A 55,519-nucleotide genomic window follows, 5' to 3' on the forward strand; every position below is an offset into this window, starting at 1 on the left:
TGCTTTAAGCACCCCGGGCATTCAGCTTGCCAACCATCCCTCTCATCCCGATTCTAACTCCTACGCAAGACACAAGCGGGCTTGCTCGCGAAGGCGGTGTGTCAGCCACATCAGTGCAATGTGTGCCGACGCCTTCGCGAGCAAGCCCGCTCCCACAGGGGATTGGGGGATGGCTGGGGAGTCAATGTGCGCGGTCGAGGCCGGCGAGCAAGGCGCTGTCGCGGCTGTAGATGTCCGGCGCGTAGCGCACGTGGCCGTCGCTGCCGACTTGCGCCGTCCAGTAGGTCATCAGGATCGGTACCGGTGCAGACAGACGAAATTCGTGAGTCGTCCCGGTCGCCAACAGCGTTTCGGTACGGGCCTTTTCCGCCGGGCTCAGCAACAAATCGCGCAGCTGCATCGGGTGCTCGACCCGCACGCAACCCGAGCTGAACGCACGCGGCCCCTTGTCGAACAGCGCCTTGCTCGGCGTGTCATGCAAGTACACCGAGAACGGATTGGGGAAGCGAATGACCATCTGCCCCAGCGGATTGCGCGGGCCGGCGTCCTGACGCAAAAGGATGTTGCCGGGATTGTCCCAGTCGACATCCGCCGCGGCCAAAGGCTGGCCGTTGGCATCGAGCACTTGCAAATTCTGGCGGCTGAGGAAAGTCTGATCCTTGCGGATCGCCGGCAGTTTGTCTTCTTTCCAGATGGTCGGCGGCACCGTCCAGGTCGGGTTGAGGGTCAGGCGCGTGACGCGAGATTTCAGCAGCGGTGTCTGCCGCTCGGCGCGTCCGACCTGGGTACGGGTCTGCCACACCGGTTGGCCGCCCTGATACAGGGTTAATTCGGCAGCGGCGACGTTGACCAGCAACCCGTCGGGCTCCATGTCCTGCGCCATCCAGCGGAAACGTTCGAGGTTGACCCGCAGCTGCTCGCGCCGCGTCAGCGGGCTGATATTGAGTTCAGCAATCGTTCCCGGCCCGACCACGCCGTCGGCCTGCAACGAATGATTGGCCTGAAAACTTTTCACCGCCTCGACCAGCACACCCTCGTAAGCGTTGCCCGGCGTGCTGCCGGCGTGGGCCAGATAGCCTTCGCTGTACAGACGCTGAGCCAGTTCCGGAACGCGTTTGTCTTCCATGTCCGGACGCAGCAACGGCCCATTACCGACCGATTGCCACTGCGGCAAGGCCTTGAGACGTTGTGCGGCGTAGAGGTGACGCAGGCTCTGATATTGCGCGAGGTGTGGACGCGCGCGATCGAAGGCGCCCGGAATGTCCTGCATGCCCGGCACGGCAATCGCCAACAATTCCGCCTGACGGTCACGCGGGGTGTCATCGGCATGCCACAGCGGCTCGAAGTGCGACTGCAACAGGCTGCCGTAATGCAGATCCTGCAGGGCTTGCAGGTAGTAGCGGCTGATGTCGATGTCGGCGCAGAGTTCGCCATCTTGCGGAGGAATGCTCGCTACTGGGTAGCGTTTTGGATTCAGGCCATCGTCGGCCAACAGCGGCAATTGCGCTTGTAAAGCCTGCAAACGTCCGGATTCACTGGCCCACACTGGCATCCAGTCCTGCTGTTCATAGAACGCCTGCAACTGGGTCAACGCCGCCACGCTCAGACGCGAAGCAATCGCCGGACAGGCCTGCGGCAGACTGATCAAAACAGCCTGCAACGGACTCTGCGGTTCGACCGGCAACTCGGCCGGTGGCGTCGGCAGCGTCTGCAAGGGCGGCAGCGGCTCATCGGCACAAGCGACAAACGGCGCAGCGAGCAAACAAATGCTCAAGTAGCATGCGTACTTTTTGAACAACTGCTTTACTCCAATCCATGGCCGTCCAGATGACGGTCAACCTTACAACAGGTGTGCTGAACAGTCAGGCTCGATCTTCGGGCGTGGCGGTTATGACTGGGAGTCAGGAGCCAAAGTGCCAAATGAGTAGCAAGTGAGGACACTTTATAAATGTTGACGTTTTTGCGCCGACTTCTGCTGTCCACCGCGACCCTTGTCGCTGTGACCAGTCCAGTTTTTGCCGCCGGCAAACCATCGCCGGTTCTCTACAACAGCCTCGCCCACGCCGCGCCAGAACTCAATCCCCAGGCGCTGAAAGGTGCATTAAGCGCCATGCAATGCGCGGTCAACAATGGGGCGAAGCCGTCCCGCCATCTGGCCGTCATCGATTATTCGCAACCGTCCACAGAACGCCGCTTGTGGATTTTCGACCTGAGCAAACAGAAGTTGGTTCTACGCGATTTGGTGGCGCACGGTTCCAACTCCGGCGAAAACTTTGCCACGCAGTTTTCCAACCGTGAAGGCAGTTATCAATCCAGCCTCGGCCTGTTCCGCACGCAGGAAAGTTACAGCGGCGCCCACGGTTATTCGTTGCGCATGGACGGTCTGGAACCGGGCTTCAATGACATGGCCCGCGATCGCGCAATCGTCATTCACGCCGCCAGTTATGTGAATCCATTGTGGAGCAAGAAACAGGGACGCATCGGCCGCAGCCAGGGTTGCCCGGCGGTTCGGCCGCAGATTGCCAAGCAAGTGATTGATCGATTGAAGGATGGCCAGTTCATGTTTTCCTGGTACCCGGATCAGCGCTGGCTGAAATCCTCGCCGTACCTCAACTGCCAACCGCAGCAGGTGGCGAGCATCCTCAGCACCCACGCCAGTTAACAAAGCACCACAAAACTCTGTGGGAGCGGGCTTGCTCGCGAATGCGGTGGGACAATCAACCTATCTGGTGACTGACCCACCGTATTCGCGAGCAAGCCCGCTCCCACAATTCTGATTTGCGTCAGGCACAGACCTTCGTTTCATTACAACTTTGTCATTCAGCTGTCGGTTTGCCGTGCGGATCGCTCGGTAGCCTGATGTTGTCCCGGCGCTAACGCCGATCAACACCAACCACTGAGTGACTGACCATGAAAACCCTCCTGCTCGCCCTCACCACCCTCCTCGCCACCGGTTCCGTGTTCGCCGCGAACATGCCCGACACCGCCGTCATCCATGACAAATCCGCCTTCTACGTCAATCTGGATGTCGACAAAGTCCTCTCCAGCACCGATATTTCTCAGGCCTGCGGTGTGGTTCCGGCGCAACTCAACTACCTCGACCATCAGGGCCGCGAACATGTGCTGAACTATGACGTGCAAGGCAGCGGCTGCATCAATGACCATTGAGAGTGATCGATGAATATTCTGGTTGTCGAAGACGAACCCAAGGCCGGCAATTACCTGCTCAACGGTTTGCAGGAACTCGGCTACAGCGTAAGCCTGGCGCGCAACGGCGCCGACGGTTTGCACCTGGCGCTGGAACACAGCTTCGACGTGATCGTGCTCGATGTAATGATGCCGAAAATGGATGGCTGGGAAGTCCTGCGCCGACTGCGCAAGGAGGCCGACACGCCGGTGCTGTTCCTGACTGCCCGCGACGACATCGCCGACCGCGTCAAAGGCCTCGAACTGGGCGCGGACGATTACCTGATCAAACCGTTTTCCTTCGCCGAACTGGTGGCGCGCTTGCGCACTCTGACCCGGCGCGGGCCGATTCATGAAGACGAACAACTGCAAGTCGCCGACCTGCAAATCGACGTGCTCAAACGCCGTGTGAGTCGCGGCGGAGTGCGCATCACCCTGACCAATAAAGAGTTCGCCTTGCTGCAACTGTTCGCCACGCACACCGGGCAAGTGCTCGCCCGTTCGCTGATCGCGTCGCGGGTGTGGGACATGAATTTCGACAGCGACACCAACGTGGTCGACGTCGCCGTACGCCGCTTACGGGCGAAAATCGATGACCCGTTCCAGCTCAAGCTGATCCACAGCGTGCGCGGCATCGGCTACCGTTTCGACACACAGCCATGAGCGCGAAACGGGCTTATTCCCTGACCCTGCGCCTGGCGCTGGTGTTCGCCCTGCTCGCCTTCGCGTCGCTGGCCGGGCTCGGCGCGGCGCTGTACAGCGAGCTGGAAGAACAGCTGATTCGCCGCGACGACATCTCGCTGGTCAGCCGCGTCGACCAGTTGCGCACCTTCCTTAACGACAGCAACACCCTCGAGCTGATCAAGAACAAACCGGCGCTGTTCCAGAACATGCTCGGCAACCGCGAGGCACTGCTGACCATCGGCGCGCCGGGTGAACCGCCATTGCTGGTGGTCAATCCGGGCAACCTGACCACGCCGACATTGCCAGCGGTGCCGATCAATCACACGATGACGCTGAACGATGTACAGCATCTGCCGAACGTTAACGGCGTACCGTTTTCGGCGGTGGCGGCTGAGATCGACTCTGGTGAACTGGGCAATCTGCAAGTCACAACCGGACGCCTGATGAGCGAACGCACGGCGATGCTCGCCAATTATCGTTTGAGCGTTTATGGCCTGGCGACGTTGGCGGCGCTGCTGCTCGCAGTGATCGGCTGTTTGCTGGTCTATCGCGGTTTGCTGCCGTTACGCCGATTGGCCAGGCACGCTCATGGCATCGGTGTCGGCAATCTCGGCGAACGCCTCGACAGCCAGGGCGCACCACGAGAATTGCTGCCGATGATCGATGCGTTCAACGCCATGCTCGATCGCCTCGCCAAAGGTTTTGCGCAGTTGAGTCAGGTGTCCACCGACATGGCTCACGAACTGCGTACGCCGATCAATAACCTGCTCGGCGAAACCCAGGTCGCCCTGCATCAGAACCGCAGCATCGAAGCCTATCAGCAGTTGCTCGCCTCCAATGTCGAAGAGCTGGAACGGCTGACGCGGATGCTCGACAACATGCTGTTTCTTGCGCGCACTGATCCGGCGAGTGCGCTGAGCCAGCGTCAGGAGCTCGATGCGGCGGACGAGATGCAGCGCATTGCTGATTATTTTGAAGGGTTGGCGGCGGACGTTGGCGTGTGCATTGAAGCGCGTGGCAGCGGTGTGATCTGGGCCGAGCCGATGTTGCTGCGGCGGGCGCTGGCGAACCTTTGCGCGAATGCGATCAAGTACGGTGCGGCGGATTCGACAGTGCAGGTTGAAGCGATCGCTGAGCCTGAGGGCAGTTATCTGCGGGTGCGCAACCACGGCGCGACCATTGCGCCTGAGCATCTGGCGCGGTTGTTTGAGCGCTTTTATCGCGTGGATCAATCGCGCGAGCGTTCGGCACAATCGAATGGTTTGGGCCTGTCGATTGTTGCGACGATCATGCAGTTGCATCAAGGCCGGTACAGCGCCAGCAGTGCTGATGGCGTGACCTGCTTCGAACTGTTCTTCCCTGCTCGCCAAACCCGAGACTAACGATCACCGCCATTCCCCTGTGGGAGCGGGCTTGCTCGCGAAGGCGGCGTGTCAGTCAGCACAGTGTTGCCTGATTCACCGCTTTCGCGAGCAAGCCCGCTCCCACAGTTGAACTGCGTTCGGCTTATGATCAATGCAATGAACGCTATTGCCGTGGCGACCGCAAAGGTGATGTGTAAACCACTGGCGATTGCAGTCGCCGGCGCCTCCGTCGGATCCCCCGCCGCCAGTGCAAACACCGCGCCCATCACCGCCGCCCCGGTGATCAAGCCCAGATTACGCGCCAGCCCCAACAGCGCCGAGACTACCCCGCGCTGATCCTGACTCACGCCGGCCATCAACCCGGTGTTATTGGCTGCCTGAAACAGCGCATAACTAATGGCAACCATCGCAATCGGCAACACGTACGCAAACACGCCAAGGCTCATCGGCAACGACGCCAACAATCCACAACCACAAGCCAATCCCAGCAACGCACCCGGCACGATCCGGCGAGCGCCAAAGCGATCCACCAGACGCCCGGCCGGCACACCGCCAAACGCCGACAACATCGGTCCGACCGACAACACCAGTCCAACCATGGTGCTGCTCAAACCCAAACCCCGGCTCAAGTAAAACGGCCCAACCACCAATGTGGTCATCATCACGGTAGTCACCAATAACGTCAGCAAGAGGCTGCTGCTCAATCGCCGGTCGGCAAACAGCGACAAGCGAATAAGCGGCGCCTTCACCCTCATCTCGATAAAAACAAACAGCCCCGCACCGCACGCGCTGACCAGCAATAACGGCAGGGCCAGACCTGTCAGCGTCATCGCCAGCGCATAAGCCGCCAGCGTCAACACCAACACCCCGGTGCCGAAATAATCAAAGGCAACCCGTGTGCTGATCGCTCGATCTGCCGGCAGATAGCGGAACACCAACCACGCATTGAGCAAACCCAGCGGTACGTTGAGCAGAAAAATCGAATGCCAGCCGAGATGCGCCATCAACAATCCGCCCAGCGACGGCCCGAGGGTGGTGCCGGTCGCTGACATGGTCGCCAACAAACCCATCGCACTGCCCGCCCGTGACTTCGGCACCGCATCGGCCACCAACGCGACCGTCAAGGCAAACATGATCGCCGCGCCAACGCCTTGCACCGCTCGCGCGCCGATCAACCAACCCAGTCCCGGTGCCAACGCACAACACAACGAGGCAGCGGTGAAAATGCCGATGCCGATCAACAGTAATCGGCGCCGACCGATGCCGTCGCCCAGTCGCCCGACGCTGACAATCAGCGTGGTGACTGTCAGCAGGTAAGCCAGAACGATCCACTGCACCTGTTGGAACGTCGCATCAAACGCCGCCGCCAGCATCGGTAAGCCGGCATTGGCAATGCTGGTGTCCAGCGACGGCATCAACATCGACAGGGCCAGACTGGTCAGCGCCCAGCGGGCTGATGTGTTCAGGGGTTCTCGGGGCATCGTGCGTTCACTTGGCAGAGGTGATGCTGCATAGCCTGAGCCTCGACAATACAAGGCACAAGACGCATGCTTTGCACTCGATACCTGCATGGAACGCCATGTCATGTCCGCACCCGATCTGAACCTGTTGATCACCCTCGACGTGCTGCTGCGTGAAGGCAGCGTCGCCCGCGCGGCCAAGTGCCTGCGATTGAGTCCTTCGGCGATGAGTCGCGCCCTGGCCCGTCTGCGCGAGACCACCGGCGATCCGCTGCTGGTGCGGGCAGGTCGCGGTCTGGTGCCGACGCCGCGTGCATTGCAATTACGCGAACGTGTCAGTCATCTGGTGCAGGAAGCCGAGGCGGTTTTGCGCCCTGCCGAGGTTCTCGACCCGAGCCGCTTGCAACGCACCTTTACCCTGCGCAACACCGACGGTTTTGTCGAAACCTTCGCCGCCGCCCTGCTCGCACGCATCGCTGAAGAAGCGCCCGGCGTGCGCCTGCGCTTTGTGCAGAAGGCCGACAAGGACAGCACGCCGCTGCGCGAGGGCCGCGTCGATCTTGAAACCGGCGTGATCGACGACAGCACCGACCCGACGCTGCACAGCCGCATTCTGTTTCAGGATCACTGGATCGGTGTGGTGCGTGAGGGGCATCCCTTGAGTTCAGGGAAAGTCAGCAGCAAGCGTTTTGCCGGTGGCGAGCACATTCTGATTTCCCGACGCGGGCGCAGCAGCGGCCCGGTAGACGAAGCGCTGCTCGCACTCGGGCTGACGCGGGACATCGTCACCTCGTTCGGCGGTTTTTCCGCGGCGCTGACGCTGGTGCGCGAATCGGATTTGATCGCCACTGTCCCGGAGCGCCACACCAGCAAACTGCGCAGCGGCCTGCACAGTTTCGCCCTGCCCTTCGAGATGCCGCCGATCAGCGTGTCCATGCTTTGGCATCCGCGCATGGACGCTGATCCGGCACACCGCTGGTTGCGCGATTGTGTGCGTCAGGTCTGCGCCTAACGCGCGTCGCCACCGGCCGGTTTATAGAAGAGGAATTTTTTCGTTTCGGCGGTTTTGCGGTACTCCTTGGCCCAGCTTGGATGGACGTTGCGGTCGTGGAAGTACAGCGCGCCGCGGGTGCGATCCGGGAGCTGACGGTTGAGCGCTTTGCCGGCGATTTCCTTGGCCAGCGCGTATTCGGAGTCCTCCTTGACCTGATCGGCCTTGCCATCGCACCACCAGGAAAACTGGCAGCTCTTGGTTTCCGAACCCTGCTTGACCACCGCGCACACGGTGTCAGGAAAGCCTTCGTGGCCGAGACGATTCATCACCACGCTGGCCACCGCTTCCATTTCCGGGGTGTCCTTGCCCTTGGCTTCCCAGTAGATACTGCGCGCCAGGCAGGTCAGCGGATCATCCAGCGGTGCAGCGCCGGCTGGGTCGACCGCTTGCGCTTCGGTCGGGGTAATCGCTTCGGCTTTCGGCGCCGGTGCGCTGCTGACTTTGTCCGCCGCTTTCTCCTCCAGCACCTGCGCTTTCTCTTCAGCCTTCGCCTTGATCGGGGCCTGATCGGTGGCCCATGCGGAGCCCGCCAACAGGATGCAGACCATACAGCCAGCCAAGCCTTTCAATCCCATGTCAGTTCTTCCGGCAGCGCCCGCTAAGGGCAACGTGTTGCGTGGGTGAGACGCCCGGCTCCCGGGGTCTTCGGTGAGTGTAGACGGCAAAACGCCAGACAAAGTTGCGCAGAAAAAACCGCCGAATGAAGAAAAAGACATTGCACCCACCGGGGGCCTTTCGCGCATCATGGGCGCATTCAGCTCAAGGGAGATTTCCATGCGCTTCATGCCATTCGTTTTGCGTTGTGCCGCGTTGTCCGCCGGCGTTGTGTTGGCCATCCCGGCGCTGGCCAGCGATGAATCGCAACTGATCGAGTCGATCAACAGCTACCGCAGCCAGCCGCAACGCTGCGGTTCGCAAGCCTCCAATGAGCTGCCGCCGCTGTCGGCCGATCCCCGCTTGCGCCTGCCGGCCAGTGGCGCGGTGGATTTGCAGCAAGCCATGGCCAGCGCCAGTTACCCGATGGTCAATGTGCAGGCGATCACGCTGAATGGCCCGCGCGATGCGGCGTCGGCGATGCAGGCGATTCAGGAGAGTTTTTGTCAGGTGGTGCTCGATCCGCAGTTCGTCGATGTCGGCGTCAGCCGCGCCGATCGCGATTGGCGCATCGTGCTGGCGCGACCGCTGTTGTCGGCCAAACTCAGCGATGCGCAAAGTGAAGGGCAAAAACTGCTGGAGCAACTCAACGTCGCCCGCAGTCAGCCGCGTCAGTGCGGTGGTCAGGCCTTCGCCGCTGCCGCACCGTTGGCCTGGAACGCTGCGCTGGGCACGATCTCTCAGGATCACAGCCGCGACATGGCCAACAACAATTATTTCGACCACAAGGATCGCGACGGCCGCACCCCCGGCGACCGCGCTGAACTGGCCGGTTACAGCGGTCAACTGGTCGGCGAAAACATCGCCGCCGGCCAAGACACCGTGCGCAAAGTCGTCGACGGCTGGATCGCCAGCCCCGGCCACTGCGCCAACCTGATGAACCCACAATACAAAGAACTCGGCGCCGCCTACGCCACCGACCCGAAAAGCAGCGCAGGCATCTACTGGACCGCCATGTTCGGCGCGCAATAACCTGAATCTAAAACCTCCACAGATCCAATGTGGGAGTGGGCTTGCTCACGAAGAGGTCGGCACATTCAGGATTGATGTCGACTGACCTGACCTCTTCGCGAGCAAGCCCGCTCCCACAGGGCCTGAGGTGTTCGGAAGATTTTGGGCATGACCGAGATCTAATGTGGGAGTGGGCTTGCTCACGAAGAGGTCGGCACATTCAGGATTGATGTCGACTGAACCGGCGCCTTCGCGAGCAAGCCCGCTCCCACAGGAGGCCTGATGTGTTCGGAAGATTTTGGGCATGACCGAGATCTAATGTGGGAGTGGGCTTGCTCACGAAGGGGTCGACACATTCAGCATTGATGTCGACTGAACCGGCGCCTTCGCGATCAAGCCCGCTCCCACAGGGCCTGAGGTGTTCGGAAGATTTTGGGCATGACCGGGATCTAATGTGGGAGTGGGCTTGCTCACGAAGGGGTCGGCACATTCAGCATTGATGTCGACTGAACCGGCGCCTTCGCGAGCAAGCCCGCTCCCACAGTGGATTGTCGGTGGTGGGAGGATTTGGGCATGGCCGAAATCAGAGGTCATACCCAAACAGCATCCCACAATGGGTAATCTCCCAGTTTTTCCACCAGCCCTGCCCGCAATGGGTTGGCAACCACATATCGAGCCAGTTTTACCAAGTCCTCCTCCTTACGCAGCGCATGGTCATGAAAGCCCTGTTGCCAGAGGCTGCCTGTTCGGCCAGTCGCCTTGTTGATCGATCGAGTACTCAGGGATTTTGCTTCACACATCAGTTGGCCGAGTGATCCTTTCTGCAGTTGGATCAACCAATGAAAGTGATCTGGCATAACTACCCACGCCAACGATTCGGCAAAGCCCTCCTCCTGTGCTTTTCTGAATTGATGAACGACCAGTCTGCCGAGCCTGTAGTCCTTGAAAATCGGTTCCCTGTCCAAAGTGTTAGCGGTTAGAAGATTGATGCGATTTTCTTCGCAATAACGGCCGGTTCTGAGTCGATGGGACGAAAAACGTTCGGGCATTCCTTTGCCTTAATCATGATTGAGTTCAAAAAAAGGCTAGTTCAGCACGGGTCGTGATGGAGCCATGTTTATTGGCAAGATGTGTCTGTGCACCGGATCAAAGGTGGGAGTGGGCTTGCTCACGAAGGAGCCGGCACATTCAACATTGATGTCGGCTGACTTGACGCCTTCGCGAGCAGGCTCGCTCCCACAGGGGGGGCTGAGGTGTTTGGATGATTTTGGGCATGACAGAGATCAGAGGTGGGAGTGGGCTTGCTCACGAAGAGGTCGGCGCATTCAACATTGATGTCGACTGATCGGACGCCTTCGCGAGCAAGCTCTGCTCCTACAGGGGTTTCAAGGGTCATCAATTTGATCAATCGTGCGGTCATTCAAACTGATTGGACGCGCCTTTCTGCCGCTCTTACTCTGCGCCGCCATTGCAGCCAACTAGACTCATCGGCGTGGCGCTGCACAACCGGTTGATCCGCCACGCCCCCATGCATAACCAGGGCAGAACAGCATGATCGTCCGACCCAAGATTCATCCCATTGCCATCCTGTTCACCCTCAAGGGTTCGATCGCCAAACGCATCGCCTTGCGCGCGCTGATGATCACGCTGTTGGCGTCGGCCATTGTGCTGGTGGAAATCCTCCATCCGAGCTATTTCGCCAGTGTCAGCGCGACGCCGTTTACGCTGCTCGGTTTGTCGCTGTCGATCTTCATGAGTTTTCGCAACAACGCCTGTTATGACCGCTGGTACGAAGCGCGCAAGGCGTGGGGCGAGGTGATCGTGCACATTCGCTCGATCATTCGTGAAACCCACGTCATCCGTGACTCCGCCGAGCGCAAACCGTTGCTGCTCAACCTGTGTGGCTTCGCCCATGCGCTGAACGCCCGGTTACGTAAAGAAAGCGAAACGGATGCCAGCAGCCAATGGGTCATGCCCAAGCCTGATCCGCAGACGCCCGATTACAGCGGACGAATTCTGCAAACGGTCGGCCAGCAGTGCTCTGATCTGCATGAAAGCGGTGGGCTGACGGAGTGGCGCTACATGCTGCTCGCCAATCACCTGACCAGCCTGACCCAAGCGCAGGCGGTGTGCGACCGGATCAAAACCACGCCGCTGCCGTTTCCCTACACGCTGTTGCTGCATCGCACGATTTATCTGTTCTGCATCCTGTTGCCCTTCGCCATGGCCGAACCGTTGGGCTGGTTGACGCCACTGTTCACAGCGATTGTCAGCTACACGTTTTTCGGCCTCGATGCGATTGCCGATGAGCTGGAAGATCCGTTTGGCCGCGATGAAAACGACCTGCCCACGGATGCGCTGGTGCGCACGCTGGAGCGCGATATTCTCTGGGAACTCGGCGCAGAAATGCCGCCCGCGCTTAAGCCTGTGGACTATGTCTTGAGCTGACCCAATCCCCCAAACTTCCCAATATAGATGAGCACCACAAAACCCTTGTAGGAGTGAGCCTGCTCGCGAAAGCGGATTGCCAGCCAACATCGTTGTCGCCTGACTTGCCGCGATCGCGAGCAGGCTCACTCCTACAGTTGTGTTTTTTGCAGGGCTTTGAAGAGTTTGCTGTCCGCCAGACGCTGCGCATCGGCCACTTTGCCGGCGGTCGATAAGCCTTTAAACACTTCCGATTGGACGAATATGCCCTCAAATGAGATCGTCGCGCCCTGCACCTTTGGTGCGCGGTACGCATCTGCGTCAATACTCCACCCAGAAATCCCATCGAGCAGGTGCCGTCGTGGACATCAAACAACTCAAATTCCTGATCGCACTGGACGAAACCCGTCACTTCGGTCAGGCCGCCGCCCGCTGCCACATCACTCAGCCGACCCTGTCGATGCGCCTGCGCAATCTCGAAGAGGAGCTGGATCTGGTGCTGGTCAACCGTGGTCAGCGCTTTGAGGGGTTCACCGAGGCTGGCGAGCGCGTACTGGCCTGGGCCCGCACGTTGCTGGCGGCGCATGATGGTTTGTTCGCCGAAGCGGCGGCCTGTCGCGGGCAACTGGTCGGCAGTTTGCGCCTGGGTCTGGTGCCGCTGAGCAGCTTCAATCCGGTCGATTATATTCAGGGATTGTCGGGGTCTTATCCCGAGTTGAAGTTCAGCCTGTCCTCGCTCAGCTCCGACGAGATCATCGCCAGTCTGGGCAACAATCAGCTGGACTTGGGCGTGTGCTATCTCGATCACGTCAATCCGGCCTATTTCGAGTTTTTCGAGATCGGTCAAACCCGCGTCGGATTGCTCTACGACAACCGGCATTTCCAGTTCGAAGGCACTCAGATGAGTTGGGAAGAAGCCGCGCAATTGCCGCTGGGCATGATCACCACCGGCATGCATTACCGCAAATCCATCGACCTGAGTTTTCGCAGTCGCGGCTTGAGCCCGCAGCCGATCATGGAGAGTGATTCGACCTATCAGTTGTTACAGGCGATTCACCAGGGTTTCTGCTGCGCAATCATGCCGCTGGACAGCGGAATGGAGGAGCCGATTGAACATCTGTCGTTCATGACCCTGCCGGACGCCAGTGTGCTCGCACCGTTGGGGATGGTGATGCGCAAGACCGAACCGCGCTCGGCGATTGCTGAAAAGTGTTTTGCTGAAGCGCGGAAGATGCTTGAGCAAGAGTCGCCGCACTGACAAAGATTGAATGCAAAACTTGTGGTGAGGGGATTTATCCCCGCTGGGTTGCGCAGCAGCCCCAAAAAATCTGGGCCTGCTTCGCAGTCCAACGGGGATAAATCCCCTCGCCACAGATTCTCCTTGCGACTTGAGTGTTCAAGATATTTCACATTGATCGTTTACACGCCCGCGGATTCCCCCTTACTATCCGGGCACACCGGTCGACGGGGCAGCCCCGTCTCCGACGTTTTCCGCCAACGGAAACACGCGTTATGAGTACGTATCTACAACAACTAAAATCGTTGAACGTCTCCGCTGTGTGCGCCCTCTGTCATAGGGGCCGCGCATGAATCGTATCGTCAATCTCCCCATGGCCCTGCGCCGTTCCAAGTTGCGTCACTCCGCACGCCCGCCGGATGTCTGCGTTTCTGCCTGATCACGTCTGAAAAACGTGTAGGCCTTTTCTCTTTCGATATCCCTGCCAGGACACCTGGGCTTTCGCCCATTACCGTCTCTTGGCCCGAATCTGCGCGCCTGTGCGGCGCAACTCTGAGTGATTGCCATGAAATTCGCAGCGATTGAAGACGCACGCCTGTTCCTCGACCAAAACCCTGATATCGACATGATCGAGCTGTTCATTCTCGACGCCAACGGAGTGCCGCGCGGCAAGCTGTTGCACCGTGAAGAACTGCTCGCGGTGTACGAAAGTGGTCGGCCGCTGCCAAGCACCATCCTCGGTCTGACCGTGCAAGGTGAAGACGTTGAAAACTCCGGTCTGGTCTGGGACGTCGGCGATATCGACTGCCGTGCCTATCCGTTGGAAGGCAGTCTGGTGCGCCTGCCATGGCGGCAAATTCCGACCGCCGCCGTGCAAGTCAGCATGCACCCGAAGGAAGGCATGCCAGCGAGCATCGCCGACCCGCGTCACCTGCTGATCAAGGTTATCGACGGCCTCAAAGCCGAGGGTTATCACCCGGTGATGGCCTGCGAGCTGGAGTTCTATCTGCTCGACGCCAAACGCGATCACAACGGTCGTCCGCAACCGGCACTGGATGCCGACGGTGGGCGACCGCGACACACACAGGTCTACGGTTTACGTGAGCTGGAACAGATCGAACCGTTCCTCGCCGACCTCTACAGCGCCTGCAAACTGCACGGCATTCCGGCGCGCACGGCGATCTCCGAATATGCGCCGGGTCAGGTGGAAATCACCCTCGAACACGGCGACGCGCTGGAAGCGATGGATCAAGCGGTGCGCTACAAGCGTCTGGTCAAAGCGGTCGCACACAAGCACGGCATGCAAGCGACGTTCATGGCCAAGCCGTTCGATAACTTGGCCGGCACCGGCATGCACATGCACGTGAGTCTGGCGGATGCCGAGGGGCGCAATCTGTTCGCTTCCGAAGACCCGGCCGGCACGCCGCTGCTGCGCACGGCGATTGGCGGCATGCTCGCGTCGTTGCTCGACACGCTGTTGATGTTCTGCCCGAACGCCAACTCGTACCGCCGCTTTCAGGCCAATAGTTACGCGCCGTTGGCGCCGACCTGGGGCGTCGACAACCGCACGGTCAGCCTGCGCGTACCGGGTGGCCCGGCCAATACCCGACACATCGAACACCGCATTTGCGGCGCCGATGCCAACCCGTATCTGGCAGCGGCGGCGATCCTTGCCGGCATTCATCGCGGCATTAGCGAAAACCTTGATCCGGGCGCACCGGTTGAAGGCAACGGTTATGCGCAGGCGAAGGAATTGCTGCCGACTGATTGGCTGACGTCGCTGCAGGCACTGGAAAAATCGGCGTGGGCGCGGGATGCCTTGGGGCAGGAATTTCTTGGGGTGTATCTGGCGGTGAAGCGTGCCGAGTATCGGCAGTTCATGGCTGAAGTGGGTGAGCAGGATTGGCGTTGGTACCTGACCGAAGCTTAAACCCTCACCCATAACCCTGTAGGAGTGAGCCTGCTCGCGATAGCGACCTGTCAGTTAACAATGATTTGCCTGACACACCGCTTTCGCGAGCAGGCTCACTCCTACAAGGGATCGCGTACCGACCTTGAAATTTGTGGACACTGACATGACCGAACGCTGCAATTCCTATTACACCGCCACCCTCAACCAGGACACCGATTACCCGACCCTGCAAGGTCGGCACACGGTCGATGTGGTGATCATCGGTGGTGGTTTCACTGGCGTTGCCACCGCCGTCGAGCTCGCCGAAAAAGGCCTCAAAGTCGCCATCGTCGAGAGCAACAAAATCGGCTGGGGCGCCACCGGACGTAACGGCGGGCAAGTCACCGGCAGCCTCTCCGGCGACGGTGCGATGCGCAAACAGATGCGCGCGAAACTCGGCGATGACGTCGACGATTTCATATGGCACCTGCGTTGGCGCGGACACGAAATCATCAAGCAACGCGTGGCGAAATACGCCATTCAGTGCGACCTCAAACACGGTCATCTGCACGCAGCCTACAAGCCGAGCCACATGCCCGATTTGCGCAACGACTACGAAGAAGCCGTGCGGCGCGGACTGGGCGATGAAGTCAGCCTGCTCGACCGCAGTCAGGTGCGCGATCTGCTGCAAAGCGACCTCTATCATGGCGCCATCAAGAACACTCGCAACATGCACCTGCACCCGCTGAATCTGTGCATCGGCGAAGCGCGGGCGGCGGAAAGTCTCGGCGCGCTGATCTTCGAAAACAGCGAAGTGCTGGAGATCATTCATGGCGATAAGCCTGGTATAAGAACCGCTCACGGCCAGATCGACGCCAAACAAGTCATGCTCGCCGGTGACGTCTACCACAAACTCGAACCGGGCAAGCTCAAGGGCAAGATCTTCCCGGCCATGGGCGGCATCGTCACCACCGCGCCGCTCGGTGATCTGGCCAAACAGATCAACCCCGAAGACCTCGCGGTCTACGACTGCCGCTTCGTCCTCGACTACTACCGCCTCACCGCCGACGGGCGCTTGCTGTTCGGCGGCGGCGCCAACTACAGCGGCAAGGATTCACGCGACATCGCCGGCGAACTGCGCCCGTGCATCGAGCAAACCTTCCCGGCGCTCAAAGGCGTGCAGATCGACTACCAGTGGAGCTGCGCGATGGGCATCGTCATCAACCGCATCCCGCAACTGGGTAAACTCTCGGACAACGTCTGGTACTGCCAGGGCTACTCCGGGCACGGCATCGCCACTACGCACATCATGGGCGAAATCATGAGCCGCGCGATCACCGGGCAGATGGAGCAGTTCGACACGTTTGCGGCGTGCCAGCACATTCGCGTGCCGATGGGCGATTTGCTCGGGAACCCGATGCTGGCTGCGGGGATGTGGTACTACCAGATGCTCGAAAAGTTGCGTTGACTGTAAGGGCCCTTTCGCGAGCAAGCCCGCTCCCACATTGAAATGCGATTCAAATGTGGGAGCGGGCTTGCTCGCGAATGCGCCATCAGCCCCACCACAAAATCTCAATCAGCCAACTGCTCCACAACAATCCCCAACCGTCGATAATCCTCAACACTCCCCGACGCCAGATGCCGTTCGGTAATCAGCGTATGCAGGCGAGTACAAGGCGCCACCACAAACGGCTCCACCGCGCCCAACTTGTCCGCCGTAGTCACGGCAATCACCCGCGTCGCGCCATCGAGCATCGCCTGCTTCACCGGCACTTCATCAAAATGCAGCGAAGTAATCCCCACCTCCGGATGAATCGCGCACACGCCGGTAATCGCCAGATCCGCCTTGATCCCCGCCAGCAAGCGCAGCGCCTCATGCCCACCCGCCGACATCGTTCGCGGATTCAACGTCCCGCCTGCCAGAATCACTTTCACCCCCTTGAATTCCGCCAGCGCAATCGCCGTCATCGGCGCAGCCGTCACTGCCGTGATCTGGATATCCGCGCGCAGCGATCGGGCGACCTGCAACGTCGTCGAACCGGAATCAAACAGCACAATCTGCCCGTCCTCGACCTGCTGCGCCGCCAGTTGCGCCAGACGGATTTTCACCTCATCGGTCTCATCCAGCCGCGTGAAGTAATCCTTGCCGGAATCTTTCGGACGCGGCAACGCCCCTCCATGAACCCGCTGCACGAGGCCGGCGTTATCCAGCTCGGCGAGGTCGCGGCGGATGGTGTCTTCGGAGACGGCGAAGTGTTGGCTCAACTCGGAGGCCATGACTTTGCCGTCGCGTTCGAGGAGCAGGAGAATTTTTTGCCGGCGCAATGAAGGCAGTTCGGCTGCGGAATGATCGTGCATGGATATGCCTGTTTATGCTTGTAGTTGCAGGTTTCTGCGAGACTAGCGAAACCCTCGAGCAAACACAAACCGGCGGGTATCAATTACTTCGATCATTGCAATCAACAAGGCGAATTTTTTCTTTGCTTTCAGCCTGTTCAGAATGGCCCCACTTCTAAAAGGCTCAGGATGAACACTTCATGAATCTCAATTTTGCGTTTGCATGCATGATCGTTGTGTCGTTTGCGGTGGCTCTCGGTCACGCCTGAACGATGACATCGCACCCGAGCCGCGCACACCTGTGGCGAGGGGATTTATCCCCGCCGGGCTGCGAAGCAGGCCCCAAAACCATCCACCGCGGTATGTCTGAAAAAATCCGATTTCAGGTTTTACGACTGCTGTGCAGCCGAACGGGGATAAATCCCCTCGCCACAGGGGATTCGCTTGGTCTAGCGCAGTCGTCCGATTGCTCGCCGGTATTTCTCGATCCGCTCCAGATCCTCCCAGCTCGGTGAAGCAATCCGCGACAGATCGCTGTTTTCCTCCAGATCCGCCAGTTTCACCACCCGGCCAATCGGGTTTCGCGCCGCACGCTCCACAAAATCCTCATAGGACTCAGCGGGCACTTTGGTCACCGATTCAATCGCCGTCAGCACTTCCTCGCTGAAGCCCTCCTGGCGCAAGTCCTCAAGACTGATATCGCAATCCTCAACCACATCGTGCAGTACCGCGACGATGCGTTCTTCCAGCGTATTCATGCGCAGCATCACTTTCAGCGGATGCAGAATGTACGGCGCACCACCCTTGTCGACCTGCCCGGCGTGGGCCGTGGCGGCGATAGCGATGGCGCGTTCGAGGGTTTGAGTCATGGCAATCTCCGAGATCATTTGCGGCGCTGGCTTAAACAGAGAGTGTCGCAGCCTGTTCAGGCGGTGCAACCAAAAAACCCGATTGAACCTCCTTCCTTTGCGCTATCTCGAAACTGTAAAGCGCCCATTCATCGATCAGAACGGCGCCCTCCCAGAGGAACCCCCGATGAACATTCGATTTCTGCTGCTGATCGCCACCTTCGCCATCATCCCGACCTGCGTCATGGCCGAGGGCTGCGACGTCCAGACCCAATCCTCCAGCGCCTCGGTGCCGGCCATCGAAACCCACAGCTGCTATGAATACGAAGGCATGCCGGTCAACGCCATCGACTGGTCGTGCAGTAACGAGAGCAAAGACATGCTCAGCAGCAATAAAACCAAAGTGCAAAACTGCGCGGATCACTATCAGGCCACGTGCATCGCTACCATCACTCAGGAATCGCTGGCCAATCCGCACTCCACCAGCAAAGACAAAAACGCCAAGGCGCTGAACATCCCTGACAACGCGCAAGTGACCACGTATTACTACGACGTCGAGCATTTGGCCCAGGCGCGGATTGATTGTGAGAATGGCGGCGGGCACTGGAAGGCGAAGTGACTGCGTGTCGAGAGCCTCTTTGAGCGTCTGAAAGAAATGTAGGAAACCACACCTTGTGGTGAGGGGATTTATCCCTGATGGATTGCGAAGCAGCCCCAATGCTGTTTAGGCCGTTTCGCCAATAACAGCGCGATGCCCTGAATGCGTCGACTGCGTCGCCGGGCGAGAGCAAGCTCCCTCGCCACAGGGCGGGCTTGCGTCCTACAGCGCAGCTGTGGCTCAGTTGCGGTGGCAAAAAACGGCGCCTACAGTGCGTCGCCACTCTCTTTGTTTCGACGCAAAGATGTGGCTCTTTTCACTGAGAGATCTTTGCCGATGACGATCAAAAACCCGCTGCGCCACTACGCCTGCATGTCCCACCCTGCCACCGAGAGTCCCGTGCTCCTCATCAACGCCGACGCACCGATCCGCGAGCTGCACGAGTGCATGGCCGAACGCCTCAATGCCGTCCTCAAATACCTGAACCTGGTGGCCTGCACCAGCCTCCCCGACTACGCCGAAAATGACATCAACACCGTGACCAACATCGCCCGGATTCTGGTGCAGGATGTCAGTGATGTGTTTCGGGTGATTGAGCAGCGAGGGTTTGAAACGGCCGCCTGAATACGTGGGCACAAAAAAACCGCATCGCTGCGGTTTTTAGTGTGCCCGGAACGACTGGCTTAGAAATTCGCCGGCGTGTTCGCACTGATGATCTCGGCTTCATCGGCGCCGATATTGCGGAACTTGTGCGGTAACGTGGTGGGAAAGTAGTAACCATCCCCCGCGCCCAAAACGCTCACCTGGCCGTCGACGGTCAACTCGACAGTGCCGCGCGTGACCAGCCCGCACTCCTCGCCTTCGGCGTGCACGATCGGCTCTTCACCGGAACTTGCGCCCGGCGCGTATTGCTCGCGCAGCAAACGCATCTGGCGGCTTGGCACCGAGGCACCGATCAGCAGCAGGCGCAAGCCATGACGGCCGAGATCCGGCTGTTCATTGGCGCGGAAGACGTATTGATGTTCGCGCGGCGGCTGGTCGAAGGTGAAGAAGTCGGCCAGGGACATCGGGATGCCTTCCAGCAGCTTTTTCAGTGAGCTGACGGAGGGGCTGACGCGATTTTGTTCGATCAGGGAAATGGTGGCATTGGTCACGCCGCTACGCCGGGCCAGCTCGCGCTGGGAGAGTTTGTAGCTTTCGCGTACTAGTTTGAGTCGAGAACCCGTATCCATGACAGCCTTATGTGAGAACGACTTAAGGGCGATGGGGGTGGGTGGCGGGTGACGCGCCGAGGGCGCGGATCACGTTGCTCCCGTGTCCCGGAACCGTGAAAGGCGGCTATTAAATCACGTTTGGTGGTGTTGCTCAGCAGGTTCGATGGACGGTGGGGCAAAAGTCCTTCTCGCCTTGGTAACACCATCACTGTGGGAGCGAGCCTGCTCGCGAAAGCGGTGTGTCAGACAACATGGATGTTGGCTGATATGGCCTCTTCGCGAGCAGGCTCGCTCCCACAGTTGCACACCTGGGTGTCAGTGACATCGATGATGTTGTTGCAGGCAAAAAAAACCGGCGGGGTCTTGGCGACCGTCGCCGGGGAGGTAACTTTAGATGCCGAAACGGTCGCGCAGCGAGTAGTACACGGCGCCAAGAGCGGTCAGCGGCGCGGAGAACGTGCGGCCGCCGAGCATTGGCATGTGCGGCAACGAAGCGAACGCATCGAAACGCTCGGCATCGCCACGGATCATTTCCGAGATCAGCTTGCCGGCGAGGTGCGAGCAGGTCACGCCGTGACCGCTGTAGCCTTGCATGTAATAGGCGTTTTTCTCGATGCGACCGAATTGCGGCATACGCGACATGGTCAGCAGGAAGTTGCCAGTCCAGCGGTAATCGATTTTGACGTCTTTGAGCTGCGGGAAGGTCTTTAGAATCTTCGGACGGATCAGTTGTTCGATGTCGTCCGGTTCACGCGCGCCGTAGACCACGCCGCCGCCGTACAACAGACGGTTGTCGGCAGTCAGGCGGTAGTAATCCAACAGATAATTGCAGTCTTCGACGCAATAGTTGTTGGTGATCAGGCTACGCGCCTGCTTTTCAGTCAACGGTTCGGTGACGACGATCTGCGAGCCGCACGGCATGCTTTTCGCGGTCACGCGGTTGTCCAGACCTTGCGGCAGGTAAGCGTTGCCAGCGATCAACAGATACTTGGCGCGCACTTGGCCTTTGGCAGTACGGATAACGTTCGGCTCGCCATATTTGATTTCCACGGCAGCCGACTGCTCGTAGATCTTGCCGCCCAGACGCACGATGGCTGCCGCTTCACCGAGTGCCAGGTTCAACGGATGAACGTGGCCGCCCTGCATGTCGAGCAAGCCGCCAACGTAAGCATCGGAACCGACTTCGCGACGAATCTCAGCCGCGTCGAGCATCTTCAGGTTGTTGTTGCCGTAACGTTCCCAGCCGCGTTTTTGCTCGGCCAGTCCGTTGAGTTGTTTCTTGTTCATCGCTGCGAAGATGCCGCCCGGGCGGTAGTCGCATTTGATGTCGTAGTCCTTGATGCGCGAACGAATGATGTCGGCGCCTTCAAAAATCATGCTGCCGAGGATTTCTGCGGTCTTGTCGCCATAGCGCGCTTCGATCACGTCGACGTCGCGGCTGTAGGAGTTGACCAGTTGGCCGCCGTTACGACCGCTGGCGCCGTAGCCGACTTTCGCCGCTTCGAGCACCGTCACTTTATAGCCGGCTTCGGTCAGGAACAGCGCCGAGGACAGGCCGGTGTAGCCGGCGCCGATAATGCAAACATCGCAGTCCACCGCTTCTTCGAGAATCGGAAAATCGATGACTTCGTTGCGGGTGGCGGCGTAGTAGCTGTTGACGTGTTGCTGTTTCATGTTTGTTCTCCGAAGGTCGCCGATCACTGCCGGCGACCGCCGCGGTAAAAGAGTTAGAGCTTGATCCAGGTCGCTTTCAGCTCGGTGTACTTGTCGAACGCGTGCAGCGATTTATCGCGGCCGTTGCCCGACTGTTTGAAGCCACCGAACGGTGCGGTCATGTCGCCGCCGTCGTACTGGTTGACCCAGACGCTGCCGGCACGCAAGCCGCGCGCGAAGGTGTGCGCCTTGCTCAGGTTGCTGGTCCAGACCCCGGCGGCGAGGCCGAAGATGCTGTCATTGGCGATCTGCAGCGCTTCTTCAACGGTGTCGAAGGTGATCAGCGACAGCACCGGGCCGAAGATTTCTTCCTGAGCGATGGTCATCGCGTTGGTCACGCCGTCGAACAGCGCCGGTTGCACGTACAGGCCACCGGTTTCTTCGAGGGTGCGCTGGCCGCCGGCAATCAGCTCGGCACCCTGCTCACGACCGATGCTGATATAGCGCAGCACGTTGTCGAGTTGACGCTGATCGACCACGGCACCGACGGTGGTGGCTGGATCGAGGGCGTGCCCCGGTTTCCAAGCTTGCAGTGCATCCACCAGCAGCGGAATGAATTGCTCGCGGATCGAACGCTCGACCAGCAGGCGCGAACCGGCGGTGCACACTTCGCCCTGGTTGAACGCAATGGCGCCGGCCGCTGCTTGTGCTGCCGCGCGCAAATCCGGTGCGTCGGCAAACACCACGTTCGGGCTCTTGCCCCCTGCTTCGAGCCAGACGCGTTTCATGTTGCTTTGGCCGGCATAAATCATCAGTTGCTTGGCAATCGCCGTGGAGCCGGTGAAGGCCAGCACGTCGACGTCCATGTGCAACGCCAACGCTTTGCCGACGGTGTGGCCGAAGCCTGGCAGCACGTTGAACACGCCTTTCGGAATGCCGGCATCCAGCGCCAGTTGCGCGATGCGGATCGCCGTCAGTGGCGATTTTTCCGAAGGTTTCAGAATGAACGAGTTGCCCGCCGCCAGTGCCGGGGCGAATTTCCAGCTGGCCATGATCAACGGGAAGTTCCACGGCACGATGGCCGCTACGACGCCCGACGGCTCGCGGGTGATCAGGCCGAGTTGGTCGTGTGGGGTCGCGGCGACTTCGTCGTAAATCTTGTCGATGGCTTCGGCGCTCCAGCGGATCGCGTTAGCGGTCGCCGGGATGTCGATGCTCATCGAATCGCTGATCGGTTTACCCATGTCGAGGGTTTCCAGCAGCGCCAGTTCTTCCTGGTTCTGCAGGATCAGATCGGCGAAGCGGATCAGGATGCGCTTGCGCTCGGCCGGGGCTTTGTGCGCCCACACGCCGGACTCAAAAGACTGGCGCGCGACTTCAACGGCGAGGTTGGCGTCGGCTTCATCGGTGCTGGCCACGGAGGCGAGGAAACGGCCGTCAACAGGGCTCAGGCATTCGAAGGTGTCGCCGCTGATCGCCGGGCGATATTCACCGTTGATGAACGCGCGGGACTCGATGGTCAGAGACTGGAAGCGTTGTTCCCAGTCGTTGCGGGTAGTTGTCATTGTTGTGGCTCGACAAGGGGGAATTGGGGGTGTTGTCTGGCTGCGATGTCTGGCTTGGATGGCTGCCCTCACCCTAGCCCTCTCCCGGAGGTAGAGGGAACCGACCGAAGTGTCTTGGGATCTGCACCGACCTGAACGACCGAGTCGAATATGGATTCGGCAAAAATCGTTCAGGTCGGCGGATTGCCCGAGCATCCCCGAATCAGTCCCCTCTCCCTTTGGGAGAGGGTTAGGGTGAGGGGGTTTTTCAGACCGTATGCAGATACCAGTTGTACTCAAGGTCAGAGATCGAGTTCTCGAACTCGGCCAGTTCGCTTTCCTTGCACGCGACGAAGACGTCGATGTACAGCGGGTCGATGTACTTGGCCATGACTTCGCTGTCGTCCAGCTCGCGCAGTGCGTCGCGCAGGTTGTTCGGCAGGCTCTGTTCGTTCTGCTCGTAGCTGTTGCCTTCAACCGGCGCGCCCGGCTCGATCTTGTTGGTCAGACCGTGGTGAATACCGGCCAGGACAGACGCCATCAGCAAGTACGGGTTGGCGTCGGCGCCAGCAACACGGTGCTCGATGCGGACGGAGTCCGGCGAGCCGGTCGGTACGCGCACGGCCACGGTGCGGTTGTCGATGCCCCAGCTTGGCGAGTTCGGTACGTAGAACTGCGCGCCAAAGCGGCGGTAAGAGTTGACGTTCGGGCAGAGGAACGCCATTTGCGCAGGCAGGGTCTCCAGCACACCGCCGATCGCGTGACGCAGCGCGGCGTTCTGCTCGGGATCCTCGCTGGCGAAAATGTTTTTGCCTTCTTTATCCAGAATCGAAATGTGGACGTGCAGACCATTACCCGCCTGGCCTGGGTACGGCTTGGCCATGAAGGTGGTGTCCATTTCATGGTCGTAGGCGATGTTCTTGATCAGACGCTTGAGCAGTACCGCGTAGTCGCACGCCTTGATCGGATCGGAGACGTGATGCAGGTTGACTTCGAACTGCGCCGGGGCGCTTTCCTTGACGATGGCGTCAGCCGGAATGCCCTGCTCTTTCGCGCCTTCAAGGATGTCTTGCAGGCAGTCGACGTATTCGTCGAGATCGTCGATCAGGTACACCTGAGTCGACACCGGACGCTTGCCGGAGACTGGCGAACGTGGCGATTGTGGACGGCCGTTCACGTTGTCCTGGTCGATCAGATAAAACTCGAGTTCGAACGCGGCGCAGATGGTCAGGCCCATTTCGTCGAACTTGCGCACGACGTTGGCCAACACTTCACGCGGGTCAGCGAAGAACGGCTGGCCTTCCAGTTCGTGCATGGTCATTAACAGTTGTGCGGTCGGGCGCTTTTGCCAAGGCTCGATGCTCAGGGTGCCAGGGATCGGATAGCAGATGCGGTCAGCATCACCGATGTCCAGACCCAGACCGGTGCTTTCCACCGTGGAGCCATTGATGTCGAGGGCGAAAAGCGAGGCCGGCAGGTTGATGCCTTTCTCGTAAACCTTATGAAGACTGGTGCGTTCGATGCGCTTGCCGCGCACCACACCGTTCATATCCGCAATCAGAAGGTCGACGTACAAAACCTCAGGATATTTCTTAAGGAATGCGTTTGCTTCGTTGAGTTGAACGGTACGCAGAGGGACCGACATGATGCACCTATTTAGCTGTTAATTATTATGTTCACTACCGTGTTGCGCAGCCAGTCAATCCGAAAGGCAAAGTGAAGTCAATAGCGAACAGCTGGCCTCCAATGGTTTATTTTTAGGGCTTTTATTAACACTCTCGTGCCAACACAGGCGCCAAAGCCCCTAGATTCATGAAGATTTGATGAACGGCGTTTAGAATTTTTTACATGGCAGTTGTTAATTAAAATAAACGCGGATAAGCTCCGGAAAAGCTCGTTCAAGTGTCAAACTTCGAGGTGAATAAAAATGGCATTCAAGCCATTGATCGGCGTTACAGCGTGCGTCAAACAGATTGGTCTGCACCCCTATCACATCAGCGGTGACAAGTACTTACGTGCTGTCAGCGTTGGCGCCAACGGGTTGCCAGTGGTCATTCCTTCCCTTGGCAACCTGACTGAAATCGATGACCTGCTCGGTCAACTCGACGGTCTGTTGCTGACCGGCTCGCCCTCGAACGTGGAACCTTTCCACTATCAAGGCCCGGCCAGCGCACCCGGCACGGATCACGATCCGGCGCGGGATGCCACGACTCTTCCTTTATTACGTGCAGCCATCGCGGCGGGCGTTCCGGTGCTCGGCATCTGCCGTGGCTTTCAGGAAATGAACGTCGCGTTCGGTGGCAGCCTGCATCAGAAGGTGCATGAGCTGCCGGGCATGCTTGATCACCGCGAGGCCGACAGCCCGGAACTCGCCGTGCAGTACGCGCCGGCGCATGCCGTGAGGGTATTGGGCGGTGGCGTGTTCGAAGCGCTCGAGTTGCCGGGTGAGTTTCAGGTCAATTCGATTCACAGCCAGGGCATCGACCGCCTCGCGCCCGGCCTGCGTGCCGAAGCCGTGGCGCCGGACGGTTTGATCGAAGCGATCTCGGTCGCCGACAGCCCGACCTTTGCCCTCGGCGTGCAATGGCATCCGGAATGGCAGGTGCTGGACAACCCGAACTACCTGAAGATTTTCCAGGCATTCGGCGCGGCTTGCCGGCAACGGGCGGCGCAGCGCAACCAGCGCTGATCCAACCCAAGAATACGTAACGATTTACTGCCCCCTCGGATGTCGGGTGTGCCTGCGCACATCCGTCATTCGTGAACAGCAACACCCGTAATAACAACAAGTACGACCCAGGCAGCCAGGACGGCGGCGCCGAACAAGCCGGATCGGAACGGTAATGCCAGTCAGGTAAACGCATTTCCCCTGTGGGAGCGAGCCTGCTCGCGAAAGCGGTGTATCAGCAAACAATGATGTCGACTGACACTCCGTATTCGCGAGCAGGCTCGCTCCCACAGGTTCTGCGCCCTGGCTGACTGACATCCGTACAGGCTTGCAATCCACTTAAGCCCGGCCACGTTGGCTGAGCGAACGAAACCTGTTGGGAGTTTCACATGGCAAACGCCTCCAGCACTTACCGGAAGGCACTTGAAGGTCATCAGCAACCGAAAAAGGTTCTGGTGAAAGTCGATCGTGTCACCAAGAAGTTCGACGAAACCACGGCAGTGGACGATGTGTCCCTGGAGATCCATCAGGGCGAAATCTTCGCCCTGCTCGGCGGCTCCGGTTCGGGCAAATCGACCCTGCTGCGCATGCTTGCCGGTTTCGAGCGGCCGACTGAAGGGCGGATTCTGCTCGACGGCGTGGACATCACCGACATGCCGCCGTACGAGCGGCCGATCAACATGATGTTCCAGTCCTATGCGCTGTTCCCACACATGACCGTCGCGCAGAACATCGCCTTCGGCCTGAAGCAGGATCGTTTGCCGGCCAGCGAAATCGATGCCCGCGTCGATGAAATGCTGCGCCTCGTGCACATGACCCAATACGCCAAACGCAAACCGCATCAGTTGTCCGGCGGTCAGCGTCAACGCGTCGCCCTCGCCCGCTCGCTGGCCAAACGTCCGAAGCTGTTGCTGCTCGACGAACCGATGGGTGCGCTGGATAAAAAGCTGCGTTCGCAGATGCAACTGGAGCTGGTGCAAATCATCGAGCGCGTCGGCGTGACCTGCGTGATGGTGACCCACGACCAGGAAGAAGCCATGACCATGGCTGAGCGCATCGCCATCATGCACCTGGGCTGGATCGCGCAGATCGGCAGCCCGATCGACATTTATGAAGCACCGGTCAGCCGCATGGTTTGCGAATTCATCGGCAACGTGAACGCCTTCGACGGCACCGTGGTGGAAGACCTTGAAGGTCACGCGATCATTCACAGCCCGGACTTGCAGCAGAAAATTTACGTCGGTCACGGCGTCAGCACCTCGGTGCAGGACAAATCGATCACCTACGCGATCCGCCCAGAAAAAATGCTGGTCAGCACCACCAAACCGGAGTTCCGCTACAACTGGTCCGAAGGCAAAGTGCATGACATCGCCTACCTCGGCGGTCACTCGGTGTTCTACGTGGAATTGCCCGGCGGCAAAATCGTCCAGTCGTTCATGGCCAACGCCGAACGCCGTGGCGCGCGTCCGACCTGGGACGACAAAGTCTACGTCTGGTGGGAAGACGACAGCGGCGTGGTACTGCGCTCATGAGAACCTTCAATCAGCAATTCCTGCGCCTGGTGCCCAGCGGACGAAAACTGGTGATCGGTATTCCGTTCATCTGGCTGTTCCTGTTTTTCATGCTGCCGTTCTTTCTGGTGATGAAGATCAGCTTCTCGGAAGCCGCGCTGTCGATCCCGCCGTACTCGGAGATCTACACCTACGCCGAACAGAAATTCCAGCTGCTGCTGAACATCGGCAACTACACCATGCTCGGCGAAGACGAGCTGTACCTGTCGGCCTACCTCGGTTCGCTGAAGGTCGCAGCGCTGAGCACGATGATGTGCCTGCTGATCGGTTTTCCGATGGCCTACGCGATCACCAAGACCGGCAAGGAAACGCAAAACGTCCTGCTGCTGTTGATCATGATGCCAACCTGGACCGCGATCCTGATCCGCGTTTACGCGTGGATGGGCATCCTCAGCAACAACGGTCTGCTCAACGCGTTTCTGATGTGGACGGGGCTCACCGATCACCCGATCGAGATCCTCAACACCAACACCGCCGTCTATATAGGCGTGGTTTACGCCTACCTGCCGTTCATGGTGTTGCCGCTGTACGCCAACCTCGTCAAGCACGACGGCAGCCTGCTGGAAGCCGCGTCGGATCTGGGTTCGAGCAACTTCAACAACTTCTGGAAAATCACCGTGCCGCTGGCCAAGAACGGGATTATTGCCGGTTGCATGCTGGTATTCATTCCGGTGGTCGGTGAGTTCGTGATTCCGGAACTGCTGGGTGGCCCGGAGACGCTGATGATCGGTCGCGTGCTGTGGCAAGAGTTCTTCAATAACCGCGACTGGCCGGTGGCGTCTGCCCTGGCGGTGGTGATGCTGTTGATCCTGATTGTGCCGATTCTGCTGTTCAACCGCAGCCAGGCCAAAGAGATGGAGGCACGGGGATGAAACGCTTCGGTTTTTCCAAGTTCATGTTGATCTTCGGCCTGATGTTCATTTATCTGCCGATGCTGATTCTGGTGATCTACTCGTTCAACGCCTCGAAACTGGTGACGGTGTGGGGTGGCTGGTCGGTGAAGTGGTACGTCGGTTTGCTCGACAACACGCAACTGATGGGCTCGGTGGTGCGCTCGCTGGAAATCGCCTGCTACACCGCTATTGCTGCGGTGGCATTGGGCACATTGGCGGCATTCGTGCTGACCCGTGTAACTCGCTTCAAGGGCCGCACTCTATTCGGCGGTCTGGTCACCGCGCCGTTGGTGATGCCTGAAGTGATCACCGGTCTGTCGCTGTTGCTGCTGTTCGTGGCAATGGCGCAGTTGATCGGCTGGCCGCAGGAGCGTGGCATCGTCACCATCTGGATCGCCCACACCACGTTTTGTGCCGCTTATGTGGCAGTGGTAGTCTCCGCCCGCCTTCGCGAGCTGGATCTGTCGATCGAAGAAGCGGCGATGGACCTCGGTGCGAAGCCGTTCAAGGTGTTTTTCCTGATCACCATCCCGATGATCGCGCCGTCGCTGGCCGCGGGCGGCATGATGTCGTTCGCTTTGTCGCTGGATGACCTGGTGTTGGCGAGCTTCGTCTCCGGGCCGGGTTCGACGACGTTGCCGATGGAAGTGTTCTCGGCCGTGCGTCTGGGCGTGAAACCTGAGATCAACGCAGTGGCGAGCCTGATTCTGCTGGCGGTGTCGCTGGTGACCTTCCTCGTCTGGTACTTCGGCCGCAAGGCAGAAGCCAACCGCAAGCGTGCGATTCAGGAAGCAATGGATCAGACCGCGAATGAGTCGTGGCAGCAGCCGGCAGCGGCGACTGCCTAAGCAACACCGATGAACAACTGTGGCGAGGGGATTTATCCCCGTTGCGCTGCGAAGCGGCCCCAGCAGTTCTACCTGAAAACTCTGTATTCAGGTTTTGCGACTGCTTCGCAGCCGAGCGGGGATAAATCCCCTCGCCACATAGTTCCATGTACAGCCGATAGCTTCTGTAGGAGTTGCGGAACGCTGCGATCTGTTGATCTTGAAAAACAAAATCAAAAGATCGCAGCGTGCCGCAGCTCCTACAAAAATGTAGTCAGCCCCTCGGTCAGTCGGATGAGGGGGCTTTACGTAATGTGAATAAAAAGAATGGAGTTGTACCGATGAAAATGTTTGGCAGGACTCTGCTGACACTGTCCTTAATGGGCGCAATCGTCATGGGCGCCCAGGCCAACGACAAGGTGCTGCGTGTTTACAACTGGTCCGATTACATCGCGCCGGACACCGTCAAGAAATTCGAAGACGAGACCGGCATCCGTGTGACCTATGACGTCTTCGACAGCAACGAGACCCTTGAGGCGCGCTTGCTGGCGGGCAAATCCGGTTACGACATCGTCGTGCCGTCCAACAGTTTCCTGGCCAAGCAGATCAAGGCTGGCGTCTACCAGACGCTGGACAAATCGAAGCTGCCGAACTGGAAGAATCTCAACCCGGTGCTGCTGAAAAACGCTGCCGCCAGTGATCCGGACAACGCTCATGCGTTCCCGTACATGTGGGGCTCGATCGGCATCGGTTTCAACCCGGCCAAGGTCAAGGAAGTGCTCGGCGCCAACGCCCCGACCAACTCCTGGGACTTGCTGTTCAAACCGGAAAACGCTGAAAAGCTCAAAGCCTGCGGCATCAGCTTCCTCGATTCGCCGACTGAAATGCTCCCGGCCGCCCTGCACTACCTGGGCTACCCGGTGAACGACAAGGACACCGCGCACATCGCCGAAGCCGAAGCGTTGTTCATGAAAATCCGTCCGTATGTGGCGTACTTCCATTCTTCGAAATACATCTCCGATCTGGCCAACGGCAACATTTGCGTGGCGGTCGGTTACTCCGGTGACGTGCTGCAGGCCAAGGCCCGCGCGGTGGAATCGGGCAATAACGTGGTGATCGATTACAGCATTCCCAAGGAAGGCGCCGGCAGCTTTTACGACATGGTCGCCATCCCGCGCGATGCCAGCAACGTCGACAACGCCTACCTGTTCATGAATTTCCTGATGCGCCCGGACATCATCGCCGAAGTCACCAACAGCATCGGCTACAGCAACGCCAACGCGGCGGCCACGCCACTGGTGGATGAAGCAATCCGCAACGACCCGGGCTCGTACCCGACAGACGCGGTGATGGCGACGTTGTACGCCGTGCCGGATCAACCGATTGCCACGCAGCGCATCATGACGCGCGGCTGGACCCGGGTGAAGCTCGGTAAATAACGGATACGCGCGATGATCGTTCCCACGCTCCGCGTGGGAACGCAGCCCGGGACGCTCTGCGTCCCAAAGCGTGACGCGGAGCGTCACAAGAGGCATTCCCACGCAGAGCGTAGGAACGATCAGTGTAAAAATTTCCCGTTCGCGCAGCGCCTTACCACCGCTGCAACCTCTCTATGAACGGCCTCACCTGGCTCCCTCGGCTCAGGTGAATTCTCAGGCGCCTTCGGGCGCCTTTTTTTGTCGCGTCAGGTCAGCGGCCAATCCTGCAAAACGCGATAACGACCCTTGTGCGATTCAAACAAGGCAAAGCGTTCAGCTCGCAAAAAGAACTCCGGTGGCGTAGCGGATTCCGGCTCCGGCGCGCGGTAATCACGGGCCAACGTCAGGTGCGGGCGAAACTCGCGGGGTGTCTCTTCAAAACCGAAAGGCAACATCGCCTGCTCCAACGCATAGACCAAGCGCAATAACCCCTGCGGTGCCTGCTCAGGTGCCAGCGACAATACGCCCGGACGATGCCAGAGCTGCAAGCGATCCAGCGAAATCCTCAACGCCTCCCCGGGCGTGCGCACTTTGCTGGCGGCTTCGCAAACTTCATTGATCTGCGCCAACGGCACCGCTCCGAGAAACAACAACGTCAGATGAAAATTCTCCGCCGGCACCGGTTTGCCGGTACGCAAACCCAACTCGCCACGCCACTGAGCAATCGCCTTGCGCTGCACCGGCGGGCAGTCGAGGGCGAAAAACAGTCGCTTCGCTTCATCGGTCATGGCCCTGCTCCCCTGTTCATGGTAATCCGCCGGATTCTACACAGCCTGAACTGACGACTCGCGACAGGCAGCTATAGTTCAAGGATTGCCATCAACCGGAGGCCGCCATGCGCGAGATCCTCAGCAAAGAGCCATGGTGGGCCCGACCGCCGAATCCCGGGCAGGATGAAAAGGAACTGGAATGGGGCTGGCTGGTGCATTACAGCGAGGGTGAACCGCGTTTTGAATTCGTCCGCGAACGGCCAAGCGATGATGAAATTCGCCAGCGCAAAAGCTGCCGAATCACCCCCTCACCCGAGTGACGATATCCCTGTAGGAGCTGCGGCACGCTGCGATCTTTTGATCTTGTTTTTAAAATCAAAATCAAAAGATCGCAGCGTGCCGCAGCTCCTACAGGGGATGGTGTGGGGTCAAGGTTCGAGGAGGTATTGGAAGCCGCCGTAGATCATGCGCTGCCCATCAAACGGCATCGGGTTGACGTCGGGTTGCATGCGCGGGTCTTCCATCATTTTTGCCATGCCGGCATCGCGGGTGGCTTTGTCCGGCCAGATCAGCCAGCCAGACACCACGGTTTCGCCTTCTTTGAGTTTCACCGCCATAGGAAACGACGTGAGCTTGCCGTCCGGCACGTCATCGCCCCAGCATTCAGCCACGCTGAGCGCACCGTATTCCTTGAACAGTTTTGCCGCGATCACGCAGTGTTGTTTGTACTGTTCGCGATTGGCTGTCGGCACAGGCGCCACGAAAATATCGATGTAAGCCATGATCATTCTCCTTGTACGTTGGGTTCGAGCTGCTGAGTAGTCGAATCCGGCGGCTGCCATTCGACACGGTTCACGCCCAAGCCGACCGACGGTTCCTCCCGCGCACCCAGATTGCGTTCGACCTGACCGGCCATGTGCAGCGTGCCGGCCATGACGCCGGTCGTCGGGTTCTGCACCAGTTTCAGCCAGGCCTTATCAAAGGTGCTGCCGAGACTGTTGCGGATCAACGCTTCGCTGTCGGGGCGATCGTTGGCCTGAATGATCGCGCGAATCCCCGCGACACCCACCGAAATCAGTCCACCGGCCAACTTCCCAGCGGCGGCTGCCACGGCACTGGCAGCCCCGCGCGGGGCCATCTCCGCTTCCATACGCTGACTCGCGCGTTTGGCCACAGGCGCCATGCCGGCGTCAGTCGAGGCAATCCCCTTGGCGCCGCCGTCGGTATGGATCTTGTCGATGAGCGCGGCATACGCCGGCAGCGTGTTCAGCGGTTCGCTGCTGATGACTTGATACAACGAAGCATCGCGCGCTGGCGGAGGGCCGAGCGCGATCGCCGGAATCTTCTGCAACCGCCCATTGAGCTGAGCAACCGGCACCCCATGACGCTGGGCGATGAGCGGCATCTGCTGGGCCATCAACTGCGCATAGAACGCCGTGGCCTGACCGAGAATCGCGTCCGGGTCGACCTCCACCGCCACCGGCGCCAGCACTTTTTTCTGATACTGCTCAAGCAGATACGCCGCCAGACGCTTGGCGGAAGCATCCTGTTCGCCACCGGCACTGACGGTGTACCAACTGACCTTCATCGACAGCCATTCCTGCGTCCAGTAGCTGCTGAACCACGGGATGAAATTTTCTTCAGTTTGCTCATAGACGCGAATGCGCCAATGTTCCATCGAACCGCGGGCAAACAGCTTGACCTGCTCGGTGGCCTGCTGGGAGGCGCTGACGATCTCGCGGTCGATCTGCTGCCAGGTTGCAGGCGAGACGAACACGGCTTTAGGCGCTGACACCGGGGCACGGGCCGACGTGGCGCAGCCGGCCAGCAAAAACAGTGCGGCGACGAGCAGCGCACGCAAGTTCACGGTGGTGGAGTCCTTTGAACAAAGGGAAGCAGATTTGAGTATAGGTGCGGGTGGTGGGCCGTTGGTCTGGTTGTGGCTGCACCGGCCTCTTCGCGAGCAGGCTCGCTCCCACATTTGGAATGCAATCCCCTGTGGGAGCGAGCCTGCTCGCGAAGAGGCCAGCAAATTCACCACAAAACCGCAACCATCACTGCCATCGATATCCACCATCGCCACGATTGCCTTCCGCCCACCGCCCATCAAAGGCACGATTGCCACATCCGAGACGCAACGAGGAGTTCACATCATGATTCACACCATCACACTCTCCGTGAGTTTCCCGGTGTTCGGCAGCAACTACTATGACCAGCACTACGTGTCGCACAAGACGCAGGCGCTGGTGTTCAACGAAGCTTTCGAAGATCTGCTGATGCCCGCCGCGATCAATCATTTCAGCAATGAAGTGGTCGGCATCAACGATCAGTTCCGCTTTCTGAGCGACATTCTCGCCACCCATTTGCTGGACATCGAGGCCTCCGTGCCTACGCGATCCCGCGTCCAGGCGAGCGCTCACTTTTAACAACAAGGGCGTCCCACGGGACGCCCTTTTTCATTCAATCAATCATCATCGCGATCGCGGTAGTAGCGACGGCCGTCGCGGTGATCATCGCGATCGTCCCAGCGCCGGTCATGGTCGTAATCACGGCCATGATCGCGGTCGTAGTGCCGGCCATGGCGATGGTCATCATCAAAATCCGCCACACAACCACCGAGCAAAACGGCGGCGGTCACGGTCAGCAATATCGTTGTAGCGCGCTTCATTCAACACTTCCCTAAAACCAAGGTCTTGACGACGGAATCGGCCACGCTGCCCACGCCTTCAGGACACGGTGCGCGCAGCCGCAGATACGACCGGACAAAACCGTGTTGATTCAGTGGCCACTATCGACCGTTTGTCGTGCCGCCCCCTTCGCGACCAAGCCCACCCCCACATTTAATATGCATTCCCCCTGTGGGAGCGGGCTTGCTCGCGAAGAGGCCCCTACAGCCCCGCAACATCCGAATTGATCATCAGCGCAAATCCAACAAAACCTTTCCCTCCCCCCTGCGGTCACTCCTTAACGAGACCGGCGATCACGCTGGCTGCCCGTTTGGGCCATTCGCAACCCCGCTGCCCTGATTGAGAGAGACAAGGAATCGAACCATGACGATTTCCCGACGCAGATTTTTAATCCTCGGCGCCGTGACCGCGACAGCCTTCGCGATGCCCCCGTTTATCAGCCTCAAGGCCTATGCGGCCAACCTGGAGCAACCCGCCATGAGCAAAGTGACGATTCAAGTCAACGGCAAACCCCAGGCGCTGGAGGTCGACAACCGCACCACCCTGCTCGACGCCCTGCGCGAACACCTGCACCTGACCGGCAGCAAAAAAGGCTGCGACCACGGCCAGTGTGGCGCCTGCACGGTGATTGCCGATGGTCGGCGAATCAACTCGTGCCTGACCCTGGCGGTGATGCACGAAGGCAGTGAAATCACCACCATCGAAGGCCTTGGCATGCCCGACCAGTTGCACCCGATGCAAGCCGCGTTCATCAAGCACGACGGTTATCAGTGCGGCTATTGCACGCCCGGGCAAATCTGCTCGGCAGTGTCGGTGATCAAAGAAATCCGTGATGGCATTCCCAGCCATGTCAGCCCCAGCCTGACGGATTCCCCGCAACTGATCGCCAGTGAATTTCAGGAGCGCATGAGTGGCAACATCTGCCGCTGCGGTGCTTACTCGAACATCATCGAAGCCATGACTGAAGTCGCGGAGGTGCCGGCATGAGACCGTTCAATTACAGCCGCGCCGACTCCCCCGCTGCCGCTGCGCAAGCGGCGCAGATTGAAGGCGCCAAGTTCATTGCCGGCGGCACCAATCTGCTGGACTTGATGAAGCTCGACATCGAAACCCCGCTGCACCTGATCGACGTCAATCACTTGGGCCTGGATCAGATCGAAGCCACGCCCGAGGGTGGTTTGCGCATCGGCGCGCTGGTGCGCAACACCGATCTGGCCGCCGACCAACGCGTGCGCAAGGATTACGGATTACTCTCCCGCGCCTTGCTCGCCGGCGCCTCCGGCCAATTGCGCAACATGGCAACCACTGCCGGCAATCTGCTGCAACGCACCCGTTGCCCATACTTCTACGACACCAATCAGGCGTGCAACAAACGCCAGCCCGGCAGTGGTTGCGCGGCGATTGGCGGGGTCAGTCGGCAACTGGGGATCATCGGCGTCAGCGACGCCTGCATCGCCACGCACCCGAGTGACATGGCCATCGCTATGCGCGCCCTCGATGCACAGATCGAAACGGTGAAGCCCGACGGCAGCACCCGCAGCATCGCCATGGCCGATTTTCATCAGTTGCCCGGCAACACGCCGAACATTGAAACCAGCCTCACGCCCGGCGAATTCATCACCGCCGTGACCCTGCCCGCACCCGTCGGCGGCACGCACATTTATCACAAGGTGCGTGATCGCTCGTCGTACGCTTTTGCGCTGGTCTCGGTCGGCCTGATTCTGCAAAAGGATGGCAGCGGCCGCATCGCTGTCGGCGGGATCGCGCCGAAACCGTGGCGCGTCGAAGCCGCCGAAGCGCTGCTGCCCAACGGCGCAAAAGCTGTCAGCGCACGCCTGCTCGATGGCGCGACGCCGACCCACGATAACCAATTCAAACTGACCCTGGTCGAGCGCACGCTCGGTTCGGTGTTGGCGCAAGCGAGGGAACAAGCATGAAATTCGACACGCCCGCCACCACCAACCCGATCGACCAGTTAAAGGTCATCGGCAAACCCACCGACCGTGTCGAAGGCCCGCTGAAAACCAGCGGTCAGGCGCCGTATGCCTACGAGCAACACGAGGCAGTGGCCAATCAGGCTTACGGCTTCATGGTCGGCTCAGCCATTGCCAAGGGCCGGATCAACAACATCGACCTTGAAGACGCGAAAGCCGCACCGGGCGTGCTGGCAATCGTCACTGCCGCCAACGCGGGCAAACTCGGCAAGGGCAAATACAACGCCGCGCACCTGCTCGCCGGGCCGGAGATTCAGCACTATCACCAGGCTGTCGCTTTGGTAGTTGCGGAGACTTTCGAACAGGCGCGCGCCGCCGCGCTAATGGTCAAGGTTGATTATGTGGCAGCCACTGGCGAGTTCGATCTGGCCAGCGTGCGCGACAAAGGCGTCGAGCCGAAAGAAGAACTGCCCGACGTCAGCCACGGTGATTTCGCCAAGGCGTTCGAAGCCGCTCCGGTGCAGTTCGATCAGACCTACACGACGCCGGATCAGTCCCACGCAATGATGGAACCGCACGCCACATTGGCCGCGTGGAAAGGCGATGAGCTGACGCTGTGGACGTCCAATCAGATGATCGCCTGGAGCGTCGACGACATCGCCACCACCCTCGGTTTGCCGAAGGAAAAAGTCCGCCTGATTTCGCCGTACATTGGCGGCGGATTCGGCGGCAAACTGTTCATCCGCGCCGACTCCATCCTCGCTGCACTCGGCGCACGGATGGCTGGCAGACCGGTGAAAGTCGCCCTCGCCCGCCCGCAAATGGCCAACAACACCACCCACCGCCCCGCCACTATTCAGCGCATTCGCATGGGTGCGACGGCGGACGGCAAACTCACGGCAATCGCCCACGAAGGCTGGTCGGGCAACCTGGAGGACGGCAAAGTCGAGGTCGCGGCGCAGCCGAGTCAATTGCTCTACGCCGCTGAAAATCGTCTGGTCACGATGCGCCTCGCGCCGCTCGATCTGCCCGAAGGCAATTCCATGCGCGCGCCCGGCGAAACGCCCGGACTGATGGTGCTGGAAATCGCCATGGACGAAATGGCCGAGCAGCTGAAACTTGATCCGATCCAGTTCCGCATCCTCAACGACACTCAGGTCGATCCGGTGAAAACCGAGCGGCCGTTTTCCCAGCGCCGCTTGATCGAATGTCTGCAAACCGGCGCCGACAAGTTCGGCTGGAGCCAGCGAAATGCTCAGCCGGGCACCCGCCGCGAAGGTCGCTGGCTGATCGGCATGGGCGTGGCGGCGGCGATCCGTAACAACCTGCTGGTCAAATCGGGCGCGCGGGTGAAGCTGGAGCGCGACGGCAAAGTCACCGTGGAAACCGACATGACCGACATCGGTACCGGCAGCTATACGATCATCGCGCAGACAGCCGCCGAGATGATGGGCGTGGGTTTGAAGGACGTGACGGTGCACCTGGGCGATTCGAGCTTCCCGGTTTCGTCGGGTTCTGGCGGCCAATTCGGCGCCAATTGCTCGACCGCCGGGGTGTATGCCGCGTGCATGAAACTGCGCGAGACAGTGGCGGGCAAGCTCGGGTTGGCGGCGGATCAGGCTGAGTTTGTCGACGGTGAAGTGCGCGTCGGCGACAAGCGAGTGCCGCTGCGTAATGCTGCGCAAAACGGCGTGTTGGTGGCCGAGGACAGCATCGAATTTGCCGACCTTGCCAAGCAATATCAGCAGTCGACGTTTGGTGCGCATTTCGTTGAGGTGGCTGTGGACGCGGCGACTGGCGAAATCCGCGTTCGGCGCATGCTCGCGGTGTGTGCGGCGGGACGGATTCTTAACCCGAAAGCGGCGCGCAGTCAGGTGATCGGCGCGATGACCATGGGCGTCGGTGCGGCGTTGATGGAAGAACTGTCGATCGACAAGAAGCTCGGTTTTTTTGTTAACCATGATCTGGCGGGATATGAAGTGCCGGTGCACGCCGACATTCCCCATCAGGAGGTGATTTTTCTTGATGAAACCGATCCGATTTCTTCGCCGATGAAGGCTAAGGGTGTGGGTGAGTTGGGCATTTGCGGAGTGAGCGCGGCAGTGGCGAATGCGATCTATAACGCCACGGGCGCGCGGGTGCGGGAGTATCCGATTACGCTGGATAAAATTCTGTCGTCGTTGCCGGAGATGATTTAAACGCCTGAAAGAGCCCCTCACCCTAGCCCTCTCCCAAAGGGAGAGGGGACTGATTGGGGGATATTGGCGAAATGCATCGACTTGAACGTACTGCTTTGAATCCATAATCGATGGGGTTTTTCAGGTCGATGCAACTCGCGAGACACCTCGGTCGGCCCCCTCTCCCACCGGGAGAGGGCTGGGGTGGGAAAAAGGCTCTACTCGGATCGCGGGTATTGCTCAGCGCTCACCTGTTCCATCCACTCCACCACCTTGCCATCAAGCACTTCAGCAATCGCGATATGCGTCATCGCCGTGGTTGGCGCCGCCCCGTGCCAATGTTTGGCACCCGGCGCAATCCATACAGTATCCCCCGGGCGAATCTCGCGTACCGGTTGTCCCCATTCCTGCACGAAACCCACCCCAGCGGTGACGATCAATGTCTGTCCCAGTGGATGGGTGTGCCACGCCGTGCGCGCGCCCGGCTCGAATGTCACCGTCGCGCCACTGACCCGCGCTTCATCAGACCCCTTGAACGGTGCATCAACCCGCACAGTGCCGGTGAACCAATCCGCCGGGCCACGGGCCGAAGGTTGCGAGCCGTTGGGCGTAACGCTCACGCGAGGATTTTCATTGGCCTGCACCTCACCTGCCAACAGGGACAGGGTCAGAGCAGAAGCAGCAATCGGGTTCATGGCAAGTTCCTCCAGAGAATCAATGCCATCACTTTACCGACCCGCACTCTTCAGATAATCGACTAGAATTCGAAAAAACTTATGCGGGACACTCATCAATGCTTCGGGAAAACGCCACCGACCTGCTCGCCTTTCTCGCCGTGGCCCGCGAACGCAGCTTCACCAAAGCTGCCGCCAAGCTCGGCGTCTCGCAATCGGCGCTGAGCCACACCATTCGCGCCCTCGAGGCGCGCCTTGGCCTGCGCCTGTTGACGCGCACCACACGCAGCGTCTCGCCCACCGAGGCCGGCGAGCACCTGCTGCAAACCATCGGCCCGCGCTTCGAAGAGATCGAAGTGGAACTGGCGGCCCTGAGCAACCTGCGCGAAACCCCGGCGGGCAAAATCCGCATCAACGCCACCGACCATTCGCTGGACTGGCTGCTGCGCCCGGTACTCAAGGAGTTTCTGCCCAAGTACCCCGACATCGCCGTCGAAGTCAGCTGTGATTATGGTTTCGTCGACATCGCCGGCCAGGGCTTCGACGCCGGCATTCGTTTGGGCGAAGACGTTGCGCAAGGCATGATCGCCACGCGCATCGGCCCGGACATGCGCATGGCGGTGGTTGGCTCGCCCGCGTATTTCGCCCGCTGCCCCGCCCCGCAAACCCCACGCGACCTGACCGACCACAGCTGCAACAACTTGCGCCTGCCCACCAACGGCGGGCTGTATAGCTGGGAATTCGAGAGGGATGGCGAAAGCCTTAAGGTGCGAGTATCCGGGCAGATCACATTGAACGGCGTCTACCCGTTACTTGATGCGGCGCTGGATGGGTTCGGTTTGAGCTACATCCCGGAGAACATTGTCGCGCCGTATCTGGCCGATGGTCGCTTGCAGCAAGTGCTTGAGGATTGGTGCCCGACCTTCGCCGGGTATCACCTCTACTACCCGAGCCGGCGTCAGGCGGCACCGGCATTTGCGTTGTTGCTGGAGGCGTTGCGCTATCGCCCCTGACCCCAACCGCCAACCTGCTTTCTGTAGGAGCAGAGCTTGCTCGCGAAGAGGCCATATCAGTCGATATTTTCGCTGACTGATACACCGCTTTCGCGAGCAAGCTCGGCTCCTACAGGATTTGTTGCAAGAGTTGGCCCACGCGCGTGGCACAAGCTGGATATCCCCGCTGACTAACCCACCAACGCAATCAACTGATGCCGCTGCGCATCGGTGAGCATCGGCCCGAATCCGGCCCTGACGTTGTCGGCCATATAACGCGGATTGCTCGTCCCCGGAATCACACAGGTCACCGCCGGATGCGCCAGCAGAAACTTCAGCGCCAGTTGCGGCCAGCTGTTGACCTGGACGTCCGACACCCACGCCGGCAAAGGTTTGCCCTTGAGCCGGCCCAGCAAAGCACCGCCACCAAACGGCCGATTGCAGATTACCGCCACCCCGCGCTCACGGCACAGCGGCAGGATGCGTTTCTCCACACCTCGATCATCGAGGGCGTAGTTGATTTGCAGAAAATCCAGTTGCTCATTCTTCAACACCGCTTCGACTTCATCGTAAGCCGAGGACGTGTAATGGGTGATGCCGATGTAGCGGATGCGCCCCTGCTCTTTCCATTCGCGCAGGGTCGGCAGGTGGGTTTGCCAGTCGAGCAGGTTGTGGATCTGCATCAGGTCGATGCGTTCGGTGCGCAGCAGGCTGAACGACTGCTCCATCTGCGCGATGCCTTCCTCGCGCCCGCGTATCCACACCTTGGTCGCCAGAAACGCCGGCGAGCGGGGTTCATGGATCGACAGCAATTCGCCGGTGGTCTGCTCGGCGCGGCCATACATGGGTGAGCTGTCGATCACCGTGCCACCCTTGGTGAACAGCTCATCAAGCACCGCCGGCAGCTGCCGATAAGCCGGGTCGCCCGGCGCGACGTCGAAACCGCGGTACGTGCCCAGACCGACCAGGGGCAATGACTCGGAGCTGGAAGGGATGGCGCGGGTCTGCATGGCTTGGCCTCGGATAGTCGCGGGTGGCGCGGCAATGGCCAACGCCCGATCAAAAGTGAAGACTGCCGAAACCCCGGCAGCCAGCGTGAGCAATCGGCGACGGGAGTAACCCTCAGTGTGGCTCATGCTGGTTCCCCTGCTGCGTGAATCTGTTGCATGTTGTGTGCGCAGACCGTCTGGCGAAATCGCTGGACTACACTGCGACTGCCGACTTCCTTACCCCGTTAAAAGTAGCCGAATGTCCCGAACCCTGATGTTACTCGTCGCATTGATCGTCGTTGTGTACCTGGTGCTGTGCGCGGCGCTGTTCGTTTTTCAGCGCTCGCTGATCTATTTTCCGCAGGCGGGCACGATGGAGTCGGCGGAGTCACGGCTGAAATTATCGATGGCGGATGCCGACGTCTGGGTGACCACCCGCGAGCGTGTCGGGCAACGGGCGCTGATCTATTTCGGCGGCAATGCCGAGGATGTCTCGCACAATCTGCCGGAGTTCGCCGCGGCGTTCCCGGATTACGCGCTGTACTTTCTGCATTATCGAGGGTTTGGCGGCAGCGGCGGCAAGCCTTCCGAGGAGGCAATTGCCGAGGATGCGCTGGCATTGTTTGATCAGGTGTATGCCAGTCATCCGCAGGTGGCGGTGATCGGACGCAGCCTGGGTTCGGGCGTTGCGGTGCGTCTGGCCAGTCAACGGCCGGTGCAGAATTTGATTCTGGTGACGCCGTACAACAGCCTCGAAGAAGTCGCCGTGAAGCAATATCCGTGGGTGCCGGTGAAGTGGTTGCTCAAGGATCGTTATGAATCAGGCAAATATGCGGCGCATATTCGCGTACCGACGTTGTTGCTGGCGGCGAGTGATGACGAGGTGATTGCGCGGGACAGTACTGAGCGGCTATTGAGGAATTTTCCCGAGGGGGTGGCGGTGCTTAAGGTGGTGCCGGATTCGGGGCATAACTCGATTTCCGAGCGGGGGGAGTATTTGCGGTGGATGGGGGATGTGTTGAATCGCTGAGTTTTGTGTTGGCGGGTCTGGCCTCTTCGCGAGCAAGCCCGCTCCCACATTTTGTCCGGTGTACACCAAACCAGTGTGGGAGCGGGCTTGCTCGCGAAGGGGCCGGCCAAATCACATCAATACCCCAGAAAAAAACCACACCTGCCACCCTGAACCAAGTCCAAAAAGCCCAGTCCTACACGCGCCGCTTTTTCCTCTCCTGAGCCATCCACTCCATGCGCCACACCGCCCACCCACTTCGTCTGGTTTCGCTGTGCCTGCTGCTTTCGCCTTTGTTTGCTCAATCCGCCCACGCCGGCGCCGAACGCCAACTGGTCGCGGCCATCAACGACTACCGCGCCCACCCGCAACGCTGCGACCGACGCCCCGCGCAGCGCCTGGCTCCGCTGGCGTTGAAAGAAAATCTCGCGCTACCTATCGGCTATGGCTCCGGCGGCGGCATGCGCGAGGCGCTGAAATCGTCCGGATATGCGGCGGTGACGGTGCGCAGCATCCGCATCGTCGGTGCCGAGGACGCCGAAGAAGCCTTCGACCGGCTGCAAGACCACTACTGCGGCGCATTGCTCGACAGTCAGTACGCCGACATCGGCATCAGCCGTTCGCGCAGTGAATGGCAAGTGGTGCTGGCGCGGCCGGTGCTCGACAACCGGGTCGGCGATAACCGCAGCGTCGGCAAAGCGCTGCTCGCCGAGGTCAATGCCGCTCGCGCCCGGCCACGGATGTGCGGACGTCAACGCTTCGCTGCCGCCCGACCGCTGAGCTGGAACGTTGCACTGGGCGCGGCCGCACAAGGGCACAGTAAGGCCATGGCTTATGGCAATTATTTTGCGCATCGTGATCCGGACGGTGATTTGCCGGCGGATCGCGCCAGAGCGGCGGGTTATCGGGGGCGGCAGATAGGCGAAAACATTGCCGCCGGGCAGAGTTCGCCGGGCAAGGCGATGGCCGGGTGGCTGGCCAGTCCGGGGCATTGCGCCAATTTGATGAACCCGATGTTTACCCAGGTGGGAGCGGGTTTTGCCAGCGAGGCGCGTAGTGATGAAGGGGTTTACTGGACGATGCTGTTTGGTGCGCCTTGATTTTTGATTTAAAGCAAATGGCCCTTTCGCGAGCAGGCTCGCTCCCACAGTAGATCGCCGTACACAGGCCGAAGTGGGAGCGAGCCTGCTCGCGAAGAGGCCAGCAGTGTCACCTCATCACTTGGGCCGACGCACCGCCCGCACCCGCCCGCTATTCCCGCCACCACAATAGAACCGATCCTTGCCATCCGCCTCCAGCCCCGACACGCCAGTCCCGTCGGGCATCGTCAGGCTTTCCAGTACCTCACCGTTACCCGGATCGATCCGCCGCAGTTCGCTCTCCTCGCCTTCCCACGTGCCATGCCACAGCGCGCCATCAACCCACGTCACGCCGGTGACAAAGCGGTTCGACTCCAGCGTGCGCAAAATCTCGCCGGTTTCCGGGTTGATCTGATGGATTTTACGGTCGCGATACTGACCAACCCATAACGAACCCTCGGCCCAGGCCATGCCGGAATCGTTGCCACCACCGGGCGCGGCGATGGTGTTGAGGATGCGCCCGGTGGCCGGGTCGATCTTATGGATATGGCGGTCGGCGATCTGGAACAAATGCTTGCCATCGAACGCAGTGCCGCCATCAGCGCCGACCTTGAGGGTGCGCACGGTTTCGCCGCTGGCCGGATTCAGCGCATTGAGCTGACCGTCGCTGGCGAACCAGACTTGCTGACCGTCGAAGGTCACGCCGTGGATGCCGTCGATCCCTTCGAACGGGCCGTATTCGCGAAGAATTTCTGCGTTTGCGTGTTTCATGGGGGCTTCCTCGTGTTGGTTGAGACCAGCCTAGCCATTGCCCAGCGACACCGGGAGTAACAAGATCGTCGCGAAACCCGGCACCGGCGGCGTCATCCAGCGCCGTGATCGGCCCAGACCGAAGGACTGGATTTTGTTTTCCGAGGCCAGTGTCTCGAGCGCTCGTTGCACTTGGCGCTGGCTGCTGCCCAATGCGAGTGCCAGTGCTGAGCTCGACCACGCTTCGCCATCAGCGAGCAAGGCCAGCAGCGCCGCGTGTTTGTCCTCGACCGGTAACGTCAGCAGCGCCACCTCTTCGGCCACCAACGTAAACCCGCGAGGCGTGGCGCGGATGTTCGCCAGCGGTTGCAGCGCTGAGCGCAAGCGCCCGATTTCAACGCGTAGCCGCGCCCGGTGCGATTCGTCGCTGAGTTGCAAACGGAAAGCCTTGGCAATCAGCGCCTCTCGCGAGACATCGCCCGGCCAGGCTTCCGCTAGCAACCGGGCGAGATGGAACAGCACCGGGCGAGTGGCAAGCGCAACCGTCATGCCGGCACCGCGTACGTTGTAGCGGCAAGCGTCGACCACTAGCGTTTTTGAGGCGAACAGGGTTTCTACTTCTGCGAGTTTCAGCGGCTGCTCCTTTCCGCTGATGATCAATCTCGCAACCGGCGCCTCAAGGATTTGCGCGGTGTGCTCGACTTCAACGCTCAACGCCTCAATGCCAGCCTCCCGCGCCGCGTGCTGCGCGCGAACCAGCGCCGCCTGCGCCCTGTGCGCCTGAACCCTGCGCAACGCAATGCCCGCCGCCACCAGTTCATGGGCGGCACGCAAGGCTGGCGGAAGTGGTGCAGGATCCTGTTCAGCGAGCAACCGTTCAGCGTCATCCAGCTCACCGATCAACAACAATCGACGAATCTGCAAGTAACGCGCGTGCGCCGCGTTGAGCCGGTCACCGTGATCCTCCAGCAACCGACGCGCCGCCTCCAGCGCCTCCATCGGCCAGCCCAGATCGCGTGCCGCCAGCGCCACTTCGGCCTCGGCAACAAGACACCGCGCCCGCGACAGCGGCTCATTGCGACCGAACGCCTTCACCGCTCGCTGCAACAACGCCTTGGCACGCGGCAGATCGCCCAACTGCGCCATGGCAATACCGCGCAACGCCAGCGCCGGCGGATCCTCGCGCAGGGCGACGAAATTCAGTGCCGCCAACGGATCCCCCGCCGCAAGCGCACGGCTGGCGGCGGTGATCAGTGAGTCCATGGTGAATGACGCATGGCGGAGGTTCCCCGGAAGTCGAAGCTTCAGGGGAGTCTAATACCGGTTACTTGAGCAGGTGATTTTTCTTCAACAGTTCAAGCAAACCTTTGGGCACTAACGGAGATTGTTCGTTGAAGCTTGAGCTGTCATGCCAACTCGCAGTGAACGGAGCGCCGTTACTTTCATGCCCTTGAATATGGGGTTGTTCGTAGAGAGCGGCATCATCAAATGAGGCATCGTAGACCTGAACGATCTCATGCCCAGGCTTGCCGTTGTAAACGAAGAGGCTTTCCAGCGTGCCAATCAGACGCAAGTCATGGATCGACTGCGTCAATTCTTCCTGCACCTCACGCACGATCGCTTCGGCGCTGGTTTCACCGAATTCGATGCCACCGCCGACGGGACGGAAAAGGGTTTGTTGCTGGATCGGGTCGTAAAAACTGTTTACCAGAATTCGACCATTGCGATGAAAGACGCAGAGTGCGAGGGCACGGATACGCGGTTCGGCCATGAGGGGTGACGTCCATTTGCGGGGGAAAAGCGCGGCATTAAATCACGATTCGCGCCGTATTCCCCTAGGCATCACCCATCAACTCTTGACGCGTTTCAAACCGGAGAAATCGTTGCGAGCACGCCGATCAGAATGGTCAGTGTCAGAAATCCACCCAGGAAAATCGCCATCTTGAACATAGAGCTCTCCTCAATGCAGGGTTTGCGGTGCACTGGACGCTTCGGAATGAAGGACTGCCGTGAGTGACCGCACTGCCGGGGTATTTTGAGCCGGTGACTGAACCGGTTACAGAGGCAGATAGAATTGAAAAATGCATATCAGATGACATCTGATCTGTAGGAGCTGCCGAAGGCTGCGATCTTTTGATCTGGATCCTTGAACATCAAGATCAAAAGATCGCAGCCTCGTTTCACTCGACAGCTCCTACAGGCTAGAGTGACTGCGGTCGCGCGAAAACAATAAAAACTCTGGGGTAAATCCATGTCCGAACTGAACCTGCAACCCAATGTCGCCGATTCACTGAACCGCTGGCACGAGATGATCCGCACCGGCAACTTGAGTGCCCTGCCTGAACTGCTTGATGCCAAAGCCGTATTCCGTTCACCGATGGCGCACACGCCCTACCCTGGCGCGCCGGTGGTGTCGATGATCCTCAATACGGTGTTCGAGGTGTTTCAAGACTTTGAATATCACCGTGAGCTGGCGACGGCGGATGGTTTGAATGTGATTCTGGAGTTCAGCGCCAAGGTCGGGACGAAAGAGCTGAAAGGCATCGACATGATTCGCTTTGATGAGCAGGGGAAGATTGTCGAGTTTGAAGTGATGGTGCGGCCGTTGAGCGGGTTGCAGGCGTTGGGCGAGGAAATGGGGCGGCGGCTTGGCGCTTATCTGGCTTCCGCGAAACCCTGACATCTGAACACCTGAACACCTGAACATCTGAACATCTGAACATCTGAACACCGAAACACCTGAACACCTGAACACCGAAACAATTCTGTAGGAGCTGCCGAAGGCTGCGATCTTTTGATTCTAAAACAAGATCAAAAGATCGCAGCCTTCGGCAGCTCCTACAGGAGATACAGGGAATACAGAGGGATATCGAGGGATAAAAAAAAGCCCACTGACCGTCGCCGGTACAGTGGGCTTTGTGTGTCAGGAGTCTAATTACAGAGCCATGTCACGTGCAGCGTTTTCCTTCGGTGCTTCAGCTTTTTCAGCTGCAGGTGCAGCCGGAGCAGCAGCCTGACCGATCACTGGAGGCGTCGGCAGTTCGAGGATCTTGGCGGTGTAAGCCCACTCTTCGGCCACTTTCGCTGGATCGCTATTCAACTGAGTGCCGTAGCTTGGCACGATCTGGTGCAGCTTGGTTTGCCACTCTGGGCTAGCCACTTTGTCTTTGAAGACTTTCTGCAACACGCTCAGCATGATCGGTGCAGCGGTCGACGCGCCTGGCGATGCGCCCAGCAGGCCGGCGATGGAGCCGTCTTGTGCCGCAACGATTTCGGTGCCCAGTTTCAGCACGCCGCCAGCGGCTTCATCACGCTTGATGATTTGCACGCGTTGGCCGGCTTGCCACAGGCGCCAGTCTTCGGCTTTGGCGTTCGGGAAGTATTCCTTCAGCGCGTTCAGACGGTCTTCATCCGACAGCATCAGTTGGCCAGCGAGGTACTCGACCAGCGGGTATTCCTTGATGCCGACCTTGGTCATAGGCCAGATGTTGTGGGTGGTGGTGCTGGTCAGCAGATCCAGGTACGAGCCTTCTTTGAGGAACTTGGTGCTGAAGGTCGCAAATGGGCCAAACAGGATAACGCGCTTGCCGTCCAGAACACGGGTGTCCAGGTGTGGAACCGACATCGGTGGCGCGCCAACCGAAGCTTTACCGTAGGCCTTGGCCAGGTGCTGTTCAGCGATGGTCGGGTTATCGGTCACCAGGAACGAGCCGCCTACCGGGAAGCCAGCGTATTCCTTGGCTTCAGGAATGCCCGACTTCTGCAGCAAGTGCAGTGCACCGCCGCCCGCGCCGATGAACACGAACTTGGCGTCGGTTTCGGTTTTGCTGCCGTCTTTCAGGTTTTTGTAGCTGACGCGCCAAGTGCCATCGGCATTCTTGGTGATGTCCTGCACTTCGCTCGACAGTTTCAGATCGAAGTTAGGCTTGGTTTGCAGGTGGGCAGCGAACTGGCGGGTGATTTCGCCGAAGTTCATGTCGGTACCCAGCGGGCTCCAGGTGGCCGCGATTTTCTGGTTCGGGTCACGCCCTTCCATCATCAGCGGAACCCACTTCTTGATCACAGCCGGGTCTTCGGAGTACTGCATACCAGCGAACAGCGGGCTCGCTTGCAGGGCTTCGTAGCGCTTTTTGAGGAACTTGATGTTGTCATCACCCCACACAAAGCTCATGTGCGGCGTGGTGTTGATGAACGAGCGAGGGTTCTTCAGAACGCCTTGCTGAACCTGCCAGGCCCAGAACTGACGGGACACCTGGAACGCTTCGTTGATCTCGACAGCTTTCGGGATCGTCACGTTGCCTTTGTCATCTTCCGGGGTGTAGTTCAGCTCAGCCAGAGCAGAGTGACCGGTACCGGCGTTGTTCCAGCCGTTGGAGCTTTCGAGGGCGACGCCGTCGAGGCGCTCGACCATTTCCATCGACCAGCTTGGCTCCAGCTCATTGATCCACACACCCAGGGTGGTGCTCATGATGCCGCCGCCGATCAACAGCACGTCGACTTTCTTTGCTTCTTCAGCATTGGCGGACGACATCCCCATCGCCAAAGCCAGCCCCAGCAGAGCTGTGTTCACTTTCTTAAACATCCGTAGCACCTATGATAAAACGCCTTCCGCCCGTCGCTGTTATCAGCATGCGATCCGCTTTGGTGACGCTCAGGCTGGCGTCGCAGATTCCGGCACACTGCAATTTTGACGGGTGGGCACACAAGGCCGACGTACCGCATCGACCTCAGTTAATGTCCCTTCTGAACTGGTTTCTTATCATTATTGGCATCAGCTACTTGAGCGACAGGGATTCCGTCGGCTCGCCACGCGGCAAGCAGACTGAATTAGGTCAAACCAAGTTGGCGCGAAGAATATCACGTCAGGACAAACCCGCGCGTCTGTTCCCGACTTGATAGTCCTTTTGCGTTCAGGGACTTATCGGCTGGAGGGGGTTGAACATGAATCTTGGAGCGGGCATTTAAGTATTGGGGTGACTGGACTGACCTCTTCGCGAGCAAGCCCGCTCCCACAGGTTTCTGCGGTGTAAATGCAATATATGTAACACCATCAATCCCCATGTGGGAGCGGGCTTGCTCGCGAAGGCCTTCAGCAGATGGCAACAATCAGCAACACTAAACGCAGTTTGATCGACACCGTGGGTTTCTCCTTGGGGGACGCCGGTAAAGGCCTGTCAGTCCTGGAGTTAAGCCTATTTACGCCGGTCTGCCGCGCCAGAGCGTGTCGGCAGATGTCTGCGCGCAGGGCAACGGCGATAAAACTTTCAGTTTGAGCGGCAAGTCTCATTTTTCAACGCGCGCGGACAAGGCCTTCATCGCCGGTTAATGCCGGCAGGCTATTGAGTCCGTCGTTCTGAAAACTCATGCAGCACAAGGAAACGCTTATGAAACGCGCACTGTGGTTAGGCCTGCTCGGCACCTTCGCAATCGGCACTGCTCAGGCAGCGACGGAAAAAGTCGCGATCAATCTGGTCAGCGCCGACGGTGCACCGCAGGCGATCGGCTCGATTACCGTCAGTGAGACGCCGTATGGCCTGTTGTTTACTCCTGATCTGAAATCCCTGCCGGCCGGCGTGCACGGTTTTCACGTGCATGAAAACGGCAGTTGCGAGCCGGGCATGAAGGACGGCGTCAAAGGCGCGGCACTGGCAGCTGGCGGGCACTTCGATCCGCAGAAAACCGGCAAGCACCTCGGCCCCTACGCAGACGGCCATCTCGGTGACCTGCCGGCGGTATACGTAACCGCTGACGGTATCGCCAATTACCCGGTGCTGGCGCCGCGCCTGAAGAAAATCTCCGAGATCAAGGGCCACGCGCTGATGATCCACGCCGGTGGCGACAACCATTCCGACATGCCGAAACCACTGGGTGGTGGCGGTGATCGCATGGCCTGTGGCGTGATTTGATAGAACTCGCGTCAAGACCGGGCACCCGCCACGGCGTGCCCGCGTCTGCAGAATTAACGCCTCACGGAACTCCCGCCCTCCGCGCACCTCTCACATTATGCAGTCCTTCCCTTTTTGCTTAGCGCTTGTGGAGGAACCCCGTCATGCGCAAGTTATTGCTCGTTTCTTCTTTACTCTTATGCCTGCCCGTCGGCTCCGCTATGGCCAAGGTCGATGCGGGGGATGTGGCCACTTCGGCCGGCGTTTCCGCTTCGCTGTATTCGACCTTCAAGGATCACAAAATGGTGATCCCGGCGCGTGACGACTTGTCTGCCTTTGTCGCCAGCGGCGGAGCCATTCGCGGGGTTTATCTTGAGTCGGTATTGCAACAGGTTCGTCAGGAAAATCCCGGCATCAATGCCAGCGATGAAGACCTCGCCAACGCGATTCTGGTGCATTACGAAGGCCTGAATCAGTAACCGGCACGGAGCAAGCAGCCGATGGATGGCCGCTGACGGCGCATAGGCAAAACTGTCCAACGGCCTCTATGATGGAGGCCATGATGACGACTGCGCCTTTGCGCTCCCCCTGCCCACCCGGCGCCTGCGATTGCGGGCGTGACCCGTTGCTGGACACACCCGGCGCGGATTTGCGCATTCTGCGCCTGACCCGCGAGGAAGAAAAAGTCCTGCTCGCGCGTCTCGAAAAACTGAAAAACCTCGACGACCTTCGGCACCTGCAAAAACGCATGTTCGAGCAGTTGGGCATTCGCGTTGACGTCTCACCGGGTTTTCACGAAGTGCGCACCATGCTCGGCATCGAGATCGAAATCGACGCGCTGCCGGGCCTGTGCCGCAAGACGCGCAAGTCGATTCCAACGGCGATTCGACGGGGCCTGAACAACAACCCCGAAATCGCTTTTGAATTGCTTAACGCCCACGACTTGCTGCGCGACACCTGATCACTTTTTCATGCCGACTCGTTTGCACATCTCGGCGGTGATGCTCTGCCGGGTTTTCTTCATGTCAGCCCACGGCTCATCGCCAACCTCGGCCAACCGTTCGTAGACGTTATGCACGTTCCATTGATTGCCGCCCTTGATCTCCCCAACCTCTTCACGAAACAGCGGTACCGACACCGGCAGCCCTTCGCGCGTACGCGCCGAGTAAGTGCAGATGGTGGTGGCGCCGAGGCCGTTGCGCAGGTAGTCGATGAAGATACGCCCGACACGGTTTTTCGGCCCGGACACCGCCGAAAATCGATCCGGCAACAGTTTGGCCATATGGCTGACAATCGCGTGGCTGAAATCCTTCACTTCATCCCAGCCGAGCTTGCGCGTGATCGGCACCACCAAGTGAATACCCTTGCCGCCACTGGTTTTCAGAAACGCTTTCAAGCCGAGTTCATCGAGCACGGTCAAGGTCAGCGCGGTGGCTTCGACCATGCTCTTCCACGGCAGCGCGGGATCAGGGTCGAGGTCGAGCACGAAGCGATCGGGTTTATCCAGATCCACCGTGGTTGCGTTCCAGGTGTGCAACTCGACGGTGCTCATCTGCACCGCGCCGATCAGTGCTTCGGCGTTGTTGATCAGCATCACCGGTTGACCGGTGACGTCTTTGTCCAGCGTGCTGATGCCGGGGATCGCCAGGCGCTCAGCGTTCTTCTGGAAGAACAGTTCACCCGCAATGCCATCCGGCGCGCGCACCAACGCCACCGGGCGATCCTTGAGTTGCGGCAGAATCCATTCGGCAACGCTGGCGTAGTACTCGGCCAGTTGCATTTTGGTCGTGCCGCTGACCGCGTCGATCACTCGATCCGGGTGGGTGATGCGAACCTTGCCGTTGGCCAGACCGAGTTGCGACGGCGCAGTCTCAGCCTTTTCCGCGGGCACTTTTTTCGCCGGTTTTTTCGCAGGGCTTTTCGCTGCGGATTTCGTCTCTGACTTCTTCACCGGTTTCGCTCGCTCCTCAGTAATGTCCTTGGCCGGTTTGTCATCGCGCAAACCATGGAACACGGCGTGGCGCACCGAGCCGTCCTTGGTCATTTCAGCGAAGGCGATTTCGGCCAGCAATTTCGGTTTGAGCCAGTGCACGCCTTTGGCCTCGAAACCGCTCGGCGGATTGACCACGGCAGCCTTCTTCACCTGCAACGGTTTCAGTTGCGCCAGAATGCTTTTCAGCGTCGCTTCGTTGAAGCCCGTGCCAACCTTGCCGGCGTAGCGCAACTCGCCGCTGTCACGATCATGCAGACCCAACAGCAACGCTCCGAAGGCACTGCGCGAACCTTTCGGATCGGTGTAGCCGACGACGACAAATTCCTGCCGATGCTTGCACTTCAGTTTGATCCAGTCACCGCTGCGTCGCGACACATAAGGCGAGCCAAGGCGTTTGCCGATCAGGCCTTCCATCTGCATCTGACAAGCGCTGTTGAGCAATGCATCCGGGGTTTCGTCGAAGGCTTCGGAATAGCGCAGCAGCGGATTTTTCTGCGCGCCGAGGATCGTCGCTAGCGCGGCTCGACGCTCTTCAACCGGCACCTCACGCAAGTCGACGCCGTTGAGATACGGCAGATCAAACAGGTAGTAGAGAATGTTGCCGCTGCGCCCAGCCTCGAAAGCATTTTGCAGCGCCTGAAAATCCGGCACGCCATGTTCGTTGGCGACGACCATTTCGCCGTCCAGCCAGGCCGATTCCAGACCCAGCGCGGCCAAGGCTTCGGCCTGTTGCGGCAACTTGTGCGTCCAATCGTGGCCGTTACGGGTGAACAGTTGCACCTGGTCGTGATCGATCCGCGCCATGATCCGGTAGCCATCGAATTTGATTTCGTAGCTCCACTGCCCTTCGGGCGCGCTGTCGACCAATGTGGCCAATTCGGGTTTGAGCTGCGCCGGCAGCTTGGCTTTATGCGCGCCCGTCAGCGTGCCGGTGGCTTTTTTGCGCGATTTGGCGGCGGGTTTCTTCACCGGTCTGCTTTGTTCGGCGGCGAGTTTCGGTTTGTCGACGAGGGTGCGTTCGCTCAACACGCTGTCCGGCTCAGCGACTAGCACGTCGTAATCATCCTGAGGCCGCGCGGCGCTGTCCTGATGTTTGATCAGGAACCACTGCTCCTTTTTACCCGGCATGTGCGTGCGCACCAGATTCCAGATCCCGCCGAGTTTCTCGCCTTGCAGCTCGAACTTTAGCTTGCCTTTGGCGTAGGCCTGTTGCGGATCCTCCTGCGGGATCCACACGCCACGATCCCAGACAATCACATCGCCCGCGCCGTAATGGCCTTCGGGAATGCTGCCCTCGAAGGTCGCGTAATCCAGCGGATGATCCTCGACGTGCACTGCCAGGCGCTTGACCTTGGGATCCAGCGACGGCCCCTTCGGCACTGCCCAACTCTTCAACGCGCCGTCGAGTTCCAGGCGAAAGTCATAATGCAGGTGCGAAGCGTCGTGCTTCTGGATGCAGAACTGCAAGGCGTGCTCGGCGGCGGTTTTGCGGCCGGAGCGTTTGACTGCCGCCGGTTCCGAGGTTGCCGAGAAATCGCGCATGCGGTTGTAGTCGTCGAGGTTCCTGTTCATCGTGCACCTGCCTGATTTCAGCCCATTCGGGTGACGGTCAGCGCCACCACGGCGATTCGGTCAACCCGTTGATATCCGGGGTTCAGCAGCTCTTCGCCAAAGACATCCGGATCGATTTCACGGTACGTCCAGGCGAAGCGTTTTTCATCAAGTCGCGGCAGCACCGTGTCGAGGAATGGATCACGGCCATCGACCATCGCCACGCCGGTATAGAGCAGCAGCGAACCACCGGGAGCCAGCCGATTTAGCGCTTGCTCGACGATCCGTAGTGACAGTCCCGCGCCGAGTGTTCCGCCACCGTGGCGATAGGCGCGCTCCGCCGGATCCGCCATGTACGGCGGGTTGGCGACGATCAGATCGAACTCGCCATCGACGCCTTGCAACAGATCACTGGCGTGAACTTCAACGTTGGCGACTTCCGCCAGCGCCGCGTTAATTGCAGTCAGGCGCAGCGCGGCGGGGTTGATATCCAACGCCAGGACTTGCGCCTCGCGACGGGCTCGGGCGATCACGATCGCACCGACGCCCGCGCCACAACCGATGTCGACCGCGCGATGGATCGGAGCGAAGTTCTGTTGCAGATGAGCGTGGATCATCTGGGCGAAACGGTAAGTATCCGGGCCGAAGAACACCGAGTCCGCCGCGTCGGTCGGGAACGCCGAATGCACGAACAACAAATCATCCAGGCTCGACCAGCGCACGCGACTTTTCAGCTGGCCTTCGTAGGTGTCGATGACTTGCGCCTCCTGTAACTGGCGCTGTTCGTCGGCGGAGAGCAAACCGGGTTCGAACGGCCGCGACCAGCCAAACACATCACGCAGGCTGTCAGCCATTTGCCCTTCGTCGCGCTGATTAACGCGCTGATGCGTCAGCGGCGTCGGGGTGATGAAACGGTAGCCATCGGCCTGAAGGCGCCGGCCCAGCTGCAGCAGCGCCAGATCATGGCTGCTGAATTGTTCTTCCTGACTCATTGAAAATTTCCTTACGGCTGGCGTGATTTGAGTTCGATGAATCGTCGGGTCGCGAGCAACCCGGCCGGGTGTGCATGGCGATCCGGGGCGAGCCACGGAATCAACGTCGCGATTTGCGTGAGACCGTCCTGACCTTGCAACGCCACGTTCAGTTGCTGCACATCGGGATCCTGCTCGGGCACCGCGATCGATGCCGCCGTTTGAGGCCGGCGCCGAGCGACTTTCGGCTTTTCCGAAGATTTCCAATCGCCGGCAATCCAGTCATGCACCAGTTGTTTTTCATAAGCGTTGAACACGCCGAACATCGCCGCACCATCGCCCGCGATCAGTTGCCAAAAGCGGCTGTTCTGCGGGTCTTCGTTGCGTTTGATCCAGCCTTTGTCCTGCAGCGCTTGCATGAAGCAGGGCAATTGCTCAGGTGTCGACAGCCATTGATTGACGGTCTGGCCTTCAAAGCGGCAGTAGTCGGAATGCATGTGCTGGCCGAACGGCCGCTTGCGCTCAAGCATCGCCAACAATTCACGCTCAAGGTCGAAGTTTTCGATGATCGCGCGACTGCCCTGCCCCAGATCATTAAGGCGATAACCGAGCGATACACGACGCAGAAAATCGGCGCGATCAGCCTCCAGTGGCAACAGGTCGAGCACCGCCTGCACGGCTTTTTGCGCGTGGCCGGTGCTGGCGTTGTCGATGGTCACGTGCAGAGTGAAATAGTAGGGATCGATGCCCAGCTCGCTGAGTTCGTAACTAGTGATCAGCAGGTGCAATGGCAGTTGCTCGTAACCCAGGTTGTAGCCGATCACTTCTGGCAAGCAATCGACACCGGCGATGCCAAGCGCCAGTTGCAACGCGCCTTGCAGATAGTGTTCATCGGCGATCGCGGCGCTGTCCTGCAAGTCGTGTTCGGCAAGGAGTTTGCGGTAGATCACCACATGGTTTTGCGCGGGGTTGCCGTCGCCGAGTTCTTCCAGATAGGTGGTGAGCAAACCGGCGAAACGCGGATCCTGCCACTGCGCCAGCAAGCCATACAGCCACGCGCCGTCGACCAGTTTGGTCGGCGCCACTGCTTGCAGAAAGTACAGCGCCTGCGCTTTGCAGGTGAAGAATTGCCGAGGCCCGCCGGCCTTGCGTTGTTGCAGATACTCGGCGTACTGCTGCGCGACATCGGTGCAATGTTCGGCCACCCAGGCGTGCCACGTCGTCGGGTCTTGCGGCAGGGTATCCGGGAGTTGCCCGGCGTTTTGCAGTTGCTCCTGCAGGAATGACTGCGCCAACGCCTGCGGATTTTCATCCTTGAGCAACGCGTCATAAATGCAGCGAATATTCCCGGCAGGATTGATCGCCTGCGGCTGGGCAGGCGTGGAATGCAGGCGTGTCAGGACGGTCATGGCAGTTTTCTCGGTCAATTGACAGGACGCTGTTCACGCGCCTCTACAGCAGCAGAGGCGTCGCGCCTGTGAAAAATTCAATCGACGTGAAAATTGCCCGGACGGACGGCCCTTTCGAGGCGTTTGCAGCCAATGAATCTCCTTCAACATCTGAAACTGATGAAACTGAT

At 59.6% G+C, this 55,519-nt stretch carries 53 protein-coding genes (1 of these 53 cut by a window edge); 30 read left to right on the forward strand and 23 right to left on the reverse strand.

The window, feature by feature from the left end:
* Window positions 1–181: 181 nt before the first annotated feature.
* Window positions 182–1,798, reverse strand: a complete 1,617-nt coding sequence (locus ACIP1X_RS07725; protein ID WP_400750832.1) for a murein L,D-transpeptidase — start codon at window positions 1,796–1,798, stop codon at window positions 182–184.
* Window positions 1,799–1,948: 150 nt separating this feature from the next.
* Here ACIP1X_RS07725 and ACIP1X_RS07730 point away from each other — a divergent pair, with 150 nt between their 5' ends.
* The 4 genes from ACIP1X_RS07730 (at window position 1,949) to ACIP1X_RS07745 (ending at window position 5,252) form a co-directional block, all read left to right on the forward strand.
* Window positions 1,949–2,662, forward strand: coding sequence for a murein L,D-transpeptidase catalytic domain family protein (locus ACIP1X_RS07730; RefSeq protein ID WP_053121034.1), 714 nt, complete (start codon window positions 1,949–1,951; stop codon window positions 2,660–2,662).
* A gap of 248 nt (window positions 2,663–2,910) precedes the next feature.
* Complete coding sequence (locus ACIP1X_RS07735; protein WP_053121035.1) at window positions 2,911–3,168, forward strand: DUF2790 domain-containing protein; 258 nt, start codon at window positions 2,911–2,913, stop codon at window positions 3,166–3,168.
* Window positions 3,169–3,177: 9 nt separating this feature from the next.
* Entirely contained in the window at window positions 3,178–3,849 is a 672-nt protein-coding gene (locus ACIP1X_RS07740) for a heavy metal response regulator transcription factor (protein WP_159812423.1), read from the forward strand.
* Window positions 3,846–5,252 carry a heavy metal sensor histidine kinase gene (locus ACIP1X_RS07745; RefSeq protein WP_159812424.1) on the forward strand — a complete coding sequence of 469 codons (1,407 nt, stop codon included), beginning with the start codon at window positions 3,846–3,848 and terminating at the stop codon, window positions 5,250–5,252. Before ACIP1X_RS07740 ends, ACIP1X_RS07745 begins: the two co-directional genes overlap by 4 nt.
* Here the strand turns inward: ACIP1X_RS07745 and ACIP1X_RS07750 are convergent.
* The gene (locus tag ACIP1X_RS07750) at window positions 5,249–6,715 is read right to left on the reverse strand and encodes an MFS transporter (RefSeq protein ID WP_400750837.1); all 1,467 of its coding nucleotides are present in this window, start codon (window positions 6,713–6,715) and stop codon (window positions 5,249–5,251) included. The genes ACIP1X_RS07745 and ACIP1X_RS07750 overlap by 4 nt on opposite strands.
* Before the next feature lie 103 nt (window positions 6,716–6,818).
* On the opposite strand from ACIP1X_RS07750, the gene ACIP1X_RS07755 reads away from it, so the two are divergent.
* Window positions 6,819–7,706 (forward strand): LysR family transcriptional regulator, encoded by an 888-nt coding sequence (locus tag ACIP1X_RS07755; RefSeq protein WP_400750840.1) that lies wholly within the window; start codon window positions 6,819–6,821, stop codon window positions 7,704–7,706.
* On the opposite strand, the gene ACIP1X_RS07760 is transcribed toward ACIP1X_RS07755, so the two are convergent.
* Window positions 7,703–8,323, reverse strand: coding sequence for a cell wall hydrolase (locus tag ACIP1X_RS07760; RefSeq protein WP_053121048.1), 621 nt, complete (start codon window positions 8,321–8,323; stop codon window positions 7,703–7,705). The genes ACIP1X_RS07755 and ACIP1X_RS07760 overlap by 4 nt on opposite strands.
* Window positions 8,324–8,531: 208 nt before the next feature.
* Between ACIP1X_RS07760 and ACIP1X_RS07765 the strand changes: the two genes are divergently transcribed.
* Complete coding sequence (locus ACIP1X_RS07765) at window positions 8,532–9,374, forward strand: CAP domain-containing protein (protein WP_400750996.1); 843 nt, start codon at window positions 8,532–8,534, stop codon at window positions 9,372–9,374.
* Window positions 9,375–9,943: 569 nt separating this feature from the next.
* Here the strand turns inward: ACIP1X_RS07765 and ACIP1X_RS07770 are convergent.
* Window positions 9,944–10,402, reverse strand: coding sequence for an REP-associated tyrosine transposase (locus tag ACIP1X_RS07770; RefSeq protein WP_400750843.1), 459 nt, complete (start codon window positions 10,400–10,402; stop codon window positions 9,944–9,946).
* Between the two features lie 502 nt (window positions 10,403–10,904).
* On the opposite strand from ACIP1X_RS07770, the gene ACIP1X_RS07775 reads away from it, so the two are divergent.
* From ACIP1X_RS07775 to ACIP1X_RS07790, 4 genes are all read left to right on the forward strand, one after another.
* Window positions 10,905–11,801 carry a bestrophin family protein gene (locus tag ACIP1X_RS07775; RefSeq protein ID WP_400750845.1) on the forward strand — a complete coding sequence of 299 codons (897 nt, stop codon included), beginning with the start codon at window positions 10,905–10,907 and terminating at the stop codon, window positions 11,799–11,801.
* A 340-nt stretch (window positions 11,802–12,141) separates the two neighbouring features.
* Window positions 12,142–13,038, forward strand: coding sequence for a LysR family transcriptional regulator (locus ACIP1X_RS07780; protein WP_400750848.1), 897 nt, complete (start codon window positions 12,142–12,144; stop codon window positions 13,036–13,038).
* 544 nt (window positions 13,039–13,582) lie between these two features.
* Window positions 13,583–14,947, forward strand: a complete 1,365-nt coding sequence (locus ACIP1X_RS07785; RefSeq protein WP_400750851.1) for a glutamine synthetase family protein — start codon at window positions 13,583–13,585, stop codon at window positions 14,945–14,947.
* A gap of 145 nt (window positions 14,948–15,092) precedes the next feature.
* Window positions 15,093–16,376 carry an NAD(P)/FAD-dependent oxidoreductase gene (locus ACIP1X_RS07790; RefSeq protein ID WP_400750852.1) on the forward strand — a complete coding sequence of 428 codons (1,284 nt, stop codon included), beginning with the start codon at window positions 15,093–15,095 and terminating at the stop codon, window positions 16,374–16,376.
* Between the two features lie 104 nt (window positions 16,377–16,480).
* Here the strand turns inward: ACIP1X_RS07790 and ACIP1X_RS07795 are convergent, their stop codons facing one another.
* Entirely contained in the window at window positions 16,481–17,266 is a 786-nt protein-coding gene (locus ACIP1X_RS07795; protein ID WP_400750855.1) for a DeoR/GlpR family DNA-binding transcription regulator, read from the reverse strand.
* Between the two features lie 428 nt (window positions 17,267–17,694).
* The gene (locus tag ACIP1X_RS07800) at window positions 17,695–18,114 is read right to left on the reverse strand and encodes an HD domain-containing protein (protein ID WP_400750857.1); all 420 of its coding nucleotides are present in this window, start codon (window positions 18,112–18,114) and stop codon (window positions 17,695–17,697) included.
* Between the two features lie 166 nt (window positions 18,115–18,280).
* On the opposite strand from ACIP1X_RS07800, the gene ACIP1X_RS07805 reads away from it, so the two are divergent.
* Entirely contained in the window at window positions 18,281–18,712 is a 432-nt protein-coding gene (locus tag ACIP1X_RS07805; protein ID WP_400750860.1) for a hypothetical protein, read from the forward strand.
* Window positions 18,713–19,027: 315 nt separating this feature from the next.
* Window positions 19,028–19,315, forward strand: a complete 288-nt coding sequence (locus tag ACIP1X_RS07810) for a fructose-bisphosphate aldolase (RefSeq protein ID WP_400750863.1) — start codon at window positions 19,028–19,030, stop codon at window positions 19,313–19,315.
* 59 nt (window positions 19,316–19,374) lie between these two features.
* Here ACIP1X_RS07810 and ACIP1X_RS07815 read toward each other — a convergent pair whose 3' ends face one another.
* From ACIP1X_RS07815 to ACIP1X_RS07830, 4 genes are all read right to left on the reverse strand, one after another.
* On the reverse strand, window positions 19,375–19,923 hold the full coding sequence (locus tag ACIP1X_RS07815; RefSeq protein WP_053121083.1) for a cupin domain-containing protein: 549 nt from the start codon (window positions 19,921–19,923) through the stop codon (window positions 19,375–19,377).
* 372 nt (window positions 19,924–20,295) lie between these two features.
* On the reverse strand, window positions 20,296–21,579 hold the full coding sequence (locus ACIP1X_RS07820) for an FAD-binding oxidoreductase (protein WP_053121085.1): 1,284 nt from the start codon (window positions 21,577–21,579) through the stop codon (window positions 20,296–20,298).
* Between the two features lie 53 nt (window positions 21,580–21,632).
* On the reverse strand, window positions 21,633–23,123 hold the full coding sequence (locus ACIP1X_RS07825) for an aldehyde dehydrogenase (protein WP_400750866.1): 1,491 nt from the start codon (window positions 23,121–23,123) through the stop codon (window positions 21,633–21,635).
* Between the two features lie 247 nt (window positions 23,124–23,370).
* On the reverse strand, window positions 23,371–24,747 hold the full coding sequence (locus ACIP1X_RS07830; protein ID WP_400750869.1) for a glutamine synthetase family protein: 1,377 nt from the start codon (window positions 24,745–24,747) through the stop codon (window positions 23,371–23,373).
* Window positions 24,748–25,029: 282 nt separating this feature from the next.
* Between ACIP1X_RS07830 and ACIP1X_RS07835 the strand changes: the two genes are divergently transcribed.
* From ACIP1X_RS07835 to ACIP1X_RS07855, 5 genes are all read left to right on the forward strand, one after another.
* Entirely contained in the window at window positions 25,030–25,791 is a 762-nt protein-coding gene (locus ACIP1X_RS07835) for a gamma-glutamyl-gamma-aminobutyrate hydrolase family protein (RefSeq protein ID WP_400750872.1), read from the forward strand.
* Window positions 25,792–26,159: 368 nt separating this feature from the next.
* Complete coding sequence (locus tag ACIP1X_RS07840) at window positions 26,160–27,302, forward strand: ABC transporter ATP-binding protein (RefSeq protein ID WP_053121089.1); 1,143 nt, start codon at window positions 26,160–26,162, stop codon at window positions 27,300–27,302.
* A 29-nt stretch (window positions 27,303–27,331) separates the two neighbouring features.
* Window positions 27,332–28,213 (forward strand): ABC transporter permease subunit, encoded by an 882-nt coding sequence (locus tag ACIP1X_RS07845; protein WP_163005261.1) that lies wholly within the window; start codon window positions 27,332–27,334, stop codon window positions 28,211–28,213.
* Window positions 28,210–29,082, forward strand: coding sequence for an ABC transporter permease subunit (locus ACIP1X_RS07850; protein ID WP_102358376.1), 873 nt, complete (start codon window positions 28,210–28,212; stop codon window positions 29,080–29,082). Before ACIP1X_RS07845 ends, ACIP1X_RS07850 begins: the two co-directional genes overlap by 4 nt.
* A gap of 320 nt (window positions 29,083–29,402) precedes the next feature.
* Window positions 29,403–30,500 carry a polyamine ABC transporter substrate-binding protein gene (locus ACIP1X_RS07855; protein ID WP_159812438.1) on the forward strand — a complete coding sequence of 366 codons (1,098 nt, stop codon included), beginning with the start codon at window positions 29,403–29,405 and terminating at the stop codon, window positions 30,498–30,500.
* Between the two features lie 245 nt (window positions 30,501–30,745).
* Here ACIP1X_RS07855 and thpR read toward each other — a convergent pair whose 3' ends face one another.
* A complete protein-coding gene (thpR, locus tag ACIP1X_RS07860) occupies window positions 30,746–31,267 on the reverse strand; it encodes an RNA 2',3'-cyclic phosphodiesterase (protein ID WP_400750875.1) in 522 nt (173 codons plus the stop codon).
* Between the two features lie 107 nt (window positions 31,268–31,374).
* On the opposite strand from thpR, the gene ACIP1X_RS07865 reads away from it, so the two are divergent.
* Window positions 31,375–31,569, forward strand: a complete 195-nt coding sequence (locus ACIP1X_RS07865; RefSeq protein WP_159812440.1) for a hypothetical protein — start codon at window positions 31,375–31,377, stop codon at window positions 31,567–31,569.
* A 108-nt stretch (window positions 31,570–31,677) separates the two neighbouring features.
* Here the strand turns inward: ACIP1X_RS07865 and ACIP1X_RS07870 are convergent, their stop codons facing one another.
* Together ACIP1X_RS07870 and ACIP1X_RS07875 are read right to left on the reverse strand one after the other, a co-directional pair.
* Window positions 31,678–32,031 (reverse strand): DUF1428 domain-containing protein, encoded by a 354-nt coding sequence (locus tag ACIP1X_RS07870; RefSeq protein ID WP_053119325.1) that lies wholly within the window; start codon window positions 32,029–32,031, stop codon window positions 31,678–31,680.
* A gap of 2 nt (window positions 32,032–32,033) precedes the next feature.
* Window positions 32,034–33,116: a hypothetical protein gene (locus tag ACIP1X_RS07875; protein WP_400750878.1), complete on the reverse strand. Its 1,083-nt coding sequence runs from the start codon at window positions 33,114–33,116 to the stop codon at window positions 32,034–32,036.
* A gap of 286 nt (window positions 33,117–33,402) precedes the next feature.
* Between ACIP1X_RS07875 and ACIP1X_RS07880 the strand changes: the two genes are divergently transcribed.
* Window positions 33,403–33,675: a hypothetical protein gene (locus ACIP1X_RS07880; RefSeq protein WP_053119320.1), complete on the forward strand. Its 273-nt coding sequence runs from the start codon at window positions 33,403–33,405 to the stop codon at window positions 33,673–33,675.
* 38 nt (window positions 33,676–33,713) lie between these two features.
* On the opposite strand, the gene ACIP1X_RS07885 is transcribed toward ACIP1X_RS07880, so the two are convergent.
* The gene (locus ACIP1X_RS07885) at window positions 33,714–33,917 is read right to left on the reverse strand and encodes a hypothetical protein (RefSeq protein ID WP_282358419.1); all 204 of its coding nucleotides are present in this window, start codon (window positions 33,915–33,917) and stop codon (window positions 33,714–33,716) included.
* 382 nt (window positions 33,918–34,299) lie between these two features.
* On the opposite strand from ACIP1X_RS07885, the gene paoA reads away from it, so the two are divergent.
* Genes paoA through paoC form a run of 3 tightly spaced genes read left to right on the forward strand, consistent with a single transcriptional unit; the run spans window position 34,300 to window position 38,068 of the window.
* On the forward strand, window positions 34,300–34,923 hold the full coding sequence (gene paoA, locus ACIP1X_RS07890; RefSeq protein WP_159812444.1) for an aldehyde dehydrogenase iron-sulfur subunit PaoA: 624 nt from the start codon (window positions 34,300–34,302) through the stop codon (window positions 34,921–34,923).
* Window positions 34,920–35,873, forward strand: a complete 954-nt coding sequence (locus ACIP1X_RS07895; protein ID WP_400750881.1) for an FAD binding domain-containing protein — start codon at window positions 34,920–34,922, stop codon at window positions 35,871–35,873. Before paoA ends, ACIP1X_RS07895 begins: the two co-directional genes overlap by 4 nt.
* On the forward strand, window positions 35,870–38,068 hold the full coding sequence (gene paoC, locus ACIP1X_RS07900) for an aldehyde oxidoreductase molybdenum-binding subunit PaoC (protein WP_400750884.1): 2,199 nt from the start codon (window positions 35,870–35,872) through the stop codon (window positions 38,066–38,068). Before ACIP1X_RS07895 ends, paoC begins: the two co-directional genes overlap by 4 nt.
* Before the next feature lie 197 nt (window positions 38,069–38,265).
* Here the strand turns inward: paoC and ACIP1X_RS07905 are convergent, their stop codons facing one another.
* The gene (locus tag ACIP1X_RS07905; protein ID WP_400750887.1) at window positions 38,266–38,742 is read right to left on the reverse strand and encodes a cupin domain-containing protein; all 477 of its coding nucleotides are present in this window, start codon (window positions 38,740–38,742) and stop codon (window positions 38,266–38,268) included.
* A gap of 98 nt (window positions 38,743–38,840) precedes the next feature.
* Here ACIP1X_RS07905 and ACIP1X_RS07910 point away from each other — a divergent pair, with 98 nt between their 5' ends.
* Complete coding sequence (locus tag ACIP1X_RS07910; RefSeq protein ID WP_053119307.1) at window positions 38,841–39,734, forward strand: LysR family transcriptional regulator; 894 nt, start codon at window positions 38,841–38,843, stop codon at window positions 39,732–39,734.
* A gap of 170 nt (window positions 39,735–39,904) precedes the next feature.
* Here ACIP1X_RS07910 and ACIP1X_RS07915 read toward each other — a convergent pair whose 3' ends face one another.
* A complete protein-coding gene (locus ACIP1X_RS07915; protein ID WP_400750890.1) occupies window positions 39,905–40,849 on the reverse strand; it encodes an aldo/keto reductase in 945 nt (314 codons plus the stop codon).
* 112 nt (window positions 40,850–40,961) lie between these two features.
* On the opposite strand from ACIP1X_RS07915, the gene ACIP1X_RS07920 reads away from it, so the two are divergent.
* Together ACIP1X_RS07920 and ACIP1X_RS07925 are read left to right on the forward strand one after the other, a co-directional pair.
* Entirely contained in the window at window positions 40,962–41,732 is a 771-nt protein-coding gene (locus ACIP1X_RS07920) for an alpha/beta hydrolase (protein ID WP_400750893.1), read from the forward strand.
* Window positions 41,733–41,947: 215 nt separating this feature from the next.
* Complete coding sequence (locus ACIP1X_RS07925; RefSeq protein ID WP_400750896.1) at window positions 41,948–42,811, forward strand: CAP domain-containing protein; 864 nt, start codon at window positions 41,948–41,950, stop codon at window positions 42,809–42,811.
* Between the two features lie 117 nt (window positions 42,812–42,928).
* Here the strand turns inward: ACIP1X_RS07925 and ACIP1X_RS07930 are convergent, their stop codons facing one another.
* From ACIP1X_RS07930 to ACIP1X_RS07940, 3 genes are all read right to left on the reverse strand, one after another.
* Window positions 42,929–43,561 (reverse strand): PQQ-binding-like beta-propeller repeat protein, encoded by a 633-nt coding sequence (locus ACIP1X_RS07930; RefSeq protein ID WP_400750899.1) that lies wholly within the window; start codon window positions 43,559–43,561, stop codon window positions 42,929–42,931.
* 30 nt (window positions 43,562–43,591) lie between these two features.
* Complete coding sequence (locus tag ACIP1X_RS07935) at window positions 43,592–44,803, reverse strand: helix-turn-helix domain-containing protein (RefSeq protein WP_400750902.1); 1,212 nt, start codon at window positions 44,801–44,803, stop codon at window positions 43,592–43,594.
* A 61-nt stretch (window positions 44,804–44,864) separates the two neighbouring features.
* Complete coding sequence (locus ACIP1X_RS07940; RefSeq protein WP_400750905.1) at window positions 44,865–45,311, reverse strand: NUDIX hydrolase; 447 nt, start codon at window positions 45,309–45,311, stop codon at window positions 44,865–44,867.
* A gap of 480 nt (window positions 45,312–45,791) precedes the next feature.
* On the opposite strand from ACIP1X_RS07940, the gene ACIP1X_RS07945 reads away from it, so the two are divergent.
* Window positions 45,792–46,220 carry a nuclear transport factor 2 family protein gene (locus ACIP1X_RS07945; protein WP_400750907.1) on the forward strand — a complete coding sequence of 143 codons (429 nt, stop codon included), beginning with the start codon at window positions 45,792–45,794 and terminating at the stop codon, window positions 46,218–46,220.
* A gap of 255 nt (window positions 46,221–46,475) precedes the next feature.
* Here the strand turns inward: ACIP1X_RS07945 and mqo are convergent, their stop codons facing one another.
* Window positions 46,476–48,122, reverse strand: coding sequence for a malate dehydrogenase (quinone) (gene mqo, locus ACIP1X_RS07950; protein WP_053119292.1), 1,647 nt, complete (start codon window positions 48,120–48,122; stop codon window positions 46,476–46,478).
* Window positions 48,123–48,924: 802 nt separating this feature from the next.
* Here mqo and sodC point away from each other — a divergent pair.
* The 3 genes from sodC to ACIP1X_RS07965 all read left to right on the forward strand — a co-directional run bounded on the left by sodC (window position 48,925) and on the right by ACIP1X_RS07965 (window position 50,386).
* Window positions 48,925–49,446, forward strand: a complete 522-nt coding sequence (sodC, locus tag ACIP1X_RS07955) for a superoxide dismutase family protein (protein WP_159812454.1) — start codon at window positions 48,925–48,927, stop codon at window positions 49,444–49,446.
* 143 nt (window positions 49,447–49,589) lie between these two features.
* Window positions 49,590–49,904, forward strand: a complete 315-nt coding sequence (locus tag ACIP1X_RS07960; RefSeq protein ID WP_053119287.1) for a DUF2388 domain-containing protein — start codon at window positions 49,590–49,592, stop codon at window positions 49,902–49,904.
* An 80-nt stretch (window positions 49,905–49,984) separates the two neighbouring features.
* Window positions 49,985–50,386, forward strand: a complete 402-nt coding sequence (locus ACIP1X_RS07965) for a hypothetical protein (protein WP_400750908.1) — start codon at window positions 49,985–49,987, stop codon at window positions 50,384–50,386.
* Here ACIP1X_RS07965 and ligD read toward each other — a convergent pair whose 3' ends face one another.
* From ligD to ACIP1X_RS07980, 3 genes are read right to left on the reverse strand one after another with little or no spacing between them, the layout of a single operon-like run.
* The gene (gene ligD, locus ACIP1X_RS07970; protein ID WP_400750911.1) at window positions 50,387–52,990 is read right to left on the reverse strand and encodes a DNA ligase D; all 2,604 of its coding nucleotides are present in this window, start codon (window positions 52,988–52,990) and stop codon (window positions 50,387–50,389) included.
* Window positions 52,991–53,007: 17 nt separating this feature from the next.
* A complete protein-coding gene (locus ACIP1X_RS07975) occupies window positions 53,008–53,961 on the reverse strand; it encodes a methyltransferase (protein WP_400647710.1) in 954 nt (317 codons plus the stop codon).
* Window positions 53,962–53,972: 11 nt separating this feature from the next.
* The gene (locus ACIP1X_RS07980; protein ID WP_400750913.1) at window positions 53,973–55,349 is read right to left on the reverse strand and encodes an iron-containing redox enzyme family protein; all 1,377 of its coding nucleotides are present in this window, start codon (window positions 55,347–55,349) and stop codon (window positions 53,973–53,975) included.
* Between the two features lie 68 nt (window positions 55,350–55,417).
* Between ACIP1X_RS07980 and ACIP1X_RS07985 the strand changes: the two genes are divergently transcribed.
* Window positions 55,418–55,519: the 5' portion of a hypothetical protein gene (locus tag ACIP1X_RS07985; protein ID WP_400750915.1), read on the forward strand. 99 nt of this gene lie beyond the right edge of the window; only the first 102 of its 201 coding nucleotides appear in the window; the start codon lies at window positions 55,418–55,420; its stop codon lies off the right edge, out of view.

Origin of the sequence: Pseudomonas sp. NPDC088885 (genome assembly GCF_044750025.1) — a bacterium.
GTDB classification, from domain to species: Bacteria; Pseudomonadota; Gammaproteobacteria; order Pseudomonadales; family Pseudomonadaceae; genus Aquipseudomonas; species Aquipseudomonas rustica.

What these genes read in the sequence shown, in the direction of transcription:
- ligD (WP_400750911.1), bottom strand. Translation starts at nt 52,990, where the DNA reads ATGAACAGGAACCTCGACGACTACAACCGCATGCGCGATTTCTCGGCA.
- ACIP1X_RS07910 (WP_053119307.1), top strand. Translation starts at nt 38,841, where the DNA reads ATGCTTCGGGAAAACGCCACCGACCTGCTCGCCTTTCTCGCCGTGGCC.
- ACIP1X_RS07980 (WP_400750913.1), bottom strand. Translation starts at nt 55,349, where the DNA reads ATGACCGTCCTGACACGCCTGCATTCCACGCCTGCCCAGCCGCAGGCG.
- ACIP1X_RS07755 (WP_400750840.1), top strand. Translation starts at nt 6,819, where the DNA reads ATGTCCGCACCCGATCTGAACCTGTTGATCACCCTCGACGTGCTGCTG.
- thpR (WP_400750875.1), bottom strand. Translation starts at nt 31,267, where the DNA reads ATGACCGATGAAGCGAAGCGACTGTTTTTCGCCCTCGACTGCCCGCCG.
- ACIP1X_RS07760 (WP_053121048.1), bottom strand. Translation starts at nt 8,323, where the DNA reads ATGGGATTGAAAGGCTTGGCTGGCTGTATGGTCTGCATCCTGTTGGCG.
- ACIP1X_RS07945 (WP_400750907.1), top strand. Translation starts at nt 45,792, where the DNA reads ATGTCCGAACTGAACCTGCAACCCAATGTCGCCGATTCACTGAACCGC.
- ACIP1X_RS07865 (WP_159812440.1), top strand. Translation starts at nt 31,375, where the DNA reads ATGCGCGAGATCCTCAGCAAAGAGCCATGGTGGGCCCGACCGCCGAAT.
- paoA (WP_159812444.1), top strand. Translation starts at nt 34,300, where the DNA reads ATGACGATTTCCCGACGCAGATTTTTAATCCTCGGCGCCGTGACCGCG.
- ACIP1X_RS07745 (WP_159812424.1), top strand. Translation starts at nt 3,846, where the DNA reads ATGAGCGCGAAACGGGCTTATTCCCTGACCCTGCGCCTGGCGCTGGTG.
- ACIP1X_RS07920 (WP_400750893.1), top strand. Translation starts at nt 40,962, where the DNA reads ATGTCCCGAACCCTGATGTTACTCGTCGCATTGATCGTCGTTGTGTAC.
- ACIP1X_RS07730 (WP_053121034.1), top strand. Translation starts at nt 1,949, where the DNA reads ATGTTGACGTTTTTGCGCCGACTTCTGCTGTCCACCGCGACCCTTGTC.
- ACIP1X_RS07785 (WP_400750851.1), top strand. Translation starts at nt 13,583, where the DNA reads ATGAAATTCGCAGCGATTGAAGACGCACGCCTGTTCCTCGACCAAAAC.
- ACIP1X_RS07735 (WP_053121035.1), top strand. Translation starts at nt 2,911, where the DNA reads ATGAAAACCCTCCTGCTCGCCCTCACCACCCTCCTCGCCACCGGTTCC.
- ACIP1X_RS07885 (WP_282358419.1), bottom strand. Translation starts at nt 33,917, where the DNA reads ATGAAGCGCGCTACAACGATATTGCTGACCGTGACCGCCGCCGTTTTG.
- ACIP1X_RS07790 (WP_400750852.1), top strand. Translation starts at nt 15,093, where the DNA reads ATGACCGAACGCTGCAATTCCTATTACACCGCCACCCTCAACCAGGAC.
- ACIP1X_RS07805 (WP_400750860.1), top strand. Translation starts at nt 18,281, where the DNA reads ATGAACATTCGATTTCTGCTGCTGATCGCCACCTTCGCCATCATCCCG.
- ACIP1X_RS07750 (WP_400750837.1), bottom strand. Translation starts at nt 6,715, where the DNA reads ATGCCCCGAGAACCCCTGAACACATCAGCCCGCTGGGCGCTGACCAGT.
- ACIP1X_RS07975 (WP_400647710.1), bottom strand. Translation starts at nt 53,961, where the DNA reads ATGAGTCAGGAAGAACAATTCAGCAGCCATGATCTGGCGCTGCTGCAG.
- ACIP1X_RS07930 (WP_400750899.1), bottom strand. Translation starts at nt 43,561, where the DNA reads ATGAAACACGCAAACGCAGAAATTCTTCGCGAATACGGCCCGTTCGAA.
- ACIP1X_RS07825 (WP_400750866.1), bottom strand. Translation starts at nt 23,123, where the DNA reads ATGACAACTACCCGCAACGACTGGGAACAACGCTTCCAGTCTCTGACC.
- ACIP1X_RS07935 (WP_400750902.1), bottom strand. Translation starts at nt 44,803, where the DNA reads ATGGACTCACTGATCACCGCCGCCAGCCGTGCGCTTGCGGCGGGGGAT.
- ACIP1X_RS07765 (WP_400750996.1), top strand. Translation starts at nt 8,532, where the DNA reads ATGCCATTCGTTTTGCGTTGTGCCGCGTTGTCCGCCGGCGTTGTGTTG.
- ACIP1X_RS07795 (WP_400750855.1), bottom strand. Translation starts at nt 17,266, where the DNA reads ATGCACGATCATTCCGCAGCCGAACTGCCTTCATTGCGCCGGCAAAAA.
- paoC (WP_400750884.1), top strand. Translation starts at nt 35,870, where the DNA reads ATGAAATTCGACACGCCCGCCACCACCAACCCGATCGACCAGTTAAAG.
- ACIP1X_RS07830 (WP_400750869.1), bottom strand. Translation starts at nt 24,747, where the DNA reads ATGTCGGTCCCTCTGCGTACCGTTCAACTCAACGAAGCAAACGCATTC.
- ACIP1X_RS07915 (WP_400750890.1), bottom strand. Translation starts at nt 40,849, where the DNA reads ATGAGCCACACTGAGGGTTACTCCCGTCGCCGATTGCTCACGCTGGCT.
- ACIP1X_RS07880 (WP_053119320.1), top strand. Translation starts at nt 33,403, where the DNA reads ATGATTCACACCATCACACTCTCCGTGAGTTTCCCGGTGTTCGGCAGC.
- ACIP1X_RS07870 (WP_053119325.1), bottom strand. Translation starts at nt 32,031, where the DNA reads ATGGCTTACATCGATATTTTCGTGGCGCCTGTGCCGACAGCCAATCGC.
- ACIP1X_RS07800 (WP_400750857.1), bottom strand. Translation starts at nt 18,114, where the DNA reads ATGACTCAAACCCTCGAACGCGCCATCGCTATCGCCGCCACGGCCCAC.
- ACIP1X_RS07840 (WP_053121089.1), top strand. Translation starts at nt 26,160, where the DNA reads ATGGCAAACGCCTCCAGCACTTACCGGAAGGCACTTGAAGGTCATCAG.
- sodC (WP_159812454.1), top strand. Translation starts at nt 48,925, where the DNA reads ATGAAACGCGCACTGTGGTTAGGCCTGCTCGGCACCTTCGCAATCGGC.
- ACIP1X_RS07775 (WP_400750845.1), top strand. Translation starts at nt 10,905, where the DNA reads ATGATCGTCCGACCCAAGATTCATCCCATTGCCATCCTGTTCACCCTC.
- ACIP1X_RS07770 (WP_400750843.1), bottom strand. Translation starts at nt 10,402, where the DNA reads ATGCCCGAACGTTTTTCGTCCCATCGACTCAGAACCGGCCGTTATTGC.
- ACIP1X_RS07965 (WP_400750908.1), top strand. Translation starts at nt 49,985, where the DNA reads ATGATGACGACTGCGCCTTTGCGCTCCCCCTGCCCACCCGGCGCCTGC.
- ACIP1X_RS07740 (WP_159812423.1), top strand. Translation starts at nt 3,178, where the DNA reads ATGAATATTCTGGTTGTCGAAGACGAACCCAAGGCCGGCAATTACCTG.
- ACIP1X_RS07940 (WP_400750905.1), bottom strand. Translation starts at nt 45,311, where the DNA reads ATGGCCGAACCGCGTATCCGTGCCCTCGCACTCTGCGTCTTTCATCGC.
- ACIP1X_RS07925 (WP_400750896.1), top strand. Translation starts at nt 41,948, where the DNA reads ATGCGCCACACCGCCCACCCACTTCGTCTGGTTTCGCTGTGCCTGCTG.
- ACIP1X_RS07895 (WP_400750881.1), top strand. Translation starts at nt 34,920, where the DNA reads ATGAGACCGTTCAATTACAGCCGCGCCGACTCCCCCGCTGCCGCTGCG.
- ACIP1X_RS07815 (WP_053121083.1), bottom strand. Translation starts at nt 19,923, where the DNA reads ATGGATACGGGTTCTCGACTCAAACTAGTACGCGAAAGCTACAAACTC.
- mqo (WP_053119292.1), bottom strand. Translation starts at nt 48,122, where the DNA reads ATGTTTAAGAAAGTGAACACAGCTCTGCTGGGGCTGGCTTTGGCGATG.
- ACIP1X_RS07820 (WP_053121085.1), bottom strand. Translation starts at nt 21,579, where the DNA reads ATGAAACAGCAACACGTCAACAGCTACTACGCCGCCACCCGCAACGAA.
- ACIP1X_RS07905 (WP_400750887.1), bottom strand. Translation starts at nt 38,742, where the DNA reads ATGAACCCGATTGCTGCTTCTGCTCTGACCCTGTCCCTGTTGGCAGGT.
- ACIP1X_RS07960 (WP_053119287.1), top strand. Translation starts at nt 49,590, where the DNA reads ATGCGCAAGTTATTGCTCGTTTCTTCTTTACTCTTATGCCTGCCCGTC.
- ACIP1X_RS07850 (WP_102358376.1), top strand. Translation starts at nt 28,210, where the DNA reads ATGAAACGCTTCGGTTTTTCCAAGTTCATGTTGATCTTCGGCCTGATG.
- ACIP1X_RS07855 (WP_159812438.1), top strand. Translation starts at nt 29,403, where the DNA reads ATGAAAATGTTTGGCAGGACTCTGCTGACACTGTCCTTAATGGGCGCA.
- ACIP1X_RS07810 (WP_400750863.1), top strand. Translation starts at nt 19,028, where the DNA reads ATGACGATCAAAAACCCGCTGCGCCACTACGCCTGCATGTCCCACCCT.
- ACIP1X_RS07835 (WP_400750872.1), top strand. Translation starts at nt 25,030, where the DNA reads ATGGCATTCAAGCCATTGATCGGCGTTACAGCGTGCGTCAAACAGATT.